The sequence below is a fragment of the Pseudomonas sp. genome (assembly GCF_030684895.1).
GTDB lineage: Bacteria > Pseudomonadota > Gammaproteobacteria > Pseudomonadales > Pseudomonadaceae > Aquipseudomonas.
Window position 1 is genome coordinate 1 of the sequence record NZ_JAUXXP010000048.1, and the last position, 42,324, is coordinate 42,324.

At 59.7% G+C, this 42,324-nt stretch carries 37 protein-coding genes; 17 read left to right on the top strand and 20 right to left on the bottom strand.

Features of this window, described 5'->3' with window-relative positions:
- From Q8M42_RS10355 to Q8M42_RS10370, 4 genes are all read left to right on the top strand, one after another.
- A partial coding sequence (locus Q8M42_RS10355; protein ID WP_305284032.1) for a transposase occupies positions 1-166 on the top strand: 166 nt, incomplete at its 5' end.
- A gap of 173 nt (positions 167-339) precedes the next feature.
- Complete coding sequence (locus Q8M42_RS10360) at positions 340-585, top strand: PP0621 family protein (protein ID WP_304866106.1); 246 nt, start codon at positions 340-342, stop codon at positions 583-585.
- Positions 575-2,164, top strand: coding sequence for a PAS domain-containing sensor histidine kinase (locus tag Q8M42_RS10365; RefSeq protein WP_304866109.1), 1,590 nt, complete (start codon positions 575-577; stop codon positions 2,162-2,164). Before Q8M42_RS10360 ends, Q8M42_RS10365 begins: the two co-directional genes overlap by 11 nt.
- A 2-nt stretch (positions 2,165-2,166) precedes the next feature.
- Positions 2,167-3,504: a sigma-54 dependent transcriptional regulator gene (locus Q8M42_RS10370; protein ID WP_304866111.1), complete on the top strand. Its 1,338-nt coding sequence runs from the start codon at positions 2,167-2,169 to the stop codon at positions 3,502-3,504.
- A gap of 55 nt (positions 3,505-3,559) precedes the next feature.
- Here Q8M42_RS10370 and Q8M42_RS10375 read toward each other — a convergent pair whose 3' ends face one another.
- Positions 3,560-4,672: an FAD-binding oxidoreductase gene (locus Q8M42_RS10375; RefSeq protein ID WP_305284030.1), complete on the bottom strand. Its 1,113-nt coding sequence runs from the start codon at positions 4,670-4,672 to the stop codon at positions 3,560-3,562.
- 60 nt (positions 4,673-4,732) lie between these two features.
- On the opposite strand from Q8M42_RS10375, the gene Q8M42_RS10380 reads away from it, so the two are divergent.
- The 7 genes from Q8M42_RS10380 (at position 4,733) to Q8M42_RS10410 (ending at position 12,431) form a co-directional block, all read left to right on the top strand.
- Positions 4,733-5,242 (top strand): GspH/FimT family pseudopilin, encoded by a 510-nt coding sequence (locus Q8M42_RS10380; RefSeq protein ID WP_304866117.1) that lies wholly within the window; start codon positions 4,733-4,735, stop codon positions 5,240-5,242.
- Positions 5,243-5,405: 163 nt separating this feature from the next.
- Entirely contained in the window at positions 5,406-5,834 is a 429-nt protein-coding gene (locus Q8M42_RS10385; RefSeq protein WP_304866119.1) for a GspH/FimT family pseudopilin, read from the top strand.
- A 7-nt stretch (positions 5,835-5,841) separates the two neighbouring features.
- A complete protein-coding gene (gene pilV / locus Q8M42_RS10390) occupies positions 5,842-6,339 on the top strand; it encodes a type IV pilus modification protein PilV (protein WP_304866122.1) in 498 nt (165 codons plus the stop codon).
- Positions 6,336-6,920 carry a PilW family protein gene (locus Q8M42_RS10395; protein WP_304866124.1) on the top strand — a complete coding sequence of 195 codons (585 nt, stop codon included), beginning with the start codon at positions 6,336-6,338 and terminating at the stop codon, positions 6,918-6,920. Before pilV ends, Q8M42_RS10395 begins: the two co-directional genes overlap by 4 nt.
- A complete protein-coding gene (locus tag Q8M42_RS10400; RefSeq protein ID WP_304866127.1) occupies positions 6,920-7,345 on the top strand; it encodes a pilus assembly PilX N-terminal domain-containing protein in 426 nt (141 codons plus the stop codon). The genes Q8M42_RS10395 and Q8M42_RS10400 overlap by 1 nt, the downstream gene beginning before the upstream one ends.
- A 61-nt stretch (positions 7,346-7,406) precedes the next feature.
- Positions 7,407-12,056, top strand: coding sequence for a pilus assembly protein (locus Q8M42_RS10405; RefSeq protein ID WP_304866130.1), 4,650 nt, complete (start codon positions 7,407-7,409; stop codon positions 12,054-12,056).
- Positions 12,057-12,065: 9 nt separating this feature from the next.
- Complete coding sequence (locus Q8M42_RS10410) at positions 12,066-12,431, top strand: type IV pilin protein (RefSeq protein WP_304866132.1); 366 nt, start codon at positions 12,066-12,068, stop codon at positions 12,429-12,431.
- A gap of 71 nt (positions 12,432-12,502) precedes the next feature.
- Here Q8M42_RS10410 and ispH read toward each other — a convergent pair whose 3' ends face one another.
- From ispH to murJ, 6 genes are all read right to left on the bottom strand, one after another.
- Positions 12,503-13,447 (bottom strand): 4-hydroxy-3-methylbut-2-enyl diphosphate reductase, encoded by a 945-nt coding sequence (gene ispH / locus Q8M42_RS10415; protein WP_304866135.1) that lies wholly within the window; start codon positions 13,445-13,447, stop codon positions 12,503-12,505.
- 129 nt (positions 13,448-13,576) lie between these two features.
- On the bottom strand, positions 13,577-14,014 hold the full coding sequence (gene fkpB, locus Q8M42_RS10420) for an FKBP-type peptidyl-prolyl cis-trans isomerase (protein WP_304866137.1): 438 nt from the start codon (positions 14,012-14,014) through the stop codon (positions 13,577-13,579).
- Entirely contained in the window at positions 14,011-14,532 is a 522-nt protein-coding gene (gene lspA, locus Q8M42_RS10425) for a signal peptidase II (protein ID WP_304866139.1), read from the bottom strand. The genes fkpB and lspA overlap by 4 nt, the downstream gene beginning before the upstream one ends.
- The gene (gene ileS / locus Q8M42_RS10430) at positions 14,525-17,356 is read right to left on the bottom strand and encodes an isoleucine--tRNA ligase (RefSeq protein WP_304866142.1); all 2,832 of its coding nucleotides are present in this window, start codon (positions 17,354-17,356) and stop codon (positions 14,525-14,527) included. The genes lspA and ileS overlap by 8 nt, the downstream gene beginning before the upstream one ends.
- Positions 17,357-17,391: 35 nt before the next feature.
- Positions 17,392-18,318: a bifunctional riboflavin kinase/FAD synthetase gene (gene ribF, locus Q8M42_RS10435; protein ID WP_304866253.1), complete on the bottom strand. Its 927-nt coding sequence runs from the start codon at positions 18,316-18,318 to the stop codon at positions 17,392-17,394.
- Positions 18,319-18,384: 66 nt separating this feature from the next.
- Positions 18,385-19,929, bottom strand: a complete 1,545-nt coding sequence (gene murJ / locus Q8M42_RS10440; RefSeq protein ID WP_304866145.1) for a murein biosynthesis integral membrane protein MurJ — start codon at positions 19,927-19,929, stop codon at positions 18,385-18,387.
- 177 nt (positions 19,930-20,106) lie between these two features.
- Between murJ and rpsT the strand changes: the two genes are divergently transcribed.
- Complete coding sequence (gene rpsT, locus Q8M42_RS10445) at positions 20,107-20,385, top strand: 30S ribosomal protein S20 (protein ID WP_304866148.1); 279 nt, start codon at positions 20,107-20,109, stop codon at positions 20,383-20,385.
- A 110-nt stretch (positions 20,386-20,495) separates the two neighbouring features.
- On the opposite strand, the gene Q8M42_RS10450 is transcribed toward rpsT, so the two are convergent.
- The 5 genes from Q8M42_RS10450 to rplU form a co-directional block, all read right to left on the bottom strand.
- A complete protein-coding gene (locus Q8M42_RS10450) occupies positions 20,496-20,960 on the bottom strand; it encodes a CreA family protein (RefSeq protein WP_304866149.1) in 465 nt (154 codons plus the stop codon).
- 280 nt (positions 20,961-21,240) lie between these two features.
- Positions 21,241-22,359, bottom strand: coding sequence for a glutamate 5-kinase (gene proB, locus Q8M42_RS10455; protein ID WP_304866151.1), 1,119 nt, complete (start codon positions 22,357-22,359; stop codon positions 21,241-21,243).
- Between the two features lie 68 nt (positions 22,360-22,427).
- The gene (gene cgtA, locus Q8M42_RS10460; protein ID WP_304866153.1) at positions 22,428-23,651 is read right to left on the bottom strand and encodes an Obg family GTPase CgtA; all 1,224 of its coding nucleotides are present in this window, start codon (positions 23,649-23,651) and stop codon (positions 22,428-22,430) included.
- 167 nt (positions 23,652-23,818) lie between these two features.
- On the bottom strand, positions 23,819-24,076 hold the full coding sequence (gene rpmA / locus Q8M42_RS10465) for a 50S ribosomal protein L27 (protein WP_003176049.1): 258 nt from the start codon (positions 24,074-24,076) through the stop codon (positions 23,819-23,821).
- A gap of 39 nt (positions 24,077-24,115) precedes the next feature.
- Complete coding sequence (gene rplU / locus Q8M42_RS10470) at positions 24,116-24,427, bottom strand: 50S ribosomal protein L21 (protein WP_304866209.1); 312 nt, start codon at positions 24,425-24,427, stop codon at positions 24,116-24,118.
- A gap of 245 nt (positions 24,428-24,672) precedes the next feature.
- On the opposite strand from rplU, the gene Q8M42_RS10475 reads away from it, so the two are divergent.
- Positions 24,673-25,641 carry a polyprenyl synthetase family protein gene (locus Q8M42_RS10475; RefSeq protein WP_304866212.1) on the top strand — a complete coding sequence of 323 codons (969 nt, stop codon included), beginning with the start codon at positions 24,673-24,675 and terminating at the stop codon, positions 25,639-25,641.
- A gap of 185 nt (positions 25,642-25,826) precedes the next feature.
- Positions 25,827-26,054 (top strand): hypothetical protein, encoded by a 228-nt coding sequence (locus Q8M42_RS10480; RefSeq protein WP_305284031.1) that lies wholly within the window; start codon positions 25,827-25,829, stop codon positions 26,052-26,054.
- Between the two features lie 92 nt (positions 26,055-26,146).
- On the opposite strand, the gene Q8M42_RS10485 is transcribed toward Q8M42_RS10480, so the two are convergent.
- The 7 genes from Q8M42_RS10485 to Q8M42_RS10515 all read right to left on the bottom strand — a co-directional run bounded on the left by Q8M42_RS10485 (position 26,147) and on the right by Q8M42_RS10515 (position 32,665).
- Positions 26,147-26,764, bottom strand: coding sequence for an FKBP-type peptidyl-prolyl cis-trans isomerase (locus Q8M42_RS10485; protein ID WP_304866218.1), 618 nt, complete (start codon positions 26,762-26,764; stop codon positions 26,147-26,149).
- Between the two features lie 61 nt (positions 26,765-26,825).
- The gene (locus tag Q8M42_RS10490; RefSeq protein ID WP_304866221.1) at positions 26,826-26,972 is read right to left on the bottom strand and encodes a DUF2256 domain-containing protein; all 147 of its coding nucleotides are present in this window, start codon (positions 26,970-26,972) and stop codon (positions 26,826-26,828) included.
- A complete protein-coding gene (locus tag Q8M42_RS10495) occupies positions 26,969-28,504 on the bottom strand; it encodes a cryptochrome/photolyase family protein (RefSeq protein WP_304866224.1) in 1,536 nt (511 codons plus the stop codon). The genes Q8M42_RS10490 and Q8M42_RS10495 overlap by 4 nt, the downstream gene beginning before the upstream one ends.
- Before the next feature lie 11 nt (positions 28,505-28,515).
- Positions 28,516-28,821, bottom strand: a complete 306-nt coding sequence (locus Q8M42_RS10500; RefSeq protein WP_304866227.1) for a DUF6482 family protein — start codon at positions 28,819-28,821, stop codon at positions 28,516-28,518.
- A 141-nt stretch (positions 28,822-28,962) separates the two neighbouring features.
- Complete coding sequence (locus Q8M42_RS10505) at positions 28,963-29,460, bottom strand: TIGR00645 family protein (protein WP_304866230.1); 498 nt, start codon at positions 29,458-29,460, stop codon at positions 28,963-28,965.
- Positions 29,461-29,662: 202 nt separating this feature from the next.
- The gene (locus Q8M42_RS10510; protein WP_275960649.1) at positions 29,663-30,004 is read right to left on the bottom strand and encodes a hypothetical protein; all 342 of its coding nucleotides are present in this window, start codon (positions 30,002-30,004) and stop codon (positions 29,663-29,665) included.
- 198 nt (positions 30,005-30,202) lie between these two features.
- The gene (locus Q8M42_RS10515) at positions 30,203-32,665 is read right to left on the bottom strand and encodes a Lon protease family protein (RefSeq protein WP_304866234.1); all 2,463 of its coding nucleotides are present in this window, start codon (positions 32,663-32,665) and stop codon (positions 30,203-30,205) included.
- A 135-nt stretch (positions 32,666-32,800) separates the two neighbouring features.
- Here Q8M42_RS10515 and Q8M42_RS10520 point away from each other — a divergent pair, with 135 nt between their 5' ends.
- Positions 32,801-34,435: a cation:proton antiporter gene (locus Q8M42_RS10520; RefSeq protein ID WP_304866237.1), complete on the top strand. Its 1,635-nt coding sequence runs from the start codon at positions 32,801-32,803 to the stop codon at positions 34,433-34,435.
- An 84-nt stretch (positions 34,436-34,519) separates the two neighbouring features.
- Here Q8M42_RS10520 and ettA read toward each other — a convergent pair whose 3' ends face one another.
- A complete protein-coding gene (gene ettA / locus Q8M42_RS10525) occupies positions 34,520-36,187 on the bottom strand; it encodes an energy-dependent translational throttle protein EttA (protein ID WP_304866240.1) in 1,668 nt (555 codons plus the stop codon).
- Positions 36,188-36,541: 354 nt separating this feature from the next.
- On the opposite strand from ettA, the gene Q8M42_RS10530 reads away from it, so the two are divergent.
- The gene (locus Q8M42_RS10530) at positions 36,542-40,729 is read left to right on the top strand and encodes an EAL domain-containing protein (RefSeq protein WP_304866242.1); all 4,188 of its coding nucleotides are present in this window, start codon (positions 36,542-36,544) and stop codon (positions 40,727-40,729) included.
- A gap of 125 nt (positions 40,730-40,854) precedes the next feature.
- Positions 40,855-42,108 carry a serine hydroxymethyltransferase gene (gene glyA, locus Q8M42_RS10535; RefSeq protein ID WP_289238897.1) on the top strand — a complete coding sequence of 418 codons (1,254 nt, stop codon included), beginning with the start codon at positions 40,855-40,857 and terminating at the stop codon, positions 42,106-42,108.
- The last annotated feature ends 216 nt before the right edge of the window (positions 42,109-42,324 follow it).

Consider the following 42,324-nt stretch of genomic DNA (forward strand, 5'->3'; position numbering starts at 1 on the left):
CTATGCCCGAGGAATCCTCGCCAGTGCTCGCTTCCGCATGCATACCAGCTTGCTGGAAGGGGTGAACAACCGCATCAAGGTGATCAAGCGTATGGCCTATGGCTTCAGGGACTCGGACTACTTCTTCCTGAAAATCAAGGCTGCCTTCCCCGGGAAAGCGCGATGAACCTTTTTATTGGCCAGAGGGCCGAAACTGAACTGCACGCAGCCCGCCACATAACACCAAACGCCACCTATAGCTCAAAGCGGCGGAAAACAACACTCAGCGCACGATTTCAACGCTGGGCGCGCACAGACGGGTTAGCTAAACTGCCCGCTTACCGATAGAAAGAGAGCACCATGGGCCTGTTCCGCTTATTGTTCTGGATTGCCATCATCGCGGCGGCATTTTGGCTATGGCGACGCTTTACTCGGCCAGCAGCCCCTCGCACTGAAGACCGCAACACCAGCACAGCCCCTACCCCCATGGTGCGCTGCGAACATTGCGGCACACATGTCCCACGCAATCACGCGCTGGCAAAGGGCGAACAGTGGTTCTGCAGCCAGGCGCATTTAGAACAAGGCCCACAATCCGGTGAGCGCTGATTTCTCCCTGAGCGGGGAGCAAAGCTGGCGAATCCTGCGGCTCTACCACCTGTACCGCCTGGTTATCGGCATTACCCTGGCGCTGCTGATCTCCAGCGATCTCGATGCCCAGTTGCTGGACATGATGCACCCGGCGCTATTCCGTAACGGCAGCTGGGTTTACCTCGCCCTCAACGTCCTGATCATCGCCACCGTTCGCCGCCCCAAGCGCCTGGCACAGGTATTCAGCCTCGCCCTGGTCGATGTGATTCTGCTTTCCGGGCTGTTCTATGCCGCCGGCGGCACCCCCAGCGGCATCGGCAACCTGCTGATTGTCGCGGTGGCAATCGCCAATATCCTCTTGCGCGGACGTATCGGCCTGCTGATTGCCGCAGTCGCCGCAACGGGCATGATCTACCTGACCTTTTACCTCAGCCTCAGTCGACCGGCTGCGGCTGCCCAGTACGTGCAGGCCGGAGCACTTGGCGCGCTGTGCTTTGCCGCCGCACTGTTTGTGCAGGGCCTGACGCGTCGCCTGCAAGTCAGCGAAAGCCTGGCCGAGCAGCGCGCTGCCGACGTGGCCAACCTGGAAGCATTGAACGCGCTGATCCTGCAACGTATGCGCACCGGCATTCTGGTGCTGGATGAAGTGCATCGGGTACTGCTGGCCAACCAGGGCGCTAACCACCTGCTGGGGCATGCCGACCTGACCGGCAAGATTCTCGACCCGCATTGCCCCGAGCTGATCAAGCGCATGCAGCAATGGTCGCACAACCCCAGCCTGCGCCCTGCCAGCCTACAAGCAGCGCCCGATGGCCGCGTGCTGCAGCCGAGCTTTATTGCCCTGCAGCGCGGTGCGCATAAACATACGTTGATTTTCCTCGATGACATCTCGCAGATCGCCCAGCAGGCGCAACAACTCAAACTCGCATCACTGGGCCGACTGACTGCCGGGATCGCCCACGAGATTCGCAACCCACTGGGGGCCATCAGTCACGCTGCACAGCTGCTGCAAGAGTCAGAAGAACTGGAAGGGCCGGACCTGCGCCTGGCGCAGATCATTCAGGACCACTCACGGCGCATGAACCTGGTGATCGAAAACGTCTTGCAACTGTCGCGGCGGCGCCAGGCCGAACCGCAACTGCTCGACCTGAAATACTGGCTGCACCGCTTTGCCAGCGAGTTCCGCGGCAGTGCAGCCCCAGGCCAAACGCTGCATCTGGAAACCAGCGGCGGCAGCATTCAAACCCGCATGGACCCGCACCAGCTCACCCAGGTGCTGAGCAACCTGGTGGAAAACGGCCTGCGCTACAGCGCGCAAAAGAACAAACACGGGCAAGTCTGGCTGAAACTGTTCCGCGACCCGGAGAGCGAGCTACCGGTACTCGAGGTACTGGACGATGGCCCCGGCGTTGTCGAAGAGCAACTGCATCAGCTGTTCGAGCCGTTCTACACCACGGAAAACAAAGGCACCGGCCTGGGCCTGTATATTTCCCGCGAGCTGTGCGAAAGCAATCAGGCCCGTCTCGACTATAAACTTCGTGTAGGTGGCGGCAGCTGCCTGCGTATCACCTTCGCCCACCCGCGCAAACTGAGCTGACCATGACCCGCCAGAGAGCCCTGATCGTCGATGACGAACCCGATATTCGCGAACTCCTGGAAATCACCCTGGGACGGATGAAGCTCGACACCCGCAGCGCGCGCAACGTCAAGGAAGCCCGCGAGTGGCTAGCCAAAGAGCCCTTCGACCTGTGCCTCACCGACATGCGCCTGCCTGACGGCACCGGCCTGGAGCTGGTGCAACATATTCTGCTGCGCCACCCGCAAGTACCCGTGGCGATGATCACCGCCTACGGCAGCCTGGACACCGCAATCAACGCTCTGAAAGCTGGCGCGTTCGACTTTCTCACCAAACCGGTGGATCTCGGCCGCCTGCGCGAACTGGTCGCAGCCGCCCTACGCCTGCGTAGCGCCGATGGTGAAGAGCTACCAGTGGACAGCCGTCTACTTGGCGATTCACCGCCGATGAAGGCCATGCGCAAGCAGATCCTCAAGCTGGCCCGCAGCCAGGCGCCGGTGTATATCAGCGGCGAATCCGGCAGCGGCAAAGAATTGGTCGCACGGCTGATCCACGAGCAGGGCTCACGTGGCGAGCAACCCTTTATCCCGGTCAACTGCGGCGCCATCCCCACCGAGCTGATGGAAAGCGAGTTTTTCGGCCACAAGAAAGGCAGTTTCACCGGCGCCATCGAGGACAAACAAGGGCTGTTCCAGGCGGCCAACGGCGGCACGCTGTTCCTCGACGAGGTCGCCGACCTGCCGCTACCGATGCAGGTCAAACTGCTGCGCGCTATTCAGGAAAAGGCCGTGCGCGCCGTGGGCGGCCAACAGGAGCTGATCGTCGATGTGCGCATCCTCTGCGCCACCCACAAGGATCTGGCCGGCGAAGTCGCGGCCGGACGCTTCCGCCAGGATTTGTACTACCGCCTCAACGTCATCGAGCTGCGCGTGCCCGCCCTGCGCGAGCGCCGCGAAGATATCGCGCTGCTGGCCGACATCATGCTCAAACGCCTGGCCGAAGGCACCGGCCTTAGCCCGGCAAAACTGGATGACGACGCACTGGAGAAACTCAAGAGTTACCGCTTCCCAGGCAATGTGCGCGAACTGGAGAACATGCTCGAACGCGCCTACACCCTGTGCGAAGACGACCGCATCACCACCAGCGACCTGCGCCTGGCCGACAGCGTGCCGCTCAGCGAAAACGGCGAAGCCAACCTCGCACAAATCGACAACCTGGAAGACTACCTCGAAGCCATCGAACGCAAACTGATCATGCAAGCCCTGGAAGAAACCCGCTGGAACCGCACCGCCGCCGCACAACGCCTGGGCCTGAGTTTTCGCTCGATGCGTTATCGACTAAAGAAGCTTGGTATCGACTAAAGCGAGCATCAATTGTGGAAGGGGCTTTAGCCGCGAGCCCCTCGCAGTGAAACGCTCAACAAGTCGAACCCAACCGCCCAGCAGGCGCATAAGGCGCCGGATCAACAATCGGCTCACGCCCGAGCATCAGGTCCATCAGCAACTGGCAGGACGCCGGCGCCAGCACCAACCCATTGCGGTAATGCCCGCAGTTCAGCCACAAACCCTCATGCCCCGGTACCGGCCCAATAAACGGAATGCCCTCGGGCGAACCAGGCCGCAATCCCGCCCAATGCCCCACCACCTCGGCATCCGCTAGCGCCGGCAACAACTCGATAGCGGAAGCCTTCAAGCTGGCCAGCGCCTCGTCGGTCGGCGTTTTGTCGAACCCTGCATGCTCAAGCGTGCTGCCAATCAGAATATGACCGTCACGCCGCGGAATCGCATAACGCCCTTTGGCCAACACTATGGCCGACAGAAAGTCTTCGGCGCACTTGTACAGAATCATCTGCCCCTTGACCGGCGCCACCGGTAACTCAATGCCAAGGGTTTTCATCAACGCCCCACTCCAGGCTCCGGCAGTCAGCACCACCTGATCGGCATACATATCACCCTGTGCCGTATTCACACCCGCGCCACGCCCACCCTCGCGAATAAACCCTCTCCCTGCGGAGTGCTCATGCAAAGTGACATTCGGCATCTGCTGCAACGCCGCTCGCAGCGCCTTGACCAAACGCGGGTTACGTACATTCGCCACATCCGCCATCTGCACCGCCCGCCCAAAGCCCTCAGCCAAGGCCGGCACCGCACGCTCGACCGCAGCGACATCCACACGCTGCAGCGGCCGCCCCTCACGCTGCGCCCAGACCAACGCATCTGCTTCGTCATCAAGATCAAGCCAATACAACCCGGTGACATACACCTGCGGATCAATCTGCGTCTGCGCCAGCAACTGCTCACCTAGCCGCGGATAAAAATCCTGCGACCAATGCGCTAGCGCCGTGACCGCAGAGCTGTAACGCCAGGGATAGAGCGGAGAAACAATCCCGCCACCGGCCCAGGAGGATTCGTTGCCAGAGCTTCGCCCCTCAAGCAACACGACCGATGTCACTGACCCGGCCAACTGCAAGGCAGAAAGAAGACCCAACGCACCAGCACCAACAACGACCACTCTATCCACACTGTTCATCCCACCAACCTGAACTAATATTAATTGCCACAACCTACCCACTAGCAAGGATGCTGGAATATGGTCGCGAAATACTATGGACGCTCACTAGTCGAATTAATATGTGTGATCTTTATCCTATCAATCATCACCACCGTAGCCCTGCCCAACCTGCAGGAACTTCGGGACAGAAATTCCCGCACACAGACCGCCAACCAAATGGTGTCACTTCTCCAGCACGCGCGCAGCAATGCTGTATTTTCACGAACAATAGTGAGCATCTGTTCAGGCGTAGAACGCTGCTCGGGCAACACCCGCTGGCAGAATGCACTCCTAATATTCATTGACCGAAACGCCAATGGTCAGCTGGATAGTGATGACGAACTGCTGCTTCAAGCCAACATTACAGACGAATTCTCTTGGCACTGGAACCGCACCAAAGGGCATATCCAGTTCGAGGCTGACGGCACCACTAGGGCGATGAACGGGACACTCACGCTGTGCCGCAAAGGCACGCCAGAACACCAGATTGTCATCGCACTTGCGGGGCGAACTCGCAGCCAACACCCGAGCCATGGCGCCAAATGCTAAGGTCTTGCGTGATCTTCATCACAGGCCATCACGCAGATAGTTCAGCTCGTCAGCGGATAAGCCCGCTTGTCCGCAACGCCTAAGCACATTGAGGGAGAGAAGTTAACGTTGACGTGTACAGCTTCGCAGCCAAACTGGGCGAGGCATCCAAATCGAGGGATTCATGAACTCAAGTAACGGGTTTTCGCTGATCGAACTGATAGTTGTAGTCGTGATCATCGGGATCATTGCGACCATCGGAGTTCCTAGCTATCAAAATATGATAGAGCGGGGCAGGATCACGTCAGCCAGCAACAACTTACTCGGCGCAATGCAACTTGCCCGAAGCGAAGCAGCAACCCGCCGCATCAGCGTTACCGTTTGCGCCAGCAGCGACCAAAGCGCTTGCTCCGGTACTGACTGGAGCAACGGCGGCCTAGTGATCACAAGCGATGACGAAGTGATTCGTCTCATCCCGCCAGCCACCGATGTAGCCATCGCTGGAGCTGCGATCACTTTTCGCAGTGACGGCACACCTACTGCCAGCGGCTCTATCGCGGTAGATAGCAAGAGTGTCTCCGTGAACGCCATTGGCCATGCCAAAATTGAGTAGGCATTCAATGAAAAGACTTACACAAAGCCACAGCAACGGCTTCACCTTGATCGAAGTAATGATAGCCATGATCATCTTGGCCGTTGGCCTACTCGGTATGGCCAGTCTGACCGTTCGTAGCCAGCAATCTAACGAAAGCGCCTATGCGCGCAGCCAGGCAAGCTTACTTGCCTACGATATTATCGAAAGGATGCGAGCCAACAAGGTCGCGTTCTCGGCGCTTGAAGCGCGCAAGGTCAGTTTCGCCACCCAGAGTAATGCATACGCATTTACTAGCCTCCCAACCTGCGCAACGCCCGCCGCAGGCACACCAGCAACCCCGGCGGCGCAGGCCACGAAAGACTTGGCTGAATGGTGCACAGCCCTACGAAACAGCCTTCCGAGCGTCAATGCTGGGCAGACCCTGATTGCCAGAACAGGGAACACCTACAGAGTGCATCTAGCATGGCAGGATTCCGGCCCGGACAATTCTGCGCAATTCGTTGAGGTGGTGGCTGAACTATGAAGCATCAATCGGGCTTTTCCTTGATCGAACTGATGGTCGCAATCCTTATTGGCTCATTGCTAATCATCGGCGTGACCGAACTGTTCAACAGCTCATTTCGCTCAGGCCTTAGCAACACCGAGCTGGCAAAAATGCAGGAAAACGGTCGCATAGCGCTTGAAGTAATCGGAGCCGACGCTCGCCGAGCGGGCTACCGCGGCTGTACTGCGGCAGACCAGACGCTCAGTCTGGGCAGCAACGGAACGCTCCCGGACGATGCAGTAACAAGCACGGCAACAACCAATGTAACCTTCAGGTTTGCAGCCCCCGGTAGTGGCTGCGAAGCGGCAGACGGCAGCTATACCGCTCTAGACGTTAGTACACCTGTGGTGACCTACAGCAGCACTGGCAATACCATCTCCCGCAATGGCGATCCAATCCTCGACAACTCTAGCATGGCGGTTGCATTCCTCCCCAATGGCAACCCGAAAAGCAGCACCGCCATCCGTGTCACCATCACCAGCAGAGACTCGCGCACGTCAAGCGACGCGCTGGGGAGTCGCACCTTTAGTGCAACCTATGAACTAAGGAATCGTCTGTAATGAACACCCATAAGCAACGCGGTGTTGTCCTACTCGTCAGCCTGTTGTTGCTGCTGATGCTCACCCTGATCGCCATCACAGCAGCCAACCAGTCATCACTACAATTGCGCATTTCTTCCAATAGCGAACAGCAGAATGCAGCGTTCCAGGCGGCAGAAAGTGGCTTGCAGCAATGGGCAAACGCATATTTTTCCGCAGCGAACAACGCTACCTTCCCAGCTGCGTCAACTGCGGTGCAAGTGGGTGCCTCGAATGAACGCTTCAGCGTCGCCACTATATACGCTGGCCCATGCGCTGGGGGAGGGCTAGGGCGGGTCAGCCTAAATTGTTTCGACATTCAGAGTACTGGTGAGATTTGCGAGTCAGGTAGTTGCAATGCCACAGCCGTACACCGTCAGGGCGGCCAACGCCGTCAACTCCAATAGCACTGCAGCAACCAAAGGCCGCTCTCTAACTCTGGGGCCTCACAAGCCAAGGAATCGCAACATGAATAGCTCCCAATTCCTGCGCAGCACCCTCGCCTCATGCCTGGCCAGCGCACTGATTTTATCCAGCGCCCAAAGCTACGCGGACGATACCGAAATTTTCTTCAGCAGCGCTGACACAAACACGGAAGTTATCAAGCCTAATGTACTGTTTATTCTCGACAACTCGGGCTCGATGAACTGGGGCTTGAGTAACAATAACAATGCGACAGGTGGCGCAAAGTCTAGGCTCACAGTGCTAAAGGAGTCCTTCCAGGACATCATGGGCAACACCAGCGGCATAAATGCAGGGATCATGGTGCTCAATGAGCGCGGCGAATACGGCAATGGCAGGTTTATGTATCCGGTCACCGATGTCGATCAGGCTGTGCCTTCAGGTAACACGCTATCGGCCAATACACCGGGCATTAAGGTCTCTGGAGATGACGCGACACAAGCAAATACTATACAGGGGGCAGTCATAGACTCGCCGAACCTGGTGATGGGTCAGATAAGCGTCAGCAGCACAGTCGCCAATACGAGCACAAGCACACTGACCACCAATGGCATTTATCTTCGCAAAACAGTGTCAAGCCAAGAATACGCATGCAGGATGCTCAGCACAGGCCTAACCCGCAACACCGGCACCCCCTGCAATGGCGAACCTACCTATTCGACATTTAACCTGAGGAATAACGCGGAAGTTTTGTTCCATTTCCAAAGCCTCAGTATTCCGGCAAGCGCAACCATCACAAACGCCTACATAGCCATGACGGCGTCCAATACCCAGACCACCACCAGTAACCCAAGCCTAAGCGTGCGCATACAAGACAGCAAAACGCCAGCTGCACTCAATGACAACAACCTAATCGGCACTCGCAGCTATCTTACAACTACCGCGATAACCACTAGCGGTGGCTGGAGTAATGGCAACCCCATATATATAAACGTCACCTCACAATTAAGCGCCTTACGCAACGTAGCCCCAGCAGGCGACCCTATCTCGAGCGTACTCGTCAGGCTTAACGGTGCACCTAACAGGGACTACCAAATCTGTGCGGCAGGCACCTGCATCCCAAAACTGATAGTGGAATACAACACCACAGCCAGCAATAACGAAACCCGCACGGCTGCCTTGCGCTTTCAAGACGTAGCCATCCCGGCAGGTGCAACTATTGAATCTGCCACCATCAGTTTTGTACCTGCCGCCAGCAGCACTGGAGGGAATGCCTTATTTGAAGTGCGCGCAGAAAATGCCGCCAACGCCAACATATTTACAGCCGGTTCCAACCTGGATACTCGCCCCAAAAGCACGGCGGTGGAGTGGATCGCTCCCGACTGGGTGGCAGGCCCGACACCCGCGCCACTCACCGGCCCCGACGTGACCAGCCTAGTGCAAGGTGTCGTCAATAACGGCTCCTGGTGCGGCAACAATGCAATGGCTTTCTATATCTCACCCAAAGCAGGTAACACCAGCAATCGCGTAGCTTATAGCGTCGATGGCGCCGGCGGCCTGCAACCTGTGCTAAACATAAGCTATAGCGGGGGGAGCGGCTGTATCAACTCGATCCTTGAACTCCGCGTCAACGCAGAAAAAGACGACGCACGTCAGGCCTCGAACGGTACAGTAACTGTCGCAGGCAGCACTCTACCTCTAAGCCGAGCCATGGTCGCTGCACGCTTTGAGCAGGTACGTATTCTCAAAAACGCCAGCATCATGGATGCTCAACTGGTACTAACGCCTGCCAACACTGTCACGAATCCAAACCTGACAACCAGCATCAGTTTCGAACAAGCCGACAACTCTGCTGGCCTAGTCTCCGAAGTCAATAACCTCAGTGGCCGCAGCAAAACCACGGGCAGAAGTTGTATATTTAATAACGCCAATGGCGGCTGGACCTCTGGCCAAGCAGTATCTTGCAGCCCATCCAACCTGGCCAGCGATCTGCAAAGCGTATTTGCCCGCTCGGGTTGGGCGGCAAACAACGCCATTAGCGTTTTCCTCACCCAATCCAGCGACTCAACCCTCAACGCAGTAGCTTATGAGCAAAACCCCTCGCAAGCCATCAAACTCCGCCTCAAGATCGCGTGGGGCGGACTTGCCGATCAAGGCACGGTTCTCGTGCGTGACGATATGATTGCTAGCGTAAACAGCATGTTCGCCGAAAGTGGCACCCCTATCGTACCAACCCTTTACGATGCTGCACGCTATGTACGCGGCGACCTCAGCGGCCGCCCTACACCAATAGAAACGTCTTGCCAGCCCACCCATGTGGTGCTGCTCACCGACGGCCAAGCGAACGGAAACACTACTGAGGCCAAGAATGGCATCGCAGCTATAGCCGGCAGTTGTGCGAACGATGCAACAGACGATGGCGAGAAATGTGCGCGCAAATTAGCAACCTTCCTTGCTGACAATGACCAACTGAGCAGCATCCCAGGCGACCAGAAAGTCATCACCCACACAGTAGGCTTTGCTCTAGATGCAAGTGGCACGACTGCAAGCGCCAACATCAAGAAATTTTTGAAGGACGTCGCAACAAACGGCGGTGGCTCATTTAATACGGCGGAAAATGCCGGCGAACTGACCAAAGCATTCAACAAAATTTTGGGGGAAGTACTAGCAACCGATACCACCTTCGTCAGCGCAAGCGCGCCGGTAAACACCTTCAACCGCCAGGACAACAAGGACGAACTATATTTCTCCCTTTTCCGCCCTGCGGCAACCGACCGCTGGCTTGGCAACCTCAAGCGCTACCGCATGGAAACGAGTAACGGCCAAGCTTGGATAGTGGATCGTGATGGCTCATCCGCCATCGACCCGAACACTGGTTTTTTCAAGTCGACTGCTCGCAGTTGGTGGACCCCATCCAACATAAAAGATGGCAGCGTAGTTTCAGAAGGCGGTGCAGCGTCCCAGATAGGAACTGCAGCCAGCCGTAACAGCCTGTTCACCAATGTAACCAACGGCAGCAATGCATTGACCCTCATAACTGATGGCAATAGCGCTCTCACTAAAGCGAAACTTGGCCTTGACGCCACCAACACCGATGCCGAGCGCACGAAACTGATTAATTATATTCGTGGCCTCGATAATGGCGTTGAACGCAAAGCTATGGGCGACCCTATTCACGCCACCCCCAGCTTGGTGACATATCGCTGCAATAGCTTTACGGCAGGTATTTGCACCGATGAAGAGCAGAGCGCAATCCTCGGCACGAACGAAGGCTTTGTGCAAATGTTCGACACCAAAACAGGGGGCGAGCAGTTCGCGTTCATGCCGGAAGTCCTGCTTCCCAATATCAAGCGCCTGGCAGCAAACGATGCCAGCACACAACACAGTAGCAAATCGCACCCCTATGGCATGGACAACACCGTGACCGTATGGGCGAACGATGTAAATAATAATGGGGCTATCCTCGCCTCTGACAATACGGCTGAGGCCGGTGAGTTCGTTTATGCCTACGCCACCATGGGCCGAGGCGGACGCGATATCTACGCCCTCAATATCACTAACCGCAACTCACCTACGCTGCTTTGGAAAATCCAGGGGGGGAGTGGTTCCTTTGCCCGCCTGGGACAAACTTGGTCTGCACCAGTGAAAACCAAGATCAAGATCGGTGGCACTGACACCGATGTACTGGTCTTCGGCGGCGGCTACGATCCGGACCAAGACAACGCCACCGTCCGCACGGCAGATGACCAAGGCAATGATCTCTATATCGTAAATGCCCGTACCGGCAGCTTAATCTGGTCCGCCTCCACTGCCGGTATTAGCGGCATGAACTACAGCATCCCGAGCGGGGTCAGCGTGATCGGCCTACAAACCGACGCCAACGGCAAGCCTTACGTGGACCCGAATGGATTAGCCGGTCAGATTTTTGTTGGCGACATGGGCGGGCAAGTGTGGCGCTTCCATGTCAATAATGGCCAGAGCGGCCCCGGACTAGTCACCGGCGGTATATTTGCCAGCGTGGCAGGAAATGACGCTGCCGGCGCAAGGCGCTTCTACCATGAACCTGAAATAGCTTTGGCTTATGTCAAAAACCGCCTCAATCTGACTGTCAATATTGGCTCAGGTTACCGTGGCCATCCACTGAACAAAGTCATTGAAGATCGCTTCTACTCCTTCCGTTCGGAAAATCTTAATAGCACCGGCGGTGTGCTTACTGAGTCCCAGTTATATGACGCGACTAACTTAACCACTGCGACTGAGGAGCAGGTGCAGGATCTGCTTGCTCAGAATGGTTGGTATATCCGCTTGACACGTGGAGGAGAAAAAGTCCTCTCACGGCCACTTGTTGCCGACGGCAAACTTTTCTTCAACACTTACGAGCCACGGGTTGCCCAAAACGCCTGTAAAGCTGCGGCAGGAACAACACGTGCATACAGCGTTAATTTGTTAAATTCGACCGCGCTCAGCACCACACGCGATCTGGACACCAAGGGCAGTAGCCTACCATCCAACCCACAACTGTACTGCAAGGGCAATTCCTGCTGGGCCTATAACGATCCCTCGCAACTGACAGATAAAAATGGCCTTCCTCCTGCGGAAGAGGAAGAATGTGCAAACTCGCTAAATCCAGAGAAGTGCCGCTGCGATAAGAACCCGATCTGTGTCTGGATGCCCAGCACCCCACGAACCTTCTGGACCGATGAAAGATCCAATTGAGGCTGCCAGATGAATAAACAGAATGGATTTACTCTGATTGAGCTGATGATAGCGGTCACTATTATTGGCATTCTCGCTGCGATTGCCATTCCAAGTTACACACAGTACTTGGATCGTGCCGCTTGCGAGGATGGCAAGGCTCTTATCAGCGGGGCAGCAAATGCTATGGAACGCAGACGAGCACAAAATAATGCCCGCTACGACGCGAGCACTGTGCTACCTACCAATACCAGGGAGTTCGGGATAGCTGTGGCCAACGTTGCGGCCAATGCCTACACCCTGACAGCCACAGCTACTGGCCGACTGAATGGCGTCCTTACGCTAACCGCTACAGGCGCACGAGGCGGTGACTTAGCCGGACAGTGCAACTGGTAGGAGCATTGTACAAAACAAAAAGCCGACTCAGATGAGTCGGCTTTTTACTCTCAGATACCTACTGCAAGTAATTACACCTGCCTAACCCGCAATTCCTTCGGCATCGAGAACGTCACATTCTCCGGTCGCCCCAGTAGCTCTTGCGCCCCGGCTGCGCCCCACTCACTTAATTGCTGAATTACCCCCTGCACCAGCACCTCTGGGGCCGATGCGCCCGCCGTAATGCCAATACCCGCCACGCCCGCAAACCACTCCTGCTTGAGGTCTTCGGCTCCATCGATCAGGTAGGCAGGAGTGCCCATGCGCTCGGCCAGTTCGCGGAGGCGGTTGGAGTTGGAGCTGTTGGGGCTGCCGACAACCAGTAGCACGTCGCATTCGGCGGCGAGTTGTTTGACCGCGTCCTGGCGGTTTTGGGTGGCGTAGCAGATGTCGTCCTTGCGTGGGCCACCAATGGCGGGGAATTTGCTGCGCAGGGCATCGATGACTTTGCTGGTGTCGTCCATCGACAGGGTGGTCTGAGTGACGAAAGCCAATGCCTCTGGGTTGCGTACCTGCAACTCGGCGACGTCCGTTTCGTCCTCTACCAGGTAGATGGCGCCGCCGTTGCTGGCGTCGTATTGGCCCATGGTGCCTTCGACTTCCGGGTGGCCTTCGTGGCCGATCAGGATGCATTCGCGCCCTTCGCGGCTGTAGCGCACCACTTCCATATGCACCTTGGTAACCAGTGGGCAGGTGGCATCGAAGATCTTCAGGCCACGTCGCTCGGCCTCACTGCGCACAGCCTGGGAGACGCCATGGGCGCTGAAGATAACAATAACGTCGTCAGGAATCTGATCCAGCTCTTCGACAAATACGGCGCCGCGCGAACGCAGGTCTTCGACCACAAACTTGTTGTGCACCACTTCATGGCGCACGTAGATCGGTGGACCGAAGACTTCCAGTGCGCGGTTGACGATCTCGATGGCACGGTCGACGCCGGCGCAGAAGCCGCGAGGGTTGGCGAGTTTGATATACATGGGAGCCTCGGCACGCGGTGGTTCAGGGGCAAGTTTAACGCGGGATCGGACGGCGTTCCCGCGTTGCGTAGCCCGGATGGAATCCGGGAGGGGATAGTCGCGCTTCCCGGATTTCATCCGGGCTACAGATCAGAGCGCTTTGACCTCAATGATTTCCACATCGAAGCTCAGCGCTTTACCAGCCAGCGGGTGGTTGAAATCGATGGTTACCTGGCTGTCGTCGAAGGCTTTTACCACGCCGGGCAGCTCGGCATTGGCCGCATCATTGAAGATCACCAGCAGGCCTTCCGACAGCTCCATATCCTGAAACTGGCTGCGCGGCATGACCTGGATATTCTGCGGATTACCTTGGCCGAAACCCTGCTCCGGGCTGATCGACAAACTGCGTTTGTCACCCGCCTTCAAGCCATAGATCGCCTGCTCAAAGCCTGGCAGCAGGCTGCCGTCGCCGACCTTGAAGGTGGCAGGCTTCTTATCGAAAGTGCTGTCCACCAGATCGCCGCTGTCCAGCTTGAGGGCGAAATGCAGGGTCACTTCCCTGTCCGGACCAATACGCACGTCAGTCATTTGCCCGCCTCTCCAGACTTTTCACTCTTGAACATATCCAGCGCCAGCAGGATGGCGCCGCCAGTAATGGCCATATCGGCCACATTGAAGGCTGGGAAGTACCACTGCTGATGCCAGTGCAGCAGGATGAAGTCGACCACATGGCCAAATACCACGCGGTCCACCAGGTTACCCAGCGCCCCGCCGAGCACCAAAGCCAAAGCCACTGCCAGCCAGGTTTCACCCGATTTGAGGCGTTTGAGCCATACCACCAGCACCCCGCTCACCACCACCGCAATCGCCGCAAAGAACCAACGCTGCCAGCCTGCAGCATCAGCCAGGAAGCTGAATGCAGCGCCGGTGTTATAGGCCAGGGTCCAGCTGAAGTAATCGGGAATGATCACGATCTGCTGGTACATGCTCAGGTTGTTGTCGAACCAGAACTTGCTCGCCTGATCGACCACAAACACCAGCAGGCTCAGCCACAGCCAGGCCAGGCGCCCGAAACGACTGGCGTTAGGCGTGCCGTTGTTAAGCATAGTGACGAACCTCGCCTGCGCCTTCGATGTTGTCCACGCAGCGACCGCAGATTTCCGGATGTGCCGGGTTCACCCCGACATCCTCGCGGTGGTGCCAGCAACGTGCGCACTTGGCGTGACCAGACTTCAACACTTTCAGCTTGAGCCCGGCTACTTCGGTTTCCACGGCATCGCTTGGCGCACTGGCGAGCGGAGCCAGGCTGGCGGTGGAGGTGATCAGCACAAAGCGCAACTCGTTACCCAGCTTGTTCAGATCGGCAATCAGGCTGTCCTCGGCGTACAGGGTCACTTCGGCCTGCAGGTTGCCGCCAATGGCCTTGGCTGCGCGCAGGTTTTCCATTTCCTTATTTACCGCGACCTTGACCGCCATCACGCGCTCCCAGAAGGCACGGTCCAGCTCGAAGCCTTCCGGCAGTGGGCTCAGACCCTGATACCAGCCATTGAGCATCACCGACTCGTTGCGCGCGCCCGGCAGGTATTCCCACAGCTCGTCGGCGGTGAACGACAGCACTGGCGCAATCCAGCGCACCAGCGCTTCGGCGATATGGAACAGTGCCGACTGGCAGGAACGCCGCGCCACGCTGTCAGCGGCGGTGGTGTACTGACGGTCCTTGATGATGTCGAGATAGAAGCCGCCCAGCTCCTGCACGCAGAAGTTGTGCACCTTCTGGTAGACGTTCCAGAAGCGGTAGCTGTCGTAGGCTTCCTCGATTTCGCGCTGCAGCAGCAGGGCGCGATCTACAGCCCAACGATCCAACGCCAGCATCTCGTAGACCGGCAGCAGATGCTGCGCCGGATCGAAGCCGCTGAGATTGGAGAGCAGGAAGCGCGCGGTGTTGCGGATGCGCCGGTAGGAGTCGGCGCTGCGCTGCAGGATGACCTTGGATACGGCCATCTCGCCGGAGTAGTCGGTAGACGACACCCACAGACGCAGGATATCGGCGCCCAGGCTGTCATTCACTTCCTGCGGCGCAACCACGTTCCCCAGCGACTTGGACATCTTGCGGCCGTTTTCATCGACCACAAAACCGTGGGTCAGTAGCTCTTTGTAAGGCGCGTGGCCGTCGATGGCCGCCCCCGTCAACAAGGATGAATGGAACCAGCCGCGATGCTGGTCGGAACCTTCCAGATACAGGTCGGCACGCGGACCGCTGGCATGGCCCAGGTTGTGTGAACCGCGCAGCACGTGCCAGTGGGTGGTGCCGGAGTCGAACCAGACGTCCAGGGTGTCGCTGATCTTGTCGTAATCAGCCGCTTCATCGCCCAACAGCTCGGCAGCATCCAGCTTAAACCAGGCCTCGATGCCCTCTTGCTCGACACGCTTAGCCACTTCTTCCATCAACTCGGCGCTGCGCGGATGCAGTTCGCCGCTGGCTTTGTGTAGGAAGAACGGGATCGGCACGCCCCAGTTGCGCTGACGCGAGATGCACCAGTCCGGACGCCCAGCGATCATGCTGTGCAGGCGCGCCTGGCCCCAGGCCGGAACGAATGCAGTCTGCTCGATAGCGGCCAGCGCGCGCTCGCGCAGGGTGGCGCCTTCGTTCGGCTGTTTGTCCATGCCAACGAACCACTGCGCGGTAGCGCGGTAGATCAGCGGGGTCTTGTGCCGCCAGCAGTGCATGTAGCTGTGCTGGATGGCTTCGTGCTTGAGCAGCGCGCCGACTTCTTCCAGCTTGGCAACGATGGCCGGGTTGGCCTTCCAGATAAACTGGCCGCCAAAGAACGGCAGGTCACTGACATACACGCCGTTGCTCTGCACCGGGCTGAGGATGTCGTCGTTGCTCATGCCGTAGCCTTTGCAGGAACGGAAGTCGTCCTCACCATAGGCCGGTGCCGAGTGCACCACGCCAGTGCCCGCGCCCAGTTCAACGTATTCGGCCAGATACACTGGCGCAAAACGCTCGTAGAACGGATGACGGAAACGGATCAGCTCCAGCGCCGCCCCCGTTGCAGTGGCGATGACTTCGCCCTGCAGGCCATAACGCGCCAGGCAGCCTTCCACCAGCTCTTCGGCCAGCAGCAGCAAGCGCTCGCCGGTATCGACCAGCGCGTAGGTAAATTCAGGGTGAACGTTGAGCGCCTGGTTGGCCGGGATGGTCCACGGCGTGGTGGTCCAGATCACGATAGAAGCAGGCTTCGGCAGGCTAGCCAGACCAAACGCAGCGGCCAGCTTGTCGGCATCTTCAACCACGAAGGCGACGTCGATGGCATCGGACTTTTTATCCTGGTACTCGACCTCAGCCTCAGCCAACGCCGAGCCGCAATCGAAACACCAGTTGACCGGCTTCAGGCCCTTGAATACAAAACCCTGCTTAACCATCTCAGCCAGCGCGCGGATTTCGCCGGCTTCGTTGGCAAAGTCCATGGTCTTGTACGGATTATCCCAGTCGCCCAGCACACCGAGGCGAACGAAGTCGGCCTTCTGCCCTTCGATCTGCTCAGCGGCATAGGTGCGGCAGCGCTCGCGGGTCAGGTCGGACGGCTGATTCTTACCAAAGGTAGTTTCCACCTTGTGCTCGATCGGCAGGCCGTGGCAGTCCCAACCCGGCACATAGGGCGCATCGAAACCGGCCAGGGTTTTGGAACGGGTGATGATGTCCTTGAGGATCTTGTTGACCGCATGACCGATATGGATGCTGCCGTTGGCATAGGGCGGGCCGTCGTGCAGGACGAACTTCGGCCGGCCTTCGCCTTGCGCGCGCAGCTTCTGATACAGGCCAATCTCGTTCCAGCGCTGCAGAATCTGCGGCTCGCGCTGCGGCAGGCCGGCCTTCATCGGAAATTGGGTATCAGGCAGATTAAGCGTGGCTTTGTAATCGGTCATTTCAGGCTCTTCGTAAGCGGTTGGCACTTAAGCGCTTAAACGTGCCAATGGGCACGGGCGGCGGCAATATCGGCAGCAATGGCCGTCTTCAATGCCTCAAGGGAGGCGAAACGCTGCTCATCGCGCAGCTTGTGGTGGAAAGCCACCGTCAAACGCCGGCCATATAAATCACCGGCAAAGTCCAGCAAATGCACTTCCAGATGAGCGCGGCCATCGCCAGCCACACTGGGGCGCACGCCAATATTGGCGACGCCCGGCCAGGTCTGACCGTCGATCTCGGTGCTGACCAGGTACACGCCCTTAAGCGGCACCCGTTTACGCTTGAGTTGCACGTTGGCGGTCGGCGCATTCAGCTGACGGCCGAGCTTCTGTCCATGCAACACCCGCCCGGCGATCTGAAAGGGCCGCCCAAGCAGGTGTTGCGCTAAGGCAAAATCACCGGCATCAAGGGCTTCACGCACCCGTGTACTGCTGACGCGGATGCCATCCAACTCGACCGTGGTTGCAGCCTCAACGCTAAAGCCTTCACGCTCACCGGCCTCGGCCAGGAAGGCAAAATCACCGGCGCGGTCACAGCCGAAGCGAAAGTCATCACCCACTTCCAGATGCTGCACCCCCAGGCCTTCGACCAGCACCCGATGCACGAACTCGGCAGCACTAAGCTCACGCAGGCGACGGTTGAAACTCAGACACAGCACCCGGTCAACACCCTCGGCAGCCAACAGTGCGACCTTGTCCCGCAGCCGCGCCAAGCGCGCCGGAGCGGTATCTGGAGCAAAGAATTCACGTGGCTGCGGTTCAAAAATCAACACGCAGCTGGGCACGCCAAGTTCGGCGGAGCGCTCACGCAAACGCACCAAAATGGCCTGATGACCACGATGGACGCCGTCGAAATTACCGATGGTGGCGACACAGCCCCGATGCTGGGGCCGCAAATTGTGTAGGCCTCGAACCAGCTGCATAACGCGCTTCTTGCTCATAAAGTGGTCGATTATACGCACACCGCGCAGCGGACAACAGGCAGCAAATCAGAGCGCACTACGCCGAGCAAAGTCCTTCAGCCGAAAACCCAGCAGCGCCAACGCGGCCAAATAGGCCAGCATGCCCACACCCACCAGCCCACCCAAGCGCAGCAAACGCCAGAGCATGGTGCCGTCCGCCCAGGCCGGCAGCTGCTGCATGGCCAGTAGCAGCACCGCTACCATCGCCAGCAGCGCCAGCAACAACTTGCCGAGAAAAAGCGCCCAGCCCGGCTGCGGCTGAAACATCTCGCGTTTGCGCAGCTGCCAGTACAACAACCCAGCATTCAGACAGGCGGCCAGACCGATGGCCAGCGCCAAACCGGCATGCGCCAGGGGAATCACGAAAATAAACAGCACATTCATTACTTGGGTCGCCAGCAGCGTCACCAGACCAATACGCACGGGTGTCTTGATGTTCTGCTGGGCATAAAAGGCCGGCGCGAGAATTTTCACCAGAATGATGCCGACCAAACCTAGCGAGTAGGCAATTAAGGCGCGCTGGGTCATCAAAGTATCGTCAGCGGTGAATTTGCCGTACTGGAACAGCGAGGCAATTAACGGCTCAGAAATAATCGCCAAGGCCACCGCACTGGGCAGCGCCAACACCAGGCACAGGCGCAATCCCCAGTCGAGCAACCTGGAGTAGTCCTCGCGACTGTCGCCGGCATGGGTTTTCGACAGGGCCGGCAGCAGAATAGTCCCCAGCGCCACACCCAACACGCCAGCCGGCAACTCCATCAAGCGGTCGGCGTAATACATCCAGGACACCGAGCCGGCGACCAGAAAGGAGGCGAAGATGGTGTTGATGATCAGCGAAATCTGGCTGACCGACACCCCAAAGATCGCCGGCCCCATCTGCTTCACCACGCGCCACACGCCGGTATCTTTGAGATTCAGCCGAGGCAGCACCAGCATGCCGATCTTGTGCAGATGCGGCAGCTGGAACAACAGCTGCGCCAAGCCGCCCACCAGCACCGCCCACCCCAAGGCCATAATTGGCGGATCGAAATAGGGCGTCAGAAACAGGGCAAACACGATCATGCTGAGATTCAGCAGCGTCGGCACAAAGGCCGGCACCGAGAAGCGGTTCCAGGTATTGAGCACCGCCCCTGCCAGCGAGGACAGGGAGATCAGCAAAATATAAGGAAAGGTGACCCGCAGCAGATCGGTGGTCAGCTCAAAACGCTCCACCTCATCGGCAAAACCTGGCGCGGAGGCCCAGACAATCCAGGGCGCGGCAAGAATCCCGATAAAGGTCACCAGCGCCAGCACCAGCGTCAGCAGACCGGTGACGTAAGCCAGAAATGTGCGCGTAGCTTCATCGCCCTGCTGGGTTTTATACTCAGCCAGTATCGGCACAAACGCCTGTGAAAACGCGCCCTCGGCAAAAATACGGCGCAGCAGATTGGGCAGTTTGAACGCCACCACAAAGGCGTCCGAAGCCACGCCAGCGCCGAAGGTGCGAGCGATTATGGTGTCGCGCACAAAGCCCAATACACGCGAAAGCATGGTCATGGAGCTGACGGCGGCCAACGACTTGAGCAAATTCATGTAGTATCCCGGCTCCGCAAACAAGCACTGGCGCGCAAAGGCGACGAGTGTAGCGGTCTGCCACTGGTCAGGCCAGTACAGGGAAAAGCCATCAGGCTTGACAGCACTCCCTCATATCGGCATGATTCGCGGCCTTATTTGTTTGTAACCCCCAGAATCTTTTCGAGGAGCTTGACGGTGGCCAATACACCTTCTGCCAAAAAACGCGCAAAACAGGCTGAGAAGCGTCGTAGCCATAACGCCAGCCAGCGCTCGATGGTCCGTACCTACATCAAGAACGTCGTCAAGGCGATCGAAGCCAAAGACGTAGCTCTTGCTACTACTGCCTACACCCTGGCTGTGCCAGTTATCGACCGTATGGCCGATAAAGGCATCATCCACAAGAACAAAGCCGCTCGTCATAAGAGCCGCCTGAATGGCCATATCAAGGCCCTGAGCGAAGCTGCAGCTGCCTAAGCTGTTAGCAATACGCTGATTGTTCTTAAAAAACCGGCTTAACCGCCGGTTTTTTATTGCCCAGAAAATGACAAGCCACAAAAAAGCCCGAATCGCTCCGGGCTTTTTACTCAGGGCTTTTGCGGCCAGGGCAGAATCGGAATGGCCGTTACTGCATTCTGCGGGCTGCCCTCGATTACCCGGTCGCTGTAGACCAGATAAACCAGGGTATTGCGCCTCTGATCGAAGAATCTCACCACCTGCATGGTCTTGAACACCAACGAAGTGCGCTCGCGAAATACCTCTTCGCCCTCCTTGAGCTTCTCCAGAAAGCTGATCGGCCCAACCTGGCGACAGGCAATTGACGCCTCAGCGCGATCCTCGGCCAACCCCAGGCCGCCCTTGACGCCGCCCGTCTTGGCCCGCGACAAGTAACAGGTCACGCCTTCAACTTTAGGGTCATCAAACGCCTCAACAACGATTTTGTCGTTCGGCCCCATAAACTTGAAAACCGTCGACACCTCACCAATCTGCTCAGCCGCCGCAAAACCAGGCAGCAGCACTAGCGCACCCAGGAATCCCTTTACCACTCGCATCAGCCTTCCCTCAAAACCCATTCAAAGTCTCGCGAGCTAGAGCCATGCAAGGCGCTACGCTAGTAACAGCCTCCGGCTGGTCAAAACAAGCGAGACACGTAGCGTAGCGCAGTAACAGCCGCAGGGTGAGCGCAGCGAATCAAGCGGAGTGTACTGCTGCAAATGCATTACTCGCTTCGCTCGCCCTCCGGGCCGCACTAAAGCGCGTTAGCCGCAAGCGGCTTGCTGAGCCTGTTTTTAACGCAGCAGGGCCGACGCGCAGCAGGCTTTGTGCAGGCTTTCAAATCAGGATCAAATTATCCCGATGCACCAGCTCGGGCTCATCAACATACCCCAGCAGCTTCTGAATGGCATCCGATGACTGACCGATGATCTTTTGCGCCTCAAGCGCACTGTAGTTGGCCAGCCCACGAGCAATCTCGCGACCGTCCGCCGCCACGCAGACCACCATCTCACCGCGGCGAAAACTGCCCTGCACGGCTTTCACGCCAACCGGCAGCAAACTCTTGGTGCCGGTTGCCAAGGCCTTGACCGCACCGTCATCCAGCACCAGGGTGCCGCGCGTCTGCAGATGCCCCGCCAGCCACTGCTTGCGCGCCGCCAGCATGCCGCGCTCAGGCGCCAGCAACGTACCCAGGCGCTCACCCGACTTGAGCCGCGCCAGTACCTGTTCGATAGCCCCACCGACAATCACCGTATGCGCACCGGAACGTGCCGCCAGGCGCGCCGCGCGCAGCTTGGTCTGCATACCGCCACGCCCCAGCGCACCACCCACACCGCCCGCAACAGCATCCAGCGCAGGATCATCAGCACGCGCCTCATAGATCAGCTCGGCATCGGGGTTATGTCGCGGATCGGCGTTATACATGCCGTCGCGGTCCGTGAGGATCACCAGCAGATCGGCCTCGACAAGGTTAGCCACCAGCGCTGCCAAAGTGTCGTTGTCACCAAAACGGATCTCATCGGTAACCACGGTGTCGTTCTCGTTGATAACCGGCACCACATCCAGATCCACCAGCGTGCGCAGCGTGCTGCGCGCATTCAGGTAGCGCTTGCGATCGGACAGATCGTCGTGAGTCAGCAGGATCTGCGCCGTGCGCCGACCATGCTCGGCAAAGCTCGACTCCCACGCCTGAATCAGCACCATCTGGCCAATCGCCGCAGCCGCCTGCAACTCATGCATCGCACTCGGCCGAGCACTCCAGCCCAGCTTACTCATGCCCGCAGCCACCGCCCCCGATGACACCAACACCAACTCGACGCCCTGCTCGCGCAGCGCGACCATCTGCCTGACCCACACAGCCATCGCTGCGCGATCCAGACCACGACCATCAGCAGTCAGCAGCGCACTGCCAATCTTCACCACCCAGCGCTGCGCGCCGGTTACCTTGTCACGCATGATCTTCCAACCTTAGCCGCGACCCGTGATTACAAAAACGCCGCAATTAAGCGGCGTTTTGTAGTTGCTTAATCCCGGACGTAAATAATTTCCGGGCCATCATCTTCGTCTTCTTCATCCCAGAAGCTGTCGTCTTCATCGACATCACCGACCGCCTTGACCCCGGAACGACGCAGCGCACGCTTGTCATCCAGCGCCTGCAACTGGGCGCGCGCTTCGTCTTCGATGCGCGTATCCAGCTCAGCCAGCTCGGCCGCATACTCTGGGTTTTCCTGGATGCGCTCAGCGCGCGCCTCAAGGAAGTCCATGATGTCATAACAGAGCTTCTCAGTACCCTGGCGCGCCAGGGCAGAAATCACATACACCGGCCCCTCCCACTCGATCCGCGCAACGATTTCAGCGATACGCGCTTCCTGCTCCTCATCGAGGATCTGGTCAGCCTTGTTCAGTACCAGCCAGCGCTCACGCTCAGCCAGTGACGGGCTGAACTTGGTCAGCTCATCAATAATGGTGGCTGCCGACTCGGCCGGATCGGTCAGATCCAGCGGCGCCATATCAACGAGATGCAGCAACAGACGGGTACGCGACAAGTGCTTGAGGAAGCGAATACCCAAGCCCGCGCCATGGGAAGCCCCCTCGATCAGCCCCGGAATATCGGCAATTACAAAGCTCTTGTAGCGATCGACACTGACCACACCCAGGTTTGGCACCAGGGTGGTGAAGGGATAGTCGGCAACCTTCGGCTTGGCGGCCGATACCGAGCGGATAAAGGTGCTCTTGCCGGCATTCGGCAAGCCGAGCAGGCCGACATCGGCCAACACCTTCAATTCCAGCTTGAGATCGCGCGCATCGCCCGGTTTGCCTGGCGTGGTCTGGCGCGGCGCACGGTTGGTGCTGGACTTGAAGCGGGTGTTACCCAGACCGTGCCAACCGCCCTGCGCCACCAGCAACCGCTGGCCGGCACGGGTCAGGTCGCCAATTACTTCCTGGGTGCCGGCATCGATCACCGTGGTACCAATCGGCACCGGCAGGATCAGATCTTCGCCCTTGGCGCCGGTACAGTCGGTGCTGCCACCCTTCTCGCCATTCTGCGCCTGGAAGCGGCGGGTATAGCGGTAATCCACCAGGGTATTGAGGTTCTCTTGAGCCTCGATATACACCGAGCCACCGTCACCACCATCACCACCGTTGGGACCGCCCTTCTCGATGAACTTTTCACGACGAAAAGCCATCATGCCGTTACCGCCGTCGCCGGCTTTTACAAAAATCGATACTTCATCGACGAATTTCATTTTTACGCCTCCCGCCATCACGCGGGTCATCTAAACCGAGAAACACCAGGTTCTTGCAAAATTGACCTGCATTCAAATCGAACGCTACACCCAGGACAGTTTGGCAAGAACCCCAAGAAACAAAAAAGCCCCGTCGCATGGACGGGGCTTTCCCAGCAGTCGCGCAATTAAGCCGCAACGACGCTCACGTAACGGCGGTTGAACGCGCCTTTTACTTCAAACTTGATCACGCCTTCGATTTTCGCGAAGAGGGTGTGATCTTTACCCATGCCAACGCCGTAACCGGCGTGGAACTGGGTGCCGCGCTGACGCACGATGATGTTGCCAGGAATGATTTTCTGGCCGCCATACATCTTCACGCCAAGGCGTTTGGCTTCTGAGTCGCGACCGTTGCGGGTACTACCGCCAGCTTTTTTGTGTGCCATGAGTTCAATACTCCTATAAAGGGATCAGACCGAAACGAATCAGGCCTGGATACCGGTGATTTTGATCTCGGTGTACCACTGACGGTGGCCCTGGCGCTTCATGTGGTGCTTACGACGACGGAACTTGATGATGGTGACCTTGTCGTGACGACCTTGAGCGATCACTTCAGCAACAACTTTGGCACCTTCAACAACCGGAGCGCCGATTTGCACGTCGTCGCCATTGCCGATCAGCAGAACACGGTCAAAAGTCACAGCTTCGCCAGTGGCCAGCTCGAGTTTTTCGACCTTGAGGAATTCGCCTTCGGTGACTTTGTATTGCTTGCCACCAGTAACAATTACTGCGTACATGGTAAATCTCCGTTAATCCTGCTCACCCAGCGCTTTATAGGAATAAGTGTCGGCTGGCATGGCTGCTTGGGGCCGGAAGGACACCCTTGCAATTGCGTAAGGCAGGGAAATACCCAGGGGGAAGTTCAGGGTGCGCGATTGTACGCAAGCAATCGACACCATGCAAGTGCGCCGAGCGCTTACCTTGACAGCCCCTACCCTGCCCCCTAGCATGCCGCGCAACCCATGAGTAGCAGGTGCAAGCGATGCAACCCCAGGCTTTCTACCGCGTGGTGGCGGATGACTTTACCGCCGTCGACGGCATCATCCGCGCGCAACTGGTGTCGCGAGTCCCACTGGTCGAGAAAATCGGCGACTATATTATCTCCGCTGGCGGCAAACGCCTGCGCCCGCTGCTGGTTCTGCTCAGCGGCAAGGCGCTGGGTATTGAAGGCGACAACCTGCGCCTGCTCGCTGCCACCATCGAATTTCTGCACACCGCCACCCTGCTGCACGACGATGTGGTCGACATGTCCGACATGCGCCGCGGCCGCAGCACCGCTAACGCCCAGTGGGGCAATGCTCCAAGCGTGCTGGTCGGCGACTTCCTTTATTCACGCTCCTTCGAAATGATGGTCGAACTCGGCTCCATGCCGGTGATGAAGATCCTGTCCAAGGCCACCCGCGTGATTGCCGAAGGCGAAGTGCTGCAGCTGTCAAAGATTCGCGACGCCAGCACCAGCGAAGAAACCTACATGGAAGTCATCCGCGGCAAGACCGCGATGCTCTTCGAGGCCTCGACCCATAGCGCCGCCGCCCTGGCCGGTGCCAACGCCGAACAAACTGAAGCGCTGCGCACCTTTGGCGACCACCTCGGCGTGGCCTTCCAACTGGTCGACGACCTGCTCGACTACCGTGGTGATGCCACCACCCTGGGCAAGAACGTCGGTGACGACCTGGCCGAGGGCAAGCCGACCCTACCGCTGATCTACACCATGCGCGAAGGCACGCCTGAACAAGCTGCCCTGGTACGCCAGGCGATCCAGAAAGGCGGTATCGAAGACCTGGAAAGCATCCGTAATGCCGTAGAAGCCGCCGGCGCGCTGGACTACACCGCCCAGCAGGCCCGCGACTACGCTGAACGCGCCATCGCCTGCCTGAATGTGCTGCCCGCCAGCGAATACCGCGACGCGCTGATCGAACTCAGCCGCTTTGCCGTAGCCCGCACCCACTAAGGCCTACAGCAACAGACAAAAGCCCGTCTACATGACGGGCTTTTTATCGCCTGCCATCCATGACGATCGCCTGCGGGCCACCTCCGCACGACATTGAAGAATGCTCGACGAATGGCAGCGATTAGTCCTTGCTATAAATATAATAAGAATTATTCTCATCTAACCACTTGAAAGGGAGATGAATCATGACTTACCTGATCGATGCCTGGCTGGACCGCCCGCAGCCGTATCTACGCATTCTCAATCGCAACACCGGCGAAGTCTGCGCCCTGCTTAAGGAAGATGCGCTGGATGAGCTGCGTGATCAGGGCGATCTGGAGCTGCACGAGCTGAACTCCAATGAGCCGCTGGTGCTCAAGGAGTTGGTACGCAACCTGTTTCTTTACTGCTACGCCCGGGCGTTGCGCCCCTGACACTTTGAATATAAACGCATCGCGGGCATGGCCCGCTCCTACCAGTCTGGCGTAGGAGCGGGCCATGCCCGCGAAGAAAAGCGCCTGAAACGTTAGAGAACGTCCAGCAGCTCCACGTCAAATACCAGCACGCTGTGCGGCGGGATGCTGCCCACGCCTTGTTCGCCGTAGGCCAGCTCGCTCGGCACATACAGGCGCCATTTGCTGCCGGCATTCATCAGCTGCAGGGCTTCGGTCCAGCCGGCGATTACGCCGCCAACCGGAAACTCGGCAGGCTGGCCACGATCGTAGGAGCTGTCGAACACAGTGCCGTCGATCAGGGTGCCGTGGTAGTGGGTGCGCACGCTGTCTTCACGGGAAGGCTTGGCACCTTCACCAGCGGTCAGCACTTCGTACTGCAGACCGGAAGCCAGGACGGTGATGCCGTTACGCTTGGCGTTCTCAGCCAGGAACGCCAGGCCAGCACCGGCAGCGGCTTCAGCCTTGGCGGCTGCTTCGGCTTGCATGATGTCGCGGATCACCTTGAAACTGGCGGTCAGTTCGGCTTCGCTAACGCGGCTTGGCTGGCCGTTGAAGGCATCAGTCAGGCCCGCCAGGATGGCGTCCAGGCTCACGCCCGGCGGCGGATTGTCGCGCAGCTGACCACCCAGTTGACGGCCGATGCCGTAGCTGACGCGGGTTTCGTCAGTCGAGAGATTGATATCGGACATAACACGGCTCCGCTAGGGGCTAAAAAAGGTCGGCCAGACTAGCACAAACCGCCTGGCCGCCCTACCCGCTCGCCGCGCCCTGGCGATTACGCCGACAACGCTCGGAGCAGTACTTCACCTCATCCCAGCAGCGCGCCCATTTCTTGCGCCAGGTAAAGGGCAGCCCGCAGACCGCGCAGGATTTGGCCGGCAGCTCGGCCTTTTTCACAGCGCCTCGCCCGCATCCAGGCGCGCCAGCAGTTGCTCGCCGCGCGCCCACAACCCCTGCTGCTTGGCTTCGCTCATCTTGTCCAGGCCACGGTAGACCATGCCCAGCCGATGGTTACCCGACAGCTGCTGGCGGTGGCGCATCAGAAAGTGCCAATACAGCGCATTGAATGGACAAGCCTGCTCACCCACGCTTTCGCTGACCTTATAGGCGCAGTCGCCGCAGTAGTTGGACATCCGCTTGATGTACTGACCACTGGCGCAGTAGGGCTTGGAGCCCAGGTAACCACCATCGGCGTGCATGACCATGCCCAGGGTATTGGGCAGCTCGACCCAATCGAAGGCATCCATATACACCGCCAGGTACCAGTCGCAGACCTGGCTAGGCTGGATACCGGCCAGCAGGGCGAAGTTGCCAGTAACCATCAGCCGCTGGATATGGTGGGCATAGGCATGCTCCAGGGTCTGACCGATGGCCTGGCTCATGCATTTCATGCGGGTTTTGCCGGTCCAGTAGAACTCCGGCAACGGCCGAGTGTTGCCGAAGGCGTTACGCTCGGCGTACTCCGGCATATGCAGCCAGTAGATGCCGCGCACGTATTCGCGCCAGCCAATCAACTGGCGGATAAAGCCCTCGGCGGCGTTCAGCGGCACCTGGCCGCGCCAATAGGCCGCCTCGACATCGGCGCACAGACGACGCACATCCAGCAGGCCAATATTCAGCGCCGCGCTGATCCGCGCATGAAACAGAAACGGTTCACCGACCGCCATGGCGTCCTGATAATCACCAAAAGCCGGCAGGGCGAAGTCGAGAAAGTGCTGCCACAGCGCCTCGGCTTCGGCGTGGGTCACCGGGTAATCGAAAGACGCCAAACTTCCGTAGTGATGACTGAAGCGCTCAGCCACCCGCTTCAGCACCTCTTGGGTAATGCCATCCGCCGGGAAGCGCGCGGTCATCGGTGCCTTGATCTGTTTGGGCAGCGCCTTGCGGTTTTCCGCATCGAAGTTCCAGGCGCCGCCCACCGGCGTGCCGTCACCATTGAGCAACAAGCCGGTCTTGCGGCGCATTTCGCGGTAGAAGAACTCCATGCGCAGCTGCTTGCGCCCCGCAGCCCAGCGAGCGAACTCGCCACGCGCGCAGATAAAGCGGCTGTCGGCATGCCAGGTGATCGGCACGCCGCTGCGCTTCAACTGATCTTCCAGGCGCCACTCACCACACTCGGTGAGATGCACTTCGGCTGCCTGCAACTGCACAACCCAGCGCTGCAACTCGCCAGGCAGCGAGCCACTGTTCTGCGCATCGTCCAGCTTGACGTAATGCACCCGCCAACCGCGCTCACGCAGGGCCTCGGCAAAGTGGCGCATGGCACTGAAGATCAGCGCGATCTTCTGTGGGTGGTGCGGCACATAGTCGGTTTCCGCCGCCACCTCGGCGAGCAGCACGGCATCCTGCAGTGGGTCCAGGGCCTGCAGGCTGGGCAGGTCGAAAGACAGCTGATCACCCAGTACCAGGGCAAGCCGGCGAATAGACATAGATGCGGTCGTTACCAGGAGGAGTTGAAAGAAATCGGTACGCGCAGGGTGTCCTGAGTGCCGTCCTGCATGCCGCACATTTCGTCATGCACCACCGCATGCACCAAATGGAATGGCACGCGCGGCAGGTCGTGCAGCAGGTCGCGGGCATGCTCAACCGAGCGCAGGTGCAGGGTCTTGCCATGGCCATCACTGAGCGGATGGGCGCGGCCATCCATATGCGCCTCCAGCAGGTAGATGCCACCTTCTATGGAGATCAGGTTGAGCGCTTCGATATGCCCGGCATGGGCGTGCAGCGACAGCTCTTGCAGATTCATGGCGATGTCCTCAGGCGAGCAAAGCTATACAAAAATCTATACAAATACAATTTTTGTACAAGCCTGAAAAAGCACAAGGCACAACGCAAACCGCCCGTCCGTTTTGCAACGGCAGGGCGGCGGGAACGCATAAGAAAGTGCTCAGCTCGATTCGTACTTGGTCAGCTTATCCAGATAACCCATGGCGAAGGCCGAAAGGACGAAGGCCATGTGAATGATCACGTACCACATCAACTTGCTGTCGGGGATGTTCTGCGCATTCATAAAAACTTTGAGCAGATGGATCGAGGAGATCGCCACGATGGAGGCCGCCACTTTCATCTTCAGTGAGCTGGAGTCCATCTTGCCCAGCCAGCTGAGCTTCTCGGTACCTTCCTTGATATCCAGTTGAGAAACGAAGTTCTCGTAACCGGAAATCATCACCATCACCAACAGGCCACCGACCAGCGCCATATCGATCAGCGAGAGGATCACCAGAATCAGATCCGCCTCGGCCATGCCGAAGACGTTGGGCAGAATATGGAAGACTTCCTGAAAGAACTTCAGCGCCAGCGCCAGCAGACCCAGCGAGAGGCCGAAATAGATGGGGGCCAGCAGCCAGCGCGAGGCATACATGGCATTTTCGATAAAGCGTTCCATAAGGGCTCACTCAGGGTTTAAAACTGCCGGCGAGTATACCCAGCGCCCTCGCCGAGACAACCCTGGAATGTGCTAATCGATGACCGCTCAGGTTATCCCCGGCAACTGTGGATAACCTTGTGGGCAGGCTCAGGATCAATGGCTGTAAGCCAGCTCTGCGCAGGGTTTGCGCGGACTGATCAAATACTCGGCAATTGCCCGCTCAGGTTTCCGGCTGAAACTGGTAATCACCCAGATGGTGACCCCGCTCGCCGTTCAAACGGCGCAGCTCGGCCTGGATATGCAGGCGCCAGATCGGCACATCGGTGGATTGCTCGTAACCCATGCCGTGCAGGTTTTCGGCGATGTCGGTGAGGATGCTTTCAGCGGCGAAAGCCCCGTGGAATGGGCCTTGCGCTTTAATCGTGGAAGGCTGCGCGCCGGCCATGCCAGCGGCGCAGATCAGCGTCCAGAGGCCCTTGTTGCCGGCCAGCGGCAACACCACGCATTCGATACGGGTATCCAGGCCCAGACAGTGGCGGGTGAGATTGAGGCTGCGCGACATGGCGACGACCCTCTCAGGAGCAGGCCTTCAGCCTACACCCGAGCAAGCGCCGCTGGGAAGCCAACAGTTATCCCCGCTTGCTGTGGATAACTGTGTGGATGAAGTGAGGAAAAGTCGACCCGAGCCAGGCGCACGGGCCGGTGGCGCAATTCGCTCAGTGACCGACCAGCCACCGGGCGAATTGCCTGCGCACCGCAGTCATTCAGCCGCCGGCTTTTTCGCCCGTGGCTTCTTCTCCTTGACCGCAGCAGCCGGTTCTTCCTTCTTCGGCTCCTCTTTGTCGTCCTCGTCCATCCCCATGGCGGCAATATCGCGTAGGCGCTCAACCACCCGCGCATTGACGCTGCCCGCCGGGAATTGCCCCTGCTCATTGGGCGACCCGGCATCCGCGCCGACCAACAGGCTCAGCGCCTCGTCGACCTGGCGCACCGCATAGATATGGAACTGCCCAGCACGCACAGCCTGCAGCACGCGCTCGTCGAGCATCAGGGTGGTGACGTTGGAGTGCGGGATGATCACGCCCTGCTCGCCGGTTAGACCGCGCGCTTCGCACAGACGGAAGAAGCCTTCGATCTTCTCGTTGACCCCGCCGACCGCCTGCACCTCACCGAACTGGTTAATCGAGCCGGTAATGGCGAAGCACTGCTTGAGCGGGGTGCGCGACAACGCCGAGATCAGCGTGCACACCTCACCGAGCGAAGCACTGTCGCCATCGACGTAACCGTAGGACTGCTCCAGGGCAATGCTCGCGGAGATTTCCAGAGGGAATTCCTGGGCATAACGGCTACCGAGGTAACCGGTGAGGATCATCACCCCCTTGGAGTGAATCGGCTGACCGAGATTGACCTCGCGCTCGATGTCGACAATGCCGCTGCCGCCGGGATAGACGGTGGCAGAAATCCGCGCAGGCACACCGAAGGCCGAATCACCGACTTCCAGCACGGTCAGACCGTTGCACTTGCCCACGGCTGCGCCGGCGGTGTCGATCAGGATGATCCCGGCCAGCATGTCATCGATGATCCGCGCCGAAACGCGGCCCGTGCGGGTGGCCTTGGCCTTTAGCGCGCGCTCGATATGCCCGGCGTCGGTCACTTCGTCCCCGGCCAGGCTGCGGATAAAGTCAGCCTCGCTGACCAGCTGAAACAAATCGCCAATACGCGCCGACAAGCGCCCCTGGTGTTCGGCCAGCCGCGCGCTGTAAGTCGCTACGCGCGCCACGGCGGCGGCGGTGAGCGGCGCCATGCCCTCTTCCGAGGTGCGGGTTTTCATCAGCTGGGCGAACTGCTCCAGGCTGTCATCGGCCAGCGGGATGTCTTCATCGAAGTCGACCAGGACGCGGAACATCTCCTGGAAATCCGGATCGAGGTCCTGCAGCGTGTAATACAGCTGACGCGAGCCGATGATCACCACCTTGAGGTGCAGCGGAATCATCTGCGGGGTCAGGGTCACAGTGGCGATGCGGCCGAGATCACCGAGCGGCGACTCCATCTTCAGCTGGCGCGATTGCAGGGCGCGCTTGAGCGCATCCCAGACAAACGGCTCGCCGAGCATCTTTTCTGCTTCAAGAATCAGAAAACCGCCGTTGGCGCGGTGCAGTGCGCCGGGGCGCAGCTGGCGGTAGCTGGTGTAGAGCGCACCCTGGTCGGTGTTGTATTCGATGCGGCCGAACAAATTGTCGTAGGTCGGGTGCGGCTCGAACACCACGGGCGCGCCGCCCTGGGCGTGATGCCCGACCACCAGGCTCGGGCAGTATTGCTCTTCGAGCAGCTTGCGGGTTTGTGCGTCGGCCTTTTCCACTTCGACCAGTTGATCGACCACGGTCTTCAGCAGGTTGACCTGCACCGCCTGCAGGTAAGCGCAGACCCCAGCGTTTTCCGCGTACTTCTCCGACAGCGGCGCGAGCAGCGGCTGCAGGGCGATGGTGATGGTTTCTTCATTGAGCTGGCGCAGCAGATTGCTCGACTCGCGCTTCCACTGCGGCAGGCTGGCCAGCTCCTCGTTGAGGCGTTCTTCCAGGGTCGCGATATCGGCGTGAAAGCGCTCGCGCTCGGCTTCGGGCAACTGGGCAAACTCTGCCTCATCCAGGGCCTTGCCATCGAGCATCGGGGTGAAGGCGATATTGCTGCTGTCGCGGTACAGGGCGACGTTCTTTTCCAGCGACAGACGCTCAATCACATCCAGCGCCTGGTCATAACGCTTATTAAAGGCGCGGTCGATGGCGTTCTTCTTTTGCTGGAACGAGGGGTGCTCGAACACCGCCGGGAAGGTCGCCAGCAGGTTGTCGATCAGGCCGTTGATGTCAGCGAGAAACTCACCGGCAGTGCCAGACGGCAGCTCCAGCGCACGCGGCTCGCGCGGCTCGTCGAAATGATTGACGTAGACCCGGTCAGCCGGGGTCTCCAGGCGCTTGGCTTCAGCCTTGAGGTAGCGTTTGACGAAGGAAAAGCGGCCGGTGCCGGGCTCGCCCATGACAAACACGTTGTAGCCGGGGCGCGGCATCGCCACGCCGAACTGCAGCGCCTCGACGGCGCGCTCCTGGCCCAATACACCACGGAAGGGTTCCAGGTCTTCGGTATTACTGAAGTTGAACTGCTCAGGGGAAAAGGGACGGGTAAGTGCTTCAGGTGCCAACCGCAAATGGGCTGCGACGGAGTCTGGCATTGGAAATCCTTGGACGGGGGCCTGGTGGAAATCATGGCCGCATCGGCCCGCATCCACAAGCGGTATGCTTGATCCAAGGCAAGCCCAACGCCGCTGGTGTTTTTACAATGCGCGGCAGTTATCAAGGAGCGGTGCATGAGCCTGTTTCAAGAGGTCGCCATACTGCTGGCCCTGTCAGCCCTGGTCGGCGGCATTGCGGTGAAGCTGCGCCAGCCGCTGATCATTGCCTACATTCTGGTGGGCATCCTCGCCGGCCCAGCGGTGCTGGGCCTAAGCAGCGAAAACGAGCCGCTACAATTGCTCGCGGAAATCGGCATCACCGTGCTGCTGTTCGTGGTCGGCCTCAAGCTGGACATGCGCCTGGTGCGCACCCTCGGCCCGGTAGCCCTGGCCACCGGCCTGGGTCAGCTGACCTTTACCATCGTCTTCGGTTATGGCCTGTGCACCCTGCTGGGCCTGGAATGGCTGACCGCGCTGTATGTGGCTGTGGCGCTGACGTTCTCCAGCACCATCATCATCGTCAAGCTGCTCTCCGACAAAGGCGAGATCGACTCCCTGCACGGCCGTATTGCCATGGGTTTCCTGATCGTCCAGGACATCGCCGTGGTGCTGGCCATGCTCGGCCTTAACCTGTATCAGCCGAACAGCGCCGAACAGCCCGGCATGCACCCGCTATTGCTCGCTGCCACCCTGCTGGGCAGCCTGGGCGTGCTGTTTCTGCTGATGCGTTACGCCCTGCCGCGCCTGCTGAATATGATGGCCGACTCGCCGGAACTGCTGATGCTGATGGCCATCGCCTGGGGCACCTTGCTGGCGGCGGGTGCCGACTCGCTGGGGCTGTCCAAGGAAATCGGCGCGTTTCTCGCCGGCTTCTCCCTGGCCTCGACCTCGCTGCGCGAAGCAGTGGCCAGCCGCCTGACCAGCCTGCGCGACTTCCTGCTGCTGTTCTTCTTTCTGCACCTGGGCCTGCAACTGGACTTCGCCCATATCCATGGACAGATCGGCAGTGCGCTGATCCTCTCTGCCTTCGTGCTGATCGGCAACCCGCTGATTGTCATGGCCATCATGGGCTGGATGGGCTATCGCAAGCGCACCGGCTTTATGGCCGGGCTGACCGTGGCGCAGATCAGCGAGTTCTCGATCATCTTTGTCGCCATGGGCATCGGCCTCGGCCATGTTGGCCAGGACGCCCTGGGCCTGACCACCCTGGTGGGGCTGATCACCATCACCCTGTCGACCTACATGATTCTCTATGCGCAGCCGCTGTTCGCCCGCCTGTCGCCCTGGCTGGGACCGTTCGAGCGGCATATCCCGCACCGGGAAAACGCCGACGACAATGCCCCAGCTGGCGAGCAGCCGCACATCATCGTCTATGGCATGGGCCGTTACGGGCGCAAATTGGCCGCGCAACTGGAGTTAGGTGGACGCCGTGTACTGGGCGTGGACTTCGACCCACAGGCTCTGGCCCAGGCCCGCGAAGAAGGCCTTAATGCCTGCTACGGCGACGCCGAAGATGCCGATTTTCTCAGCCATATGCCGCTGAGTCACGCCCAGGCGCTGATCAGCACCATCCCCCAGCGCGAGGTCAACGCCATTCTGTTTCGCGCCTTACGCAGCGCGGCGTTCAAGGGCCAGATCACCCTTAGCGCGTTTCGTGCCGGTGATGCCGAAGCGCTGCATCATGCCGGCGCAGCCAGTGTGCTGCGGCCGTACAGCGATGCAGCGGAAACCGCAGCGCGGCGCTTGCTGGAGGAAATCAAACAACTGTGAGACGGGGCTCAGCATGATCGGCCGCAGCCGGCGTGCACAACCAAAAACGGAGCCTTGCGGCTCCGTTTGGTATTGCGGCGTGGCTTATTGGGCCAACTTCTTGTAACGCACGCGGTGCGGCTGCGCGGCAGCATCGCCCAGGCGCTTCTTACGGTCGGCTTCGTACTCGGTGTAGTTGCCTTCGAAGAACTCGATATGCGAGTCATCTTCGTACGCCAGGATGTGGGTCGCCACGCGATCGAGGAACCAGCGATCGTGAGAGATCACAATGGCGGCGCCCGGGAAGTCGAGCAACGCTTCTTCCAGCGAACGCAGGGTTTCCACGTCGAGGTCGTTGGACGGTTCGTCCAGCAGCAGCACGTTGGCGCCCTCTTTCAGGGTCAGCGCCAGGTGCAGACGGCCACGCTCACCACCGGAGAGGTCCTTGACGAATTTCTGCTGATCACCGCCCTTGAAGTTGAAGCGCCCGACGTAGGTGCGCGACGGCACTTCATAGTTGCCGATCTTGATCATGTCGGAACCGCCAGACACGGCTTCCCACACGCTCTTGCTGCCGTCGAGGTCGTCGCGGCTCTGGTCAACGCAGGCCAACTGCACGGTTTCACCGATCTCGATGCTGCCCGAGTCCGGCTGTTCCTTGCCCATCAGCATGCGGAACAGGGTCGACTTACCGGCACCGTTACCGCCGATCACGCCAACGATGGCGCCCTTAGGCATGCTGAACGACAGGTTGTCGATCAGCGCGCGGTCGCCGTAACCCTTGCTGACGTTAACGAAGTCGATGACCTTGTCGCCCAGACGCGGACCGACCGGGATATAAATCTCGTTGGTCTCGCTGCGCTTCTGGAATTCCTGCGACTGCATTTCCTCGAAACGCTGCAAACGCGCCTTGGACTTCGACTGGCGGGCTTTAGCGCCTTTGCGCACCCACTCCAGCTCTTCCTTCATGGCTTTTTCATGAGCTGACTGCTGCTTGGATTCCTGTGCCAGACGATTCGACTTGGCTTCCAACCAACCGGAATAGTTGCCCTCGTACGGAATACCGGCGCCGCGGTCGAGCTCGAGAATCCAGCCGGCGACGTTATCCAGGAAGTAACGGTCGTGGGTGATCGCGACCACGGTGCCCGGGAAATCGTGGAGGAAATGCTCCAGCCAGGCTACCGAATCGGCGTCCAGGTGGTTGGTTGGCTCGTCGAGCAGCAGCATATCGGGGGCCGACAGTAGCAGGCGGCACAGGGCCACTCGGCGCTTCTCACCGCCGGAGAGCACGGCAACCTTGGCATCCCAGGCTGGCAGGCGCAGCGCGTCGGCGGCGACTTCCAGCTGACGCTCAAGGTTGTGGCCGTCGCTGGTTTGCAGAATGGCTTCCAGCTTGGCCTGCTCGGCGGCCAGTTTGTCGAAGTCGGCGTCCGGCTCAGCGTACGCGGCGTAAACCTGATCCAGACGCGCCTGGGCATCCTTGATCTGGCTTACAGCCTCTTCCACCACTTCACGCACGGTCTTGCTCGGGTCGAGCTGTGGTTCCTGTGGCAGGTAACCGATATTCAGCTCTGGCATCGGCCGCGCTTCGCCATTGAACTCGGTATCGACGCCGGCCATGATCTTCAGCAGGGTGGATTTACCCGAGCCGTTAAGGCCGAGTACGCCGATCTTGGCGCCTGGGAAGAACGACAGGGAGATGTTTTTCAGGATTTCCCGCTTCGGCGGTACGACTTTGCCGAGCCGATGCATGGTGTAAACGTATTGAGCCATGATGACCTTGGTTCTGGGTTGAAACGAAAGAGAAGCCGCCAACTGATGCGTGCAGCCTGAGGCTACACGGCGGGGACGGAGCCGCCAGGCGCTACCTGCGCAGCGTCGTTTGCATACAGTCACGCGCGCGTGCGGCAAAGCTACCGGAATGCGCCGAGCAGGGCAAACGACGCTCGTCGGCAGCGCTGGCACTTTGCCACGGTTATGGCATGCTAGCCGCCCCCTGCCTGCCGGCCGTTCTGCGCACCCGCCAGGGACCAGCCCATCGCCGCCCAGCCCCCAGGATGTAAGTCTTTGCCAACAGTCACGCCCCCAACCACACCGCGTACACCCGGCGCTCCGCCGGCTGAGACGATGCGTGGGCCGACGCGTGGCGCTCTGGTGGTGCTGGTGCTGAGCATGCTGGTGCTGCTGCTTTGGCAACTGCGTCAGGAATCCCAGCAACTGCTCGACAACCAGCGCCAGCTGGGCCTGGCCTACAGCTCGCAGCTGGCCAATCACCTGGGCCTGAACATGGAGCTTAAGGCCAGCGCCGGCCAGGCCCTGCTGCAACCCCATGTGTTGCCACCGAGTCATTCCGATGAAATGGAAGAGCTGCTGCACACCCTGCGCGGCGTGTTCCCAACCTTGCGCGGCCTGGCCTGGCTGAATGGCCAAGGTCGGATCATCGCCGACAGCCATGCGCCCACCGAAGATGCGCTGTACCTGGCCGAGCTGCTGCAGCGCGGCGGTGGCGAAAGCTTCTTCTACACCTTCAGCGCTAACGACCATGGGCGCATCTACCTGCTGCTGCGGCATAACCCCGACAGCGCCGCCAGCGGTTACTGGGTGTTGCGCCTGACCAATCAGGCGCTGACCAGCTGGCTGCAGGAGCATCATCAAAGCCCGCACCAGTGGCTGCTGGAAGACCGCAATGCGCAACGCGTGATTGCCAGCAACGCGATCCAGGGCGCCAACAGCTCAGCGGTGGCACCGCCGGTCACCGCCGAGAACCTCGACCAGAGCATGCTGGAAACCCCGCTCAAGGGCAGCGACTGGCAGCTGCGTGCACTGTTCAACGAGCGCAAGGTGCGCGCCCAGCAACTGCCGCAACAGGCCAGCAAGCTGCTGCTGTTTATCCTCTGCGCCACCCTCACGCTGCTGGCGTTGTATCGCCTGCTCAATGAACAACGCAGCCTGCATGCCCTGAATACCGCCTCGCGGCGCTCGCTGCAGCAGGCCGCCAGCGTGCTCGGCGCCATCGAGGAACGTGTGCTGGTCACCGACAACAACGGCCAGCTGCAATACCTCAATCCGCAGGCCGAGGCGATGTTTGGCCTGAGCAACGACGAGGCGCGCAACTGGCACCTGCTCAAGCTGCTGCCGCGTCTCGACCCGCTGCTGTTGCACGACACGGCCCTGCACAACGACCTCGGCCCGGACCTGGTGGAAATCCAGCAGAACGGCGTCGCCCACCTCTACGACATCAGCCGCAGCGACTTGAGCGAAGACCACAAGCGCACCGGTTTTGTCTGGGTACTGCGCGATGTCACCGAAGAACAGCACGCCTCCCATGTGCTGCAAGAAACCCGGCGGCGCTATCAGGACATCTTCGACGGCACCGGCACCGCCCTCTGCGTGCTCGACCTGGCAGAGCTGCAGCGCTACCTGCACCAGCAGCAACTGCGCGACATGACCAGCCTGCAACGCTGGCTGGACGCCGACCCGCAGCACCACAGCGAGCTCTGCCAGCGCCTGCGCCTGACCGAAACCAATCAGGTGGCCCTGCAACTGCTCGGCGTCGACTCCAACCAGCAGGCCTGGCAGCACCTGTTCAACAACGGCCCACTGCGCCCGGATGGCTTTCGCATGCAGCTGATCAGCGCCCTGCTCAGCGGCAGCGGCCAGCTGGAAATGGAACGCCAGATCCTTACCCCGCAAGGCCACGAGCGCCACCTGTGGCTATTGCTGCGCCTGCCAGAAAGCAGCGACGACCTGCAGGCTGTGACCCTCAGCATCAGCGACATCACCAACCGCAAACGCATCGAAACCTCACTGATCGAGCGCGAGCGCTTCTGGTCCGATGTGGTCAGCGCGGTGCCCGACACCATCTATGTGCACGACATCGCCGGCAAGCGAGTGATGTACAGCAACAACCACCTCGGCCCGCAGCTGGGTTACAGCAAGGCGGAAATGCACCAGCTCGGCGAACGCCTGTGGGAGAAAATCCTCCATCCCGACGACGTCGAGCTGTACCAGCGCATGCGCAATATCCAGCAGGTGCAGGGCAATGGCCTGCTGATGCAGTTCGAGCTGCGCTGGCGACATCGCGATGGCAGTTGGCACTGGTTCGATATCCGCGAGCAGGCCCTGTCGCGCGACGCCAAGGGCCGGGTCAGCCGGCTGATCGGCGTGGCCAAGGACATCACCGAGCAAATCACCCACAGCGAATCCCTGCGCACCAGCGAACAGCGTTATCGCCTGCTGGCGGAAAGCATCAGCGACGTGATCTTCTCAACCGGCAGCGACCTGCAACTCAACTACGTCAGCCCGTCGGTCATGCCGGTGCTCGGCTATGACAGCGAGTGGGCGCTGACCAATGGCTTCCAGAACCTGGCCACCAACCCGCGCCAGCTGGTTGGCTTCTACGCCCTGCTCGACCGCGTGCGTAACGCTCTGGGCGATCCGCAGCGGCTGGCCGAACTGCGCGCCGAGTTTCTGCCGCAGCTGTTCGTCTTCGATGCGCTACGCGCCGATGGCCAGAAAATCCCGGTGGAGCTGCGCCTGGTGCCGATGTGGGATGACAGCGGGCGCTTCGAAGGCCTGCTTGGCGTCGGCCGCGACATCAGCCTGCAGCGCCGCGCGGAGAAAGACCTGCGCATGGCCGCCACGGTATTCGAGCACTCCACGGCGGCGATTCTGGTCACCGATCCGGCCGGCTATATCGTGCAGGTCAACAATGCCTTCAGCCGGGTCAGCGGCTACAGCTCCAAGCAGATTCTCGACCAGCTGCCGAGCATGCTCACCGCCGACACCCAGCAGGCCAGCCACCTGGCCTATGTAATCAAACAGCTCAACCAGCAGGGCAGCTGGGAAGGCGAGGTGTGGCTAAAACGCCGCAGCGGCGAGAAATTCCCGGCCTGGGTCGGCATCACGGCGGTGCGGGACGATGAAGGCGACCTGGTCAGCTATGTGTGCTTCTTCAGCGACATCAGCGAGCGCAAGGCCAGCGAGCAGCGCATCCACCGCCTGGCCTATTACGACGCCCTGACCCAGCTGCCCAACCGCACGCTATTCCAGGACCGCCTGCACAGCGCCTTGCAGCACGGCGCGCGGCACCAGGAGTGGGTCGTGTTGATGTTCCTCGACCTCGACCGCTTCAAGCCGATCAACGATTCCCTCGGCCACGCGGCGGGCGATCGCATGCTCAAGGAAGTGGCGGTACGCCTGTGCGCCTGTGTCGACAGTGACGACACCGTGGCGCGCATGGGCGGTGACGAGTTCACCTTGCTGCTGCAATCCCAGGCCCAGCGCGAAGGCGCGCTGACCCGCGCGATCCATGTCGGCGAGCAGATTCTCGCCAGTCTGGCGCAACCATTTATTCTCGAAGGCCGCGAGTTTTTCGTCACCGCCAGTATCGGCATCGCCCTCAGCCCGCAGGACGGCAACGAGCTGAGTCAGCTGATGAAGAACGCCGACACGGCGATGTACCACGCCAAGGAGCGCGGCAAAAACAACTTCCAGTTCTACCAGGCCGACATGAACGCCAGCGCCCTGCAGCGCCTGGAGCTGGAAAGCGACCTGCGCCACGCCCTCGAACAGGGCGAGTTCAAACTGTATTACCAGCCGCAGTTCTCCGGTGACGGCAAACGCCTGACCGGTGCCGAAGCGTTGCTGCGCTGGCAGCACCCGCAGCGCGGCCTGGTACCGCCGAATGACTTTATCCCGGTACTCGAAGAGCTGGGCCTGGTGGTGCAGGTCGGCGACTGGGTGCTGCGCGAGTCCTGCCGGCAGTTGGCCGAGTGGCACCAGGCGAAGATTCGCGTACCGAAGATTTCCGTCAACCTCTCGGCCCGGCAGTTTGCCGAAGGCGATCTGCACGAGCGCATCGCGCAGATTCTTCAGCACAGCGGTATCCCCGCCGGCTGCCTGGAGCTGGAGTTGACCGAAAGCATCCTCATGGAAGACGTGGCTAACGCCATGCTGACCCTCAGCAGCCTTAAGAAACTCGGCGTGTTTATCGCCATCGATGACTTCGGCACCGGCTACAGCTCGCTGAATTACCTCAAGCAGTTCCCCATTGACGTGCTGAAGATCGACCGCAGCTTTGTCGACGGCCTGCCCCACGGCGAACAGGACGGGCAGATTGCCCGGGCGATCATCGCCATGGCCCACAGCCTGAACCTCACGGTAATCGCCGAGGGCGTGGAAACCCTGGCCCAGCTGGATTTCCTGCGCGGCCACGACTGCGACGAAGTGCAGGGCTTCCTGCTCGGCAGGCCGATGCCGGCGCACCAGTTCACTGCGCTGTTCACCGGCACTGCGCTGTTTATGCTGAGCTGAACCGCGCCCGCGCATGAGCCCCGCTTGTCCGCCAGATGACCACGCTTCATATGCCTGTTTAGTACGGATGAGGTAGAATTCGCCCCCTCTTTCTACCGCCCAGCTGATTTTCTCAGGGGAATGCTATGTTCAGCCGTGATTTGACTATCGCCCGTTATGACGCCGAATTGTTTGCTGCGATGGAGCAAGAAGCCCAGCGCCAGGAACATCACATCGAGCTGATCGCCTCGGAGAACTACACCAGCCCAGCGGTGATGGAAGCCCAAGGCTCGGTACTGACCAACAAGTACGCCGAAGGCTACCCAGGCAAGCGTTACTACGGCGGTTGCGAATACGTCGACATCGTCGAGCAGCTGGCCATCGACCGCGCCAAGGAACTGTTCGGTGCCGACTACGCCAACGTTCAGCCGCACTCCGGCTCGCAAGCCAACAGCGCCGTGTACTTGGCCCTGCTGGAAACCGGTGACACCGTACTGGGCATGAGCCTGGCCCACGGCGGCCACCTGACCCACGGCGCCAGCGTCAGCTTCTCCGGCAAGATGTACAACGCCGTGCAGTACGGCATCACCGATGCCGGCCTGATCGACTACGACGAAGTTGAGCGCCTGGCCGTTGAGCACAAGCCGAAGATGATCATCGCCGGCTTCAGCGCCTACTCGCAGGTACTGGACTTCCCACGCTTCCGCGCCATCGCGGACAAAGTTGGCGCGTACCTGTTCGTCGACATGGCTCACGTAGCCGGCCTGGTTGCTGCTGGCGTGTACCCGAACCCGGTGCCGTTCGCCGACGTGGTCACCACCACCACCCATAAAACCCTGCGCGGCCCGCGTGGTGGCCTGATCCTCGCTCGTGCCAACGAAGCGCTGGAGAAGAAATTCAACTCCGCGGTATTCCCAGGCGGCCAAGGCGGCCCACTGGAGCATGTTATCGCCGCCAAGGCCGTGTGCTTCAAGGAAGCCCTGCAACCTGAGTTCAAGACCTACCAGCAGCAAGTGATCAAGAACGCTCAGGCCATGGCCAGCGTGTTTATTGAGAACGGCTACGACGTAGTTTCTGGCGGTACCGAGAACCACCTTTTCCTGCTCTCGCTGATCAAGCAAGACATCACCGGTAAAGATGCCGACGCCGCCCTGGGTCGCGCTTTTATCACCGTGAACAAGAACAGCGTACCGAACGATCCACGTTCGCCATTCGTCACCTCCGGCCTGCGTATCGGCACCCCAGCCGTAACCACTCGCGGCTTCAAGGAAGACGAGTGCCGCGCACTGGCTGGCTGGATCTGCGAGATCCTCGCCAACCTGGGCGACGACGCGGTTGAAGCGCGCGTGCGCGAGCAAGTCAAAGCGGTGTGCGCCAAGTTCCCGGTTTACGGCAACTGAGTCTCTGACCTGCTACTGAAAAGCCCGCCTCTTGGCGTAAGGCTGTTCACATAAGAAAAATGCCGCTTCGCCCTGCCAGGGAAGCGGCATTTCTTTGTGCTCACCACCGTAGGATGGGTGCTAACCCATCAATTGGCTGATGGGTTAGCACCCATCCTACGGCCTGAACCACTGCCAAAGACTTAGAGCGAGGAAGATTTCAAAGCCCGCCGCTCT

Coding starts and splice junctions, on each gene's coding strand:
- cgtA (WP_304866153.1), bottom strand. CDS start 23,651: ATGAAATTCGTCGATGAAGTATCGATTTTTGTAAAAGCCGGCGACGGC.
- Q8M42_RS10385 (WP_304866119.1), top strand. CDS start 5,406: ATGAACTCAAGTAACGGGTTTTCGCTGATCGAACTGATAGTTGTAGTC.
- Q8M42_RS10410 (WP_304866132.1), top strand. CDS start 12,066: ATGAATAAACAGAATGGATTTACTCTGATTGAGCTGATGATAGCGGTC.
- Q8M42_RS10450 (WP_304866149.1), bottom strand. CDS start 20,960: ATGCGAGTGGTAAAGGGATTCCTGGGTGCGCTAGTGCTGCTGCCTGGT.
- proB (WP_304866151.1), bottom strand. CDS start 22,359: ATGCGTGACAAGGTAACCGGCGCGCAGCGCTGGGTGGTGAAGATTGGC.
- Q8M42_RS10380 (WP_304866117.1), top strand. CDS start 4,733: ATGGTCGCGAAATACTATGGACGCTCACTAGTCGAATTAATATGTGTG.
- Q8M42_RS10510 (WP_275960649.1), bottom strand. CDS start 30,004: ATGTCGCGCAGCCTCAATCTCACCCGCCACTGTCTGGGCCTGGATACC.
- Q8M42_RS10505 (WP_304866230.1), bottom strand. CDS start 29,460: ATGGAACGCTTTATCGAAAATGCCATGTATGCCTCGCGCTGGCTGCTG.
- pilV (WP_304866122.1), top strand. CDS start 5,842: ATGAAAAGACTTACACAAAGCCACAGCAACGGCTTCACCTTGATCGAA.
- Q8M42_RS10500 (WP_304866227.1), bottom strand. CDS start 28,821: ATGAATCTGCAAGAGCTGTCGCTGCACGCCCATGCCGGGCATATCGAA.
- ileS (WP_304866142.1), bottom strand. CDS start 17,356: ATGACCGATTACAAAGCCACGCTTAATCTGCCTGATACCCAATTTCCG.
- murJ (WP_304866145.1), bottom strand. CDS start 19,929: ATGAATTTGCTCAAGTCGTTGGCCGCCGTCAGCTCCATGACCATGCTT.
- Q8M42_RS10495 (WP_304866224.1), bottom strand. CDS start 28,504: ATGTCTATTCGCCGGCTTGCCCTGGTACTGGGTGATCAGCTGTCTTTC.
- Q8M42_RS10400 (WP_304866127.1), top strand. CDS start 6,920: ATGAACACCCATAAGCAACGCGGTGTTGTCCTACTCGTCAGCCTGTTG.
- rpmA (WP_003176049.1), bottom strand. CDS start 24,076: ATGGCACACAAAAAAGCTGGCGGTAGTACCCGCAACGGTCGCGACTCA.
- Q8M42_RS10370 (WP_304866111.1), top strand. CDS start 2,167: ATGACCCGCCAGAGAGCCCTGATCGTCGATGACGAACCCGATATTCGC.
- Q8M42_RS10530 (WP_304866242.1), top strand. CDS start 36,542: ATGCGTGGGCCGACGCGTGGCGCTCTGGTGGTGCTGGTGCTGAGCATG.
- Q8M42_RS10475 (WP_304866212.1), top strand. CDS start 24,673: ATGCAACCCCAGGCTTTCTACCGCGTGGTGGCGGATGACTTTACCGCC.
- ribF (WP_304866253.1), bottom strand. CDS start 18,318: ATGCAGCTGGTTCGAGGCCTACACAATTTGCGGCCCCAGCATCGGGGC.
- ispH (WP_304866135.1), bottom strand. CDS start 13,447: ATGTATATCAAACTCGCCAACCCTCGCGGCTTCTGCGCCGGCGTCGAC.
- lspA (WP_304866139.1), bottom strand. CDS start 14,532: ATGCTTAACAACGGCACGCCTAACGCCAGTCGTTTCGGGCGCCTGGCC.
- Q8M42_RS10515 (WP_304866234.1), bottom strand. CDS start 32,665: ATGCCAGACTCCGTCGCAGCCCATTTGCGGTTGGCACCTGAAGCACTT.
- Q8M42_RS10520 (WP_304866237.1), top strand. CDS start 32,801: ATGAGCCTGTTTCAAGAGGTCGCCATACTGCTGGCCCTGTCAGCCCTG.
- fkpB (WP_304866137.1), bottom strand. CDS start 14,014: ATGACTGACGTGCGTATTGGTCCGGACAGGGAAGTGACCCTGCATTTC.
- Q8M42_RS10485 (WP_304866218.1), bottom strand. CDS start 26,764: ATGTCCGATATCAATCTCTCGACTGACGAAACCCGCGTCAGCTACGGC.
- glyA (WP_289238897.1), top strand. CDS start 40,855: ATGTTCAGCCGTGATTTGACTATCGCCCGTTATGACGCCGAATTGTTT.
- Q8M42_RS10395 (WP_304866124.1), top strand. CDS start 6,336: ATGAAGCATCAATCGGGCTTTTCCTTGATCGAACTGATGGTCGCAATC.
- Q8M42_RS10405 (WP_304866130.1), top strand. CDS start 7,407: ATGAATAGCTCCCAATTCCTGCGCAGCACCCTCGCCTCATGCCTGGCC.
- rplU (WP_304866209.1), bottom strand. CDS start 24,427: ATGTACGCAGTAATTGTTACTGGTGGCAAGCAATACAAAGTCACCGAA.
- Q8M42_RS10360 (WP_304866106.1), top strand. CDS start 340: ATGGGCCTGTTCCGCTTATTGTTCTGGATTGCCATCATCGCGGCGGCA.
- Q8M42_RS10375 (WP_305284030.1), bottom strand. CDS start 4,672: ATGAACAGTGTGGATAGAGTGGTCGTTGTTGGTGCTGGTGCGTTGGGT.
- ettA (WP_304866240.1), bottom strand. CDS start 36,187: ATGGCTCAATACGTTTACACCATGCATCGGCTCGGCAAAGTCGTACCG.
- Q8M42_RS10480 (WP_305284031.1), top strand. CDS start 25,827: ATGACTTACCTGATCGATGCCTGGCTGGACCGCCCGCAGCCGTATCTA.